Below are 56979 nucleotides of genomic sequence, written 5' to 3' on the forward strand. Positions count from 1 at the left end.
TTTGAAGGCGGCTTCTGGGACAAAGTCGGTCAGGTGGAAACGGAAAACAGCGGCCGCACTACCTTACACACTTTGCCGCGTGAACTCGCCGATACGACCTTCGTGAACCAGTATCTGCTGGACGAAGGTGACGATTTCGCGGGACGTGTGGTGGGGTTAACTGACACGGAAATGACCGTTAAGGACATCAGCCGTGAACGTTTGATGCACCGCGAAGCCTGGGGAGTACGCCCGAAAAATATCTATCAGGGAATGGCAATGGATGCATTGCTCGACCCGAATGTGGATCTGGTGATCCTGACTGGCCCTGCGGGTTGTGGTAAAACCATCCTCGCCATGGCAGCTGCTCTTGAGCAGGTGGTCGAAAAAGGCATGTATGACAAGATCATCGTGACCCGAAACACGCCGGAAATTGCTGAGTCTATCGGTTTCCTTCCTGGCACCGAAGAAGAGAAAATGCTGCCCTGGTTAGGTGCAGTGACCGATACGTTGGAAGCGCTGCACAAAAATGATGAGTGTGCAGATGGCTCGATGCGTTACATCATGGATAAAGCCAATATCCAGTTTAAATCTATCAACTTTATGCGTGGCCGCTCCATCCAGAATGCCTTTGTGATTTTGGATGAGTGTCAAAACCTCACCGCATCACAGTTGAAGACCATCATCACCCGTTGTGGTGAAGGAACGAAAATCGTTTGCTCCGGTAACCTGGCGCAAATAGACAGTCCATATCTGACCCCTGTGACATCAGGGCTGACGTACATTGTGGAAAGATTTAAGAACTTTGAAGGCAGTGCCTGTGTTTACCTCAATGGTGTGGTGCGCAGCCGTCTCGCAGAGTTTGCTGAAGAAAACCTCTAACCGGAACCGAATTGAAAAAGGCTGCCCTTTGGCAGCTTTTTTTTTGGGGCTATGCCCAGCGATGTTCCGTAAATAAATCGTCGTCATTGTTGCCCGCCGTGAAGCTGTTCTGTGACTGCTTATTGGCGCGCATACGGGTTGAGGCGATACGAACTAACTTTTCACCACTTTCACCATCATAGGGATAGCAGGCAATCCCGGAACTGAATTTTACGGGTACCACTTGCTGGTCGATGTAAAGCAGGCTGAGCTGAAGCGTTTTCTGCAATTGTTGCAGCTTGCGTTGTGCCTGACTGCTGTCACTTAAATCAAACAGGACCGCAAATTCTCCCCCGCCCAAACGAGCGCACAGTGTTTGGCTAGAAAGCTGAAGCCTAAGCTGAGTAGCCAGATGTTTAATCGCCATGTCACCGACATCTTGCCCATAGCTTTCATTGATTTGCTTGAGGTGATCAATATCTAACACGGCGACCACGTAAGGTGATGGAGAAAATCGCTTATCACTCAACGCCGTGAAAAATTGATGACGGGTCTTGGTGCCAGTCAGTGGATCATTTTGGGTTGCAGTTTCCAGTTTTTGCTTTGAATCTTTCAGCGCTTTTACCGCAGACTTAAGCTCTTCGGTGCGGTGCTTGAGTAGACGGTGGTACAGAAACAAACCGACAGTCAACAGCACCATAGAACCGAGAAAGATAAGGTATTGCGCGGTTTTGTTTAGCCAAGGTAGTGCCAGGTGAAGTTTGTTCTGAGGTAGCCACTTATCATAGATGGCCTGCAAGTCAGACGGGTCAATGTTGTTCAACCCTCGCTCGACCTTTGCGATGGTTGATTTGGAATCCTTACTGACAGCGAAATGCATCGGGAAAGAATAGAGTTTCTGGCGTGATGTGAATTGGCCGCTGTTGCCGGTATGGCGCATGTCGTATAGCGCAGTGCTGTAGTCATCAATAAATACATCGACTTCGCCACGGTAGGCGGCGTCATTCAACGAGCCAAATGTCGGGAAAAGGCGGATGTTTTTTTCTGGAATTCGGGAAATCAGAAAAGCGTGTTTAGTGCTGTCTTTGACGGTGCCGACGATGGCGGAGTCGAGCGAATCAAGCCCTTCAAATGAGCGATCTTTTTGCGCAAATAGGTGAACATTATAGTGATTTAGCGGAAGTTCGCGGGAAAAAGCCAGAGTTTTAGCGCGATCGCCAGTATAACCTAATCCACCATGTATCACGTTCGGTGTCGAACGGGCGTACTCCAGTGATTCACTCCAGGGCTTGAGTTCAAAGGTGACATCAACATTGTTGGCTTTGCCATAGAGGCGCCAAAAATCCACCATGATTCCGTCGGGTTGACCAAAGCGGTTGATGAATGAGAAGGGTTGCCAGGTCGAAGAGCCAGTAATGATCAGCTTTTTGGTTTCAGCAAATGAGAATGGCGAAAACGAAAAGAGTACTGACGTCAGCAAAAGTGCGGTGAGCTGGCGAATACTGGGCATAAGAGAACTCGGGTACATCAACCTGTCTAGATTATCTGACGGGATTATACGCAACCCTTTGCGTTGTGTGAAACGATTAATCAGATTTCTGTCAATCGTTAATATGATGTGAAAATTGAACTTGCATCCCAAAAAGAAAAGCCGCCTTATGTGGCGGCTTATTGAACAGTGTGATGGTTAAAACAGTTCGACATCATCCTCGGGCACAAGCTCTTGCAGCTCACCAGCGGCGATTAAATCTTCGTAGAAGGCGACTTGGTTTCGACCATTTTGCTTCGCTTTATAGAGTGCTTGGTCAGCGAAACCCAATACAGTAATAGCATTCAGCTCCTGATCACTGATGGCCGCAGCTCCCATAGAAATTGACACTTCCTTGGCTTGGCCATAATCGCGTTTGTTGACGGTCTCCAGAAAGTTTCTCACCGTGGCTTCCATCTGTTCACGAGGCTGTGGATGCATAATCACTACAAATTCATCACCACCATAGCGGAACAGAATATCTTCCTCGTCGAATGACTGCTTCATCATCGCAGTGATAAGCAGTAGCACTTCGTCGCCAAATACGTGACCAAGTGCATCGTTGATTTGCTTGAAGTGGTCAACATCGAAAATACACACCCAGTGATGATGGGTAGGGTCATCAGTAATGCTAGTGCCCTGAATCAAAAAGCGATCGAGCAAGAGATCGATTTTGGTCGTCAATACTTTGCGGTTGTAGAGACCTGTCAGGCCGTCACGTTCGCTGGCTGAAATGATCTTCTGGTAGTTCTCGTATATCTTCGCGAGTCCTTCAATGAGTTGTACTTCATCGCCTTTGAGCTCGTCGGCTTTGCAGAACACGACTGCGTGGATGTCATTGTTTTCACCGTAACGGATGGGGACGGCTAGCAAGGATTGATTATCATCCTTACTGTATTCCACCACGTTCTCGCCAATGATCACGCAGTTGCGAAGTACCCGCTCGATGGCGTCTTTCTCTTCTTCGAACAAGAAGATGTCTGAACACGCGACAACCATGAACTCCGGGCTTGCTTCCGCATTGTAGTCCAACACCAATACCTGGTTAGCCGGTGTTAGCTGCAAAACAGTCGTAATAAGGCTTTCGGAAATGGTATCGGACTCTGTCTGGGCTGTAATATCGACCACCGAGTCCAGTACATCGATACTGGTAACAGTCACAATCGCATCTCTCTTATGGGTTGAGTGTCTTAAAAATAAGTATAGATGCGGTTAGTTGATGCGCAATATTTCACCACGGCACATCAACTAAGATTATGAAAGATAAGATTTTATGACTTCTGGTGGCGCGCTAAGTTCTTCAATGTCAGCGTGATAAACCACTTTTCCGCCATCAATAAACAACACTTTATCGGCGATGGTGATGGCATCTTCTGGATGATGGGTCACCATCAAAATGGTGGTTCCTGTTGTTTTGGCAAGTTGCTGAACTTCCAAAAGCATATCCCGTCGAAGGGAAGGATCCAGCGCCGAAAATGGCTCATCAAGCAAAAGCAGAGGGCGGTTACGGACGAGACACCTTGCCAACGCCACCCGCTGTTTCTGGCCACCAGACAGTTCACCAGGCTGACGGTTTAGGTAACCTTCTAATCCTACCTTGGTGGCGGCTTCCTCAACACGAGCTTTGTCTTCAGCGCTCAGAGAGAGTTTGGGACTGATACCCAACGCAATATTGTCAAACGCACTCAGGTGACTGAACAAATTGTGTTCCTGGAAAAGAATAGAGAGGGGGCGATCATGCGATGGCTTTTGTGTGAAGTTGTCATCATTAAAGCTCACCGAGCCTCCTTGAGGCGGCAAAAGCCCGCACAGCAAAGAGAGCAGAGTACTTTTTCCTGCACCGCTGGGACCTAAAATGGCGGTGATGCTGCCAGGCGCTGCTTCAAAAGAGAAACTTAGCGTTTCAGACTGGTATTGATAATTGAGCTCACTGACGCGCAGCATAACGTTTTCCTGAAATAACTTTTTCGATGAGGGCGTAACTGCCGAGGCTGAGTGCAAACAGAATTAGCGATGCCGCAGCAGCCGCATCCATTTGATAGCTCCCCATTAGGTGGAACAGGTACAAAGGCAGGGTTTGGAAATCTTGACTGCCGACCAAAGCAATCGCACCAAGATCGCCAGTTGAAAGCACAAAACTGATACCGACAGCACGGGCAATCGGTGCCTTTAGAGCACGCCATTCAATGAGCTTGAGGCGGTTGATTCCTTTTACACCGAGGCTATTGCACAGGTTCTGATATTGCTGCGAAAGTTGGAAAGCGGGTGTGCTTAAAGTTTTCACCACATAAGGCAACGCCATCAATGTATTGACTGCGAGAACCAGCCAATAAGGTGAACTAAACACATCGATGTGCTCGCGCAGCATCAGAAATAGACCCGTGCTGAGGACCACGCTGGGTACCACCAGGATCAATGAAGCGGTCATCTCAATGCTATCTGCACGCCGGCTTGCGCCACATAAACGCCAAAAGCGGCTAGTGAGCACAATGGCACTGCCAAGTACAAAAGCGCTAAACGCAGCTCCTGCTGCCAATGATAGGGAGTTGGCAGTCGCCTGCCAAAGCGCTGCGCTTGTTAGTACATTCAGCGCGCTGGGGTTGATACCACTAAGGGCCACCATCAGAAGGGGAGGAATGACAAAAAGTACCGCGAGGACAATCCATGCGATGTCCCAGATTTTCTCAGCAGTGCTGTCGAGTCTTGGTGGAAGCACAATATGGCTGTCCTTTCCTTGTTGGGAAACAGGACGCGTCAGTCGCTGGATGGCGAGGTGGAAAAGGCCACAAAGCAGCAATTGCCAGAGTGCCAGCAGCGCACCTGTCTGCAAATCAAAATCAAAGCGGATAGCCTGATAGATAGCAAGCTCAATGGTTGTTGCGCCTGGACCTCCACCCAGAGCCATTACAGTCGCAAAGCTCGTAAAGCAGAGCATAAAGACCAAACCAATCACATGTGGCAATTGCTGCCGAAGGTAAGGCCATTCCAATAGGCGGAAGCGATGCCATCCGCGCATTCCGAGTTGTAGCGCAAGTCTTTGTTGATCAGTTGGAACCCGTTCTAACACCTGGAACAGAAGCTGAGTGGCAAATGGCATATTAAAGAAAACGTGTGCCAGCAAAATGCCAGAAAGGCCATAGATGTTGACGTCCCAGTTTATGCCAAGCAAAGGAAGCCAATCTGACAGTAATCCTCTTTTTCCGTAAATCGCCAGAATACCGAACACGCCAACCAGCACAGGCAGGACCAGCGTCATGGAAAATAATTTCAGTAATAAGCGCTTGCCAGGAAAATGTCGACGCGAGAGCGCATGGGCAACAGGAATGGCTAAACCGACAGACAGCAGTGTTGAGAGCAAAGCCTGTTTGATGCTGAATTCCGTCACATGCTGCAAATATGGGTCGTGCCAGAGGGAGGCAATATCCAGAGACGGTGCCTGACTGAGCAAAGAAAACAAAGCGGCGCTAATCAGCACCGTGATGATTGACGCCGACAGGATGCCGGGCCAGGTTCTGGAAGGGTTCAACACGTAATTATTTTACCAGGGCCGATTGCCATTCACGAATCCAGGTGCGGCGGTTGTCAGCCACTTTCTCAGGTGCGAACTGCAGGCTATTCTCTGGAACAGAGAGTGTTTCGAAGCCTTTTGGCAGTTCAACGCCAGTGACTGGGTACATCCATTGACCAGTTGGTACCGCATTTTGGAAGCCGTCACTCAGGATGAATTGCATAAACTGATCGGCCAGTTCCTGTCTTTCTGAACTTTTCACTTTGGCTGCCACTTCTACTTGCATGTAGTGGCCTTCTTCAAAGGCAGCGCTGCTGAAGTTAGGGTTTTCTTCCGCAATCAAGTGATAAGCAGGAGATGTGGTGTAAGACAGTACCATGTCTGATTCGCCATTCAGGAACATGCTGTAAGCTTCAGACCAGCCTTTGGTGACGGTAACGGTTTTCTCTGCCAGTTGCTGCCAGGCACCCGTAACATCATCGCCGTAGACGGATTTCATCCACAGCATCAGGCCTTGGCCAGGTGTTGAAGTGCGAGGATCCTGATAGATGACAGAGATGTCATCACGCTTCTCAACCAGCTCTTTCAAACTCTTCGGCGGGTTTTCCAGTTTGGTTTTATCGTAAACAAACGCGAAGTAGCCGTAGTCATAAGGAACGAAGGTTTCGTTGTTCCAACCATTTGGTAGAGTCACAGATTTGGTGTCCACACTGTGCTTTGCCAGCAGGCCGGTCTTTTCAGCTTCAGTCATTAGGTTGGTATCTAAGCCCAGAATGACGTCAGCTTTGCTGTTTTTTCCCTCTAGACGCAGGCGATTAAGGATGGTTACGCCATCTTCCAGAGCCACGAGGTTCAGGGTGCAGTGGCATTCTGCTTCGAAGGCTTTTTTAACCGCTGGGCCCGGACCCCAGTCAGCGGCAAAAGAGTCGTAAGTGTATACCGTCAGGGTATCAGTAGAGTGTGCCAGCGCAGGACCAGCCATGGTCATTGCCAACATCAGAGCAGAAATAGAATATTTCATCAGTGCCTCACGTCAATGTGCGGCGAGGGTGAGGTCATTGAGCGGGTCAGCTTTGGACATCTCATTCCTACGCCAGCATTATCTGGTTCAGGTACATGGGTTTAGCGTTCGCAATCTCAGCCGACGAAGTCAGCACCCCACGAGATGTCTTTCATTGTAATCATCACACTGATGATTACCAATCCTTCTTATGGTTGATTCAAAGACCAGTCGTAATCGTATTTGATTTTACCGCTCCAACCTTCGAGTTTGGTGCCGTCGCGATACCGGTCGATTGCTTTAAGGATCTCCTGCTCGTTGTCGCCAAAGTCATCACCATACCACTCGTAGATCGAGGACAGAGTCAAAGTATTACCGTCAATGCTGGCGCCTTTATTGCTGTTGGTGAACTGCTTGGCTGCTGCTTCCAATAGCGCTTCACTGTTATCTGCGGAAAACGCGGTCGTAGCGAGGTTAGGGCAACCCAAGCTGGCACAATTGACCGCATAGTGAATGCGTGAGTCATTCCAAATCGGGCGAAGAATACGGTGCTCAATGTCATTGAGCGTCAATGATTGCCCAGCGATTTTGGCAACATCATCATCCCAAGGACCAAAACTTAAAAAGCCACCCAGTTTAGTAATTGATTTTACAGGGTACTCGTCGAGAATAAGTTGAACAGTCAGCGCATTGTATAGATTTACCCAGTAAGCAAACTGTTCAGCCTTACTGTAATTACGAGGATCCAGAGCAGTCAGATTAGTCAGGTATTGACTGAGTAAGGTCTTATCAGCCGGACTGACTGCGCTGTAATTGAAAAGGTTGTGCTGGCCTTTTTCGAGAAGGTACTTGTCTAGGATTTTCTGCCAATGGCCATGATCAAACGAAGCAGAGTTAGACTCGTTACTCTTATCCCAAATAGGCCAGAGGTCGCTTTTGGGTGCAGCCAAAGCCTGGCTGCTCAAAAATAAAAAGGCGGCGCAAATGGTTAAAATAGTTCGCATGATCTTTTCCCTAAAGAGTCGTTCTAAAGCCTTTACCCAAACAACCTGAAGATGCAGGATTCAGCAAGATTGACTGACGTTGTGATCGCGGCGTTCCTTTGCAGGTGTAGTCACCTCCATCAAAAAGGAACAACAAAGAGCACGACTTCAGTCAACTTGCCCGAAGGGAGGCCCTCAATGCGCCCACTTCTTCGTTAAATTCCACGGAAATAGAACCACTATTCCTCGTAGAATTTGCCTCGAATTGAACGCATTGATGACCTCTGAATGCGAGTATCTTCAGGTCGTTTGGGTATAGACCTTTTAATCCATCATTTTCTTTCTGATACGACAAAAAAAGCCGACTCGATGAGCCGGCTTGTTGATACTTTGCCTGCGATCACGACAAAAATGCTGGGATCTTACTTTCGTATTCTGCGATCTTTTCTTCGTGTTGCAGCGTCAAACCGATGCTGTCTAGGCCATTCAGCAAGCAGTGACGGCGGAACTCGTCGATTTCGAACGAGTAAGATTTACCACCCGCTGAAACGGTTTGCGCTTCCAGATCCAACGCGATCTCCGCGCCTTCATTGGCTTCCACAAACTTAAACAGTTCGTCGACTTCTGCTTCAGTCAGCTTAACCGGTACCATCTGGTTATTGATGGAGTTACCGTAGAAGATGTCCGCAAAGCTTGGCGCGATCATCACTTTGAAGCCGAAATCAGCCAGTGCCCAAGGTGCGTGTTCGCGTGAAGACCCACAACCAAAGTTCTCGCGTGCCAGTAGCACACTAGCGCCTTTGTAACGCGCTTGGTTTAGTACGAACTCTGGGTTGTCCTGCTGACCTGCATCGTCCAGAAAACGCCAGTCGTGAAACAGGTGCTTACCAAAACCGGTGCGGGTCACTTTCTGCAAAAATTGCTTTGGAATGATGGCGTCAGTATCGACGTTTGCTGCGTCCAGCGGCGCCACCAAGCCTGTGTGTTGTTTAATTCCTGACATGGTGGGCTCCTTATAAGCTGTTTACGTCAACGAAGTGACCGGCAACGGCTGCAGCTGCTGCCATCGCTGGGCTCACCAAATGAGTGCGGCCTTCGCGACCCTGACGGCCTTCGAAGTTACGGTTACTGGTGGATGCACAGCGCTCTTTTGGCCCAAGGCGGTCATTGTTCATCGCCAGACACATAGAGCAACCTGGCAGACGCCATTCAAAGCCTGCTTCGACGAAAATCTTGTCCAGACCCTCTTGCTCTGCTTGCGCTTTGACCTGCTCAGAACCAGGCACCACCAGCGCCTGAACGCCTGCAGCCACTTTACGGCCTTTGGCGACAGCCGCTGCGGCGCGCATGTCTTCTATACGTGAGTTGGTGCAAGAGCCGATAAACACTTTATCGATGGTGATGTCAGTGATTTTCTGGCCAGCTTTGATGCCCATGTAGCGAAGCGCACGCTCTGCAGAGTGACGCTCGATAGGGTCACTAAAGCTTTCCGGTGCTGGAACCACATCGTTCACACCCACAACCTGACCTGGGTTGGTGCCCCAAGTGACCTGGTTAGAGATGTCTGCTGCTTCCAACGTGACGATGGTGTCGAACTCAGCGTCAGCGTCAGTTTTCAGGCTGTTCCAGTATTCAACAGCTGCATCCCAGTCTGCACCAGTTGGCGAGAACTTGCGGCCTTGCAGGTATTCAAAGGTAGTTTGATCCGGCGCAACCAGACCCGCTTTCGCGCCGAGCTCGATCGCCATGTTACAGACCGTCATGCGGCCTTCCATGGTCAAGTCTTCAATCGCTTGACCACAGAACTCAACCACGTGACCAGTACCACCTGCGTGGCCGACTTTGCCGATGATCGCGAGAACGATATCTTTCGCGGTCACGCCTTCAGCGACCTTGCCTTTGACCTCAATTTTCATGGTCTTGGCACGGCCTTGCTTCAGGGTTTGAGTCGCCAGTACGTGTTCAACTTCAGAGGTACCGATACCGAACGCCAGCGCGCCAAACGCGCCGTGGGTCGCGGTGTGGGAGTCGCCACAAACAATGGTGGTGCCCGGCAAAGTAATACCCAGCTCAGGACCCATGACGTGAACGATGCCCTGATAAGGGTGGTTCAAATCGTAAAGGGTAACGCCGAACTCTTCACAGTTCTTTGCCAGCGTTTCCATCTGAATTTTTGCCATCTCGCCCGAGGCGTTGATGTCTTTGGTCTCAGTAGAAACGTTGTGATCCATGGTCGCGAAGGTTTTAGAAACCTGACGCACCTTACGACCATGTTGACGCAGGCCATCAAATGCCTGAGGGGAGGTCACTTCGTGGACCAAGTGACGGTCGATATACAGCAACGGGGTTTCTCCCGGTGCTTCTACGACGATATGCGCGTCGTAGATTTTTTCGTAAAGGGTTTTCGCTGACATTGCCCTGTCTTCCTTAATAATTATGTGCTTCCAGTGCGCTTAGGCTTCGCTTACATACGCTGCAATCTTATCACCCATTTCGGATGTGGTCAGCGGGGTCGCATCGCCAGCCAGATCAGCCGTTAGCTCGCCGGCTTCCAGTGCTTGGCTGACCGCAGCTTCGATAGCGCGTGCAGCGTCTTCTTCGCCAAGGCTGTAGCGCAGCATCAGAGCGGCAGACAGGATTTGCGCCACTGGGTTGGCAATGTTCTTACCTGCGATATCCGGTGCAGAACCACCTGCTGGCTCGTACAGGCCAAACTTGCTGTCGTTGAGGCTAGCTGAAGGCAGCATGCCCATGGAGCCAGTGATCATTGCGCACTCATCAGAGATGATGTCACCGAAGATATTTGAACAAAGCATCACGTCAAACTGTGCAGGGTCTTTAATCAACTGCATGGTCGCGTTGTCGATGTAGATGTGTGACAGCTCAACATCTGGGTAGTCTTTCGCGATTTCTTCGACCACTTCGCGCCACAAGATAGAGCTTTGCAATACGTTCGCTTTATCTACTGACATCACCTTCTTGCGGCGAAGACGTGCAGACTCAAACGCGATGCGCGCAATACGCTCGATTTCATAGCGGTAGTAAACTTCCGTGTCGAACGCTTTCTCTTCTGCACCTGAACCTTCACGGCCTTTAGGCTGACCAAAGTAGATACCACCAGTCAGCTCACGTACCACTACGATGTCAAAACCGCGCTCAGAGATATCCGCGCGAAGTGGTGAGAAAGCTTCCAGGCCGGCATGAATTTGCGCCGGACGCAGGTTACAGAACAGTTGGAAATGCTTACGCAGTGGCAGCAGCGCACCACGCTCTGGCTGTTCATTCGGTGGCAAGTGTTCCCACTTTGGGCCACCTACTGAACCAAACAGCACCGCATCAGCGGCTTCACAGCCTTTGAGGGTTGCGTCTGGCAGCGGGGTGCCATGGTTGTCGATGGCGATACCACCGACATCGTATTCAGTTTTCTCAAAGCTAATGCCAAATTTAGCGCTTACGGCATCAAGAACTTTGTGGGCTTGTTGCATCACTTCCGGGCCAATACCGTCTCCCGGTAGAACGGCAATCTTATAGGTGCCTGCCATGGTTACACTGTCTCCATTTTTAATGTTGCTTGTTCTTTTATTTGCGCGATGCGGTCAGCGCGGTAAATGCTGTTAATCACGTGCAGCAATGCCTGACCAGAGGCTTCAATAATGTCTGTTGAGACGCCCGTACCGTGGTACTTGCGACCTTTGTAATTTGCGATAATGTCTGCCTGACCCAAGCCATCTTCACCTTCACCTTTGGCGGTCAGGTCAAACTTGTCCAGCACGATGTCATAGCCGGTAATGCGGTAAATGACCTGATACAGCGCATCAACCGGGCCGTTACCAATCGCAGCGTCGCTGACTTCCTCGTCGCCGCACTGCAGGCTGACAGTTGTGGTTGCCATCACGCTGCCACTTTGTACGCTCAGATACTTCAGCTTGTAGAAGTCATCTTCTTCCTGCAGGTTGTTGAAGAACATCAAAGCTTCCAGATCGTAATCGAAAACCTGACCTTTGCGGTCTGCCAGTTTCAAGAAAGATTCGTACAAGTTGTCCAGGTTGTAGTCGTCGTCACTGTAGCCCATGGTGTCCATGTGGCTCTTGACCGCAGCGCGGCCTGAACGGCTGGTCAGGTTCAATGCTTTCTGACCCAGACCAATCGACTCTGGCGTCATGATTTCGTAAGTGTTCTTGTTCTTCAGCATGCCATCTTGGTGAATACCTGAGCTATGGCTGAATGCGTTGGTGCCGACAATCGCTTTGTTGGACTGAATAGGCATATTACACAGCTGGCTAACCATCTTACTGGTGCGGCTGATTTCTTTGTGATTGATACCTGTTTCCACGCCTAACAACTCGCCGCGGGTTTTGATGATCATCGCAATCTCTTCCAGCGCACAGTTACCGGCACGTTCACCGATACCGTTGATGGTGCCTTCAATCTGGCGCGCACCTGCTTGAACTGCAGCAATCGAGTTGGCGACCGACATGCCCAAGTCATCGTGACAGTGAACCGAAATTACTGCTTTGTCGATGTTTGGTACGCGGTTGAACAGAGTTTCGATGATGCCACCGAACTCACCCGGTACGGTGTAACCCACAGTATCGGGAATGTTCACCGTGGTTGCACCGGCTTTGATGGCTTCTTCCACCATGCGGCACAGGTTATCAATCGGCGTACGGCCTGCATCTTCACAGGAGAATTCCACGTCATCTGTATAACGACGAGCGCGTTTGACGGCACTCACACCCATTTCAACAACCTGGTCGTAGCTACGGCGCAGTTTATCCTGAACGTGAATAGTAGAAGTGGAAAGGAAAGTGTGGATACGAAACGCTTCAGCAACTTTGAGGGATTCAGCAGCGACGTCGATGTCTTTATCGACGGCACGGGACAAAGCACAAATACGGCTATTCTTGACCGATTTAGCGATCGTCTGGACGGATTCAAAATCACCCGGGCTTGAAACAGGGAAGCCAGCTTCAATCACATCCACACCCAGACGCTCCAGCGCCAGTGCAATCTGCAACTTCTCTTTTACAGTCAAACTGGCGGACAGCGCTTGTTCGCCGTCGCGTAAAGTGGTGTCAAATATGATGACTTGGTCTTTCATGGTCGTTCCCTCATGTGCCGTTATTAGGTTGTACTCCGCACCTTTGGCAGGTCATACAAAAAACCCGCGCCTTGGCGCGGGTTTCGTGTGTCAGGTGAAAACTGTTTTCAATCCATGACCTACCCGCGCGAACAATTCACGAGAAGTAGAAGGTCTAGAAGGAAAATGCGTTTCATCATTTGTAACAGTTCTCTAAAGATGTCTGCACAAATGAATACCAAACAGCTTACTAAAGCGTCAATATCAAATTAGAAAATAACAAGAAAGCGTCACTCATAATGTTAACTGTGGTTTAAAAAACTGCTTTTTAAGTAAAAAACCAGAGTATTCATCTGTGGTTATTTTTTAAGCGGAAATTCATCACAATCCTATGATCTAGGGAATTAAATTGTGCGAAAAGAGACCAAACAGGGAGTAGTATAAATTCAACGCTGATGAATTACGGATGATGCCATGACCAAAAAGCCGGGTCGACCATTGGGAGGCTCTGATGCCAGAGCTGCGCTGATCAGTGAAGCCCAACGCTTTTTCCACAAACAACCCTACCACAAGGTGTCGACGCGCCGTATTGCAGAAAATGCCGGTGTCGACGTGGCGATGATCCGCTATTACTTTGGCAATAAAGCAGGCTTGTTTGAGGCCATGGTCAGAGAGACAGCGGCGCCGATGATCACCCGAATGCGTCAGGCGGTGGAAGAAGGGAAAATTGAAAGCCTCAATGATGTCGTCACAACGTTTTACCGCGAGATGTCGACAGGACCTAATCTACCCACGCTGATCTTCCGCAGCATGATGCTGGATGAAGACGATCAGCAGCGACAGGTGGTCGAAAAGCTGTTTCAGGACATTCTTTTGCCCCTTCACCAATTACTCTTTCAGCGTCTACAGGAAAAAGGCGCTTTGAGAAAAGACATCGATCCGGAATTGGCGCGAATGAGCTTCTCAAGCTTGATGGTGTTTCCATTTATCATTCCCACGGCGCTCGCTGACATTCAAGGGATCACCATGGACAGCGCTTTTCTGGAAAAACTCGCCAAACACAACGCCGCACTGCTGCAACACGGAATTTTCAAGGTTCAGGGAGACAACACACTATGACACTTCGCCGTAAACTGCTTTTCTTTCCCGCCTTGGCTGTCGGTATCGCGGTGCTTTTCATTGCGATAAGCAGCAGACCTGATGTGCCTGTTAAGCCCGCGCAGTCTAAAGCACGGGCAGTGGATGTCATCACCTTGCAGCAATCTGATATCGCCCCTGTGGTCACAGGTTTCGGCCGTGTCACGCCGAAGCTCACCTGGCAGGCTATTGCAGAAGTGAACGGCAAAGTGATTTACCGCAATCCTGCTTTGGAAAAAGGACGAGTGCTGCCTTCAGGTACTGAGCTTTTGCGCATCGACCCGACTGACTATCAACTGGCGGTTGCACAGGCTCAGGCAGACGTCAGTGTTAGGGAAGCGCGTTTGGCGAAACTGGAGTTGGATGAATCCAATCTGAAAACCACGCTGGCGATAGAGAAGCGAAGACTGGCGTTAAGCCGAGACGAACTGACCCGTCAAAAGAACCTGCGCCAGAAAGGGTTAACCTCTCAGTCAGACTTAGATAATGAACAGCAAGCTTTCCTTTCTCAGCAAACTCGTGTTCAGGACCTGGAGGCTCAGCTAAAAGTTCTGCCGGACGAAAAACGTATTACCGAGGCGGAACTTGAAGCAAGCAATTTGGCCCTTGAGCAGGCACAGCGAAATCTCGATAAAACCCAAATCGTTTTGCCCGTCGACAGCCGTATTGCGGAAGTAAACATCGAACGTGATCAGGTTGTTACGCCGCAGCAAGTAATGGTGATTGCCCATGGACTTGGTGCGGTAGAGGTGGATGCGCAGGTCTCCATTCATGACATGCAGACCGTTTTCGACACCTTAAACGGCGAGCAAAACGAGGGTTTTGCCGAGAAACTGCATCAGCTTAACGCGAGTGTGAACCTTTCCAGCGGGAGCTTTAAAGAGGAATGGCCTGCCAAGGTGGCGCGTCTCAGTGATACGGTCAGCCTGAATCAGGCGACGGTCGGCGTTATCCTCGAAATTGCACTGGGCGAAGAGCAAACCCAAGGGATTGCTGCCCAGCCAAGCCTGGTGAATGGCATGTTTGTTAAAGCGACGATTGAAGGAAAACCCGTTTCCCACTGGGTGATCCCAGAGCGTGCCCTTCGTGGCGACAAGATCTACCTGATGGAAGACGGTGTGTTGAAAGTGATGCCGGTTACCATTTTGTTCAGGCGCGGAGAGAGCGTTGCGATCGCTGGGGAGCTGAAAGCGGGTCAGCAGTTGGTGCTGAACGATCTTCTACCCGCCGTGCCAGGAATGGAACTTCGCGCGGTGACCCTAAACGGTGACGTGATAGAAAACAATGCGGTGAGCGGGGAGGCATCATGATCCGTTTTTTCGCCCGCCACCCGACTGCCGCTAACTTGCTGATGCTAACGTTGATCCTTCTTGGATTAACGTCACTGCCACAACTCAAGCGCGAAACCTTTCCTGAATTTGCGCCGCCTTTTATTCTCGCCACGGTAGTGTATCCCGGCGCCAGCCCGGAGCAGGTAGAGCAAAACATCTGTCTGTTGATGGAAGACGCGGTAGACGGTCTTTCCAACATCGTTGAAACCCGCTGTGAGGCAGTGGAAGGTTCGGCGGGGTTAGTGGTGAAGCTCGATGCCCAAGCTGATATCTCCCGCATGCTGGTGGACATCCAAACCCAAATCAATGCCATCAACAACTTCCCGAGCGATATTGAGCCGCCAGTGGTGCGTGAGCTTGATTGGAATGAACCGGTGGTAGATGTAGCGATTGCTGCTGATACCGATTGGGTGGGGCTCAAAGCCTACGCAGAGGATCTCAAACAGGCACTTAAACGTGATTACGATGTCCCCTTGGTCAGTGTGGCGGGCTTCTCGGGCAAGCAAATCCGCATCGAAGTGCGAGAGAGTGCACTTCGCCAGCTAGGGTTAAGTGTTTCTGATATTGCCGCTCAGGTCAGTGCGCAGAACATTAACCTCCCTAGCGGTAACGTTGAGCTTGATAACAAGAGCCTGCTGATACGCTTTGACGAAAGACGGATTGCCGCTGACACATTGGGGCAAATCGTGGTTGCCGCAGACAGCGACGGCGGCGTGATTCGTCTGCAGGATATCGCCACTCTGACCGAGCGCTTTGAGCTGGATGAACAGCAGGTGTGGTTTGATGGCAAACCTTCGGCGCTGCTTAAAATCAGCAAAAACAAAGCTGACGATGCCCTTCGCATTAAAGAAAAAGTCGCGCAGTTTGTTGATGACGAACGGACCCGTACCCCAAATGGCGTGACGCTCAACCTTACCAACGATTTCTCGTCGCTGCTTTGGGATCGCCTGACCATGATGACCCGCAATGCCTGGCAAGGGGTGATCCTGGTATTTGGCGTGATGTGGATGTTCTTTTCGCTGCGCTATTCATTCTGGGTAGCAGCAGGCTTGCCCGTTGCCTTCCTCGGCAGCTTCTTTTTGATGGCGCAACTTGGGCTTTCCATCAACATCATGTCGCTGGTCGCACTCTTAATGGCTATCGGTATCATGATGGATGACGCCATTGTGATATCCGAATCCATCGCCTCACATATCGATCGGGGGCAAAAACTTGAAGATGCCGTGGTCAACGGGGTCAAGAAGGTACTTCCCGGCGTGGTGTCTTCTTATCTCACGACGGTGTGTATATTCGGGAGTCTGATCTTCTTGCAAGGGGAAATGGGAGCGGTGCTCCGGGTGGTGCCTATGGTGTTGATCCTGGTGCTCACACTCAGTCTTGTCGAAGCCTTCCTTATTCTGCCGCATCACTTGCAGCATTCACTGGCGAAAGCCAAAGCGCCAAAGCCAGATTTGGCTTTTAAACGCATCTTTCTCGAGAAGTTTGAAGCTTTCCGCGCAGGCAAACTGGCGGAGTTGGTCACCAGTGCCGTGAAATGGCGTTATCCCTTTGTGGGAGGGGTGATAGCCATGCTTTTGATTTCAGTTTCACTGCTGGCATCCGGTCAACTGCGGTTTGTCGGCTTTCCCGAGCTCGATGGGGATATTGCGGAGGCCCGCGTCATTTTGCCCCCCGGCTCATCACTGGCGCAAACTGAGGCTGTCGTCTCAACACTGGTTGCCTCAGCCAAACGAGTGGGTGAGCGATTAAGTGAAGAAAATGAAAATGGTCAGCCTTTGGTGGAGCACATCACCGAGCAATTCAACTTCAACGCCGATGCCGATGAGAGTGGTCAGCATATTGCAACGGTGAGGCTTGATTTGTTGAGTGCGGAGATCCGCAACACCTTGATTGATGACTTCATCTCAGATTGGGAAAAAGAAACCGGCGTGCTGACCGATCCTATTTCGATGGTGTTCAAGCAGCCCGCGTTTGGACCGGGTGGACGCGACTTTGATATCCGCTTGCAACATGACGATTTGAACGAGTTGAAACAAGCCTCGGTCGCCATCCAGCAGTTTATCAGCCAGTTTCAGGGCGTATCAGGGGTGCTCGATGACATGCGCCCCGGTAAAGAAGAAGTGAAAGTGACGCTGCGTCCCGGTGCGGAAGCCTTTGGCATCAACGGCCAGTTAATTGCCCGTCAGCTTCGCGCCGCGTACTTTGGTCAAACGGCAGATGAAATTCAGGTTGGCCCTGAAAGCATTGAGATAGATGTACGCCTCGACAGTGATGATGCCGCCAGCCTTCAAAGCTTTGCCAACTTCCCGATTGTGTTGCCGGATGGCAGTCAGGTGCCGCTTTCTACCGCCGCAGAGCTCAATTATCAACGTAACTTCGTGCGTATCCAGCGCATTGATGGCATGCGAACGCTGAGTGTTTATGGCGATGTGGTGCAAAGCCAGGTCAGTATCGGTGATGTGTTGGCGCAATTAAAACGCGATGTGATCCCAGGGCTGGAAACGAAGTATCCGGGGCTACGCGTGTTGTTTGAAGGCCAGAGTCAGGACTCTGCGGAAACTGGCCGCTCCATGGGGATTGGCTTTGCTCTGGGATTGTTCGGTATCTTCGTGATCCTGAGTTATCAATTCCGCAGCTATCTCGAGCCCTTTGTGGTCTTGATTGCCATTCCACTTGCCTTAATTGGTGTGCTGTGGGGGCATTGGCTGCTGGGGCATCCGCTCAGTATGCCAAGCCTGATGGGGTTCGTTTCGCTGGCAGGAGTGGTGGTGAATGACTCCATCTTGCTGGTGCAATATATCCGTCACCACTTGGATGAAGAAGAAGATATTTATGATGCCGTGGTGCGTGCCAGTCAGGAACGTTTCCGCGCTGTCTTTCTGACGTCGTTGACCACGGCGGCAGGCTTGTTGCCGCTTTTGTTGGAAACCAGTTTGCAGGCTCAGGTAGTGAAACCCTTGGTGATTTCCATCGTGTTCGGGATTTTCACATCGACACTGCTGGTGCTGTTTATGATCCCGGCTGCGTACGCCATATTGGCGGACTTCGGCAAAGTGAAAAAGCACGAGTCTCTGCACGGAGATTTTGCTTAAAAGTTCATCAACTCGTCTGCAAAGCGTCACGGAATTGTCATTCCCGATTCCTAATCTGAAACGGTAACGTGAAGAATTGGAGCTGATGAATGCGGAGCCTCGTCGCTATTCAAAGGGTGGACAATGCCGTGTCCACCCTTTGTCTTAATCACCGTTTCAGTGCAGATATCGCACGGATTTTCCGTTGGGTCTCTAAAAGTGGAGACGGTCACCTTTATGCGGCGATAGGCGTATTGCTTGCGCTTTTTGGCGGTATGCAGGGTCTACACTTCCTGATCGTCGGTCTGATGGCGTTTGCCATAGAAGTCCCCCTTTTTATATGGCTGAAAAGACGTTTCCGCCGAGCAAGACCACAACACCTTCCAGCATTTATTACGCCGTCTGATCTCTACAGTATGCCTTCCGGACACACGGCGGCAGCGTTTGTGATGGCGGCATTGCTGAGTCACTTCTATCCCGAATTCAGCCATGTCTACTGGGGATGGGCTGCTGCGATTGGCGCTTCCCGTGTATTGCTTGGTGTTCACTTCATTACCGATGTTATCGTCGGTGCCTTGCTTGGATTGGCCTGCGCGTCATTAGCTTTGATGGCCTGACTAGCGGAAAATAACAACGAGAACCTACATGAAAATACTTTATGGCGTACAAGGTACGGGGAATGGGCACATTTCCCGTGCACGTGCGATGGCAGACGCTTTTTCCAATCTGCCACATGTTGAGGTGAAGTTCCTGTTCTCTGGCCGTCCGGCATCGGAGTATTTTGATATGGACGTGTTCGGGGAGTATGAAGTGCGTCGCGGGCTCACCTTTGTCAGTGAGGCGGGGAAAGTCAGCATGCTGAAAACCGCGTTGAACAACAGTTTGGTGTCGTTTGTCCGCGAAGTGCGCGAGTTGGATGTGTCGGGCTATGATCTGGTGGTTTCTGACTTTGAGCCGGTTTCGGCACATGCTGCCAGACGACAAGGCGTGCCGACGGTGTCCGTCAGTCACCAGTCCGCGTTTGCCTTCGACGTGCCGAAGCAGGGGCAATCCCTGCTGGATAAATTCATCATGCATTACTTTGCGCCGACAGAGACGAAAATCGGCTTGCACTGGTACCACTTCAATCAGCCAATCTTACCGCCGATCATTGATCTTAAAACGGTGGAACCCACTAGAAATGGCACCATTTTGACGTATCTTCCGTTTGAAAATCTGGAAGAGGTTGTTCGGGTGCTACAACATTTTCCGCAGCGGTTTATCTGTTTCCATCCTGCATGTCAGGAAGCGCGGATTGATGAGAACGTTGATATCCGGCCACTAAGTAAAACGGTTTTCCATCAGGCTTTGGCGAACTGCAATGGCGTGATAGCCAATGGTGGGTTTGAACTGCCTTCAGAAGCACTGTTGCTGGGTAAGAAGCTGTTGCTCAAACCGCTCAATGGTCAGTTTGAACAACAAAGTAATGTGTCCACTTTGGATACCCTAGGGCTGTCAAGCACGATGGAGTCTTTGGATGTCGGCACCATTCGCGAGTGGCTTGAGCAGTCCGAGAGCAGCCGGGTGAAATATCCGTCGGTGGCAACAGAGTTGGCAACTTGGCTGGGAAAAGGGGATCTCAGTACCTTTTCGTCGCTGCGTGAATCCTTGTGGTCGCAAGTGTCTTTTCCTGAGCATGTGACCGATCTTTTGTCAGATTTTTGGCCACAAAAGACCCGAAAGCGTGCCATGTTCAGCATGAGGCTGCCATCGCAAGCAAATAAAAGTCTTCGACAGCATTGATGAAATGAATGTGTAACTAACAAGACTATAAGTCTGCATTTTTAGATCTAAGAGGCTGATTATCAGCCTCTTTTTTGTTGGTGTTTTAGGTTTTTCATATTTTCCATGGACATGATTTTATAACAATTTACTGGGGCGCATTTATCTCACCATGTTACTAAGTTGGTGCCTTGGTTAGCGTGTGTTCAGTTGCGCTCATTAAGCTGGGGCATGAGCAGGCAACGTTGCCTTACTGATAGCTGTCGACCTTACTCAAACTCAAATTTCCTTTTCGGGTCGATCGGTAAATACGGCGACGGATGCTTTCCATTTACTCTTGCTTTAGGGTTTTGCTATGACGCAGAAAGAGTCGGTTAATAATTTTGAAAACCGTACGGATACGACGTTAAGAAGTGTGGATCTCAACCTCATCACAGTGTTTGATGCCGTGATGCAGGAACAGAACATTACGCGCGCCGCACAGAGTCTGGGCATGTCACAACCTGCAGTGAGTAATGCAGTGTCACGCCTGAAAGTCATGTTCAATGATGAACTGTTTGTGCGTAACGGTCGTGGTATCAAACCTACGCAACGTGCGCGCCAACTGTTTGGCCCTATCCGTCAGGCGATTCAGCTGATCAAGAACGAACTGCCAACGTCAGTGTTCATTCCTGAAACCAGCAACCGTACCTTCCGTCTGGCGATTTGCAGCCCATCGGACATGCGTTTTGTTCCGCAAATCCTGAACACCATTTCTTCCGTGGCGCCAAGTGTGAAGGTTCAGGTGGAAACAGAATTTGACCGCGATATTTCGCGCAAGCTGCGTTACCAGGAAGTGGACTTTGTGATTGATTACCTGCACTTCAATGAGTCAGGTTTCAGCAGCACAGAAATGTTCAACGATGAGCTGGTGGTTGTGGCGAGCAAAAACCACCCGCGTCTTAGCGACAGTATTACTGCCAAAGAGCTGACCAGCGAAGCGCATGCGGTATTGAAACATAACGGGGAAATGCAGGGTTATGCAGAAGCGTTATACCGAGATGGTCGTTATCGTGAAGCTTATCAGGGCGTAAGTCTGAGCAATATCTTGTATGTGGTCAGCCAATCGCAACTGGTGGCTGTGGCCCCACGCTGGATGGTGGAAGCGGGTCATCATCGTGATAACCTGAAAATGCTGCCACTGCCGCTGGAGAACAACCGTATCAGCGGTTACCTGAGCTGGCACGCTTCTGCAGAGAAAGACAAAGGGCACCTTTGGATGCGCGATCAACTGCTGTCTATCTGCGGTAATTCGCTGGTATAAACCGCGTAAAAAACACTCAGAATATTGACGAAAAACCGGCTTATGTCGGTTTTTTTGTGCCTGTTATTTCCCTTCGAATCACGCTTTCAGGGGCGACAGACCCTATTGATTACAGCCTGTTACAACTTTTCTGAAAGTTGAGAGAACAAGTGTACTCTGAAATGAACAGTGTTCGTCAAAATCATTGCCTAGATTTTAACCGCTTTGGCTGCGCTTTTTCTTGTAATTGATGGGGGAGTCATTACACTGCTGCCTGAGTTTTAGCTTACAAGTGTTAGCTAATTTTTGTCGTCGTCCCAACATGCATTCTAAAGGGACGCACCACGTGCTGAGAGAGAATTAAATGGCGCTGGAACTTCATATCGTTAACCGAATTCGCGAGCAGGTAAAAGCTCAAGGCGAAAAAGTCGCACTGCGTTTCCAGCAAGGAAATACCTGGGGCGAAATGAGCTGGCGTCAGTTCGGAGAGCGTATTGATGCAGCTTCAAAAGCGATGCTGGTTTCAGGCCTCGCTGTGCAGGACAAAATCGGCATTTTTGCCAACAACTGTGCGGAATGGAGTATTGCGGATATTGCCGCACTTCAGGTGCGCTGCGTGCCAGTGCCAATTTATCCAACCAACACTGCGGATCAGGCTGCGTACATTCTGCGCGATGCCGGTGTGCGTATTCTGTTTGTTGGCGACCAATCGCAGGCAGATGCCGCGATGTCAATTGCAGCAAGCTGCCCAGCGTTGGAAAAGATTGTCAGCTTTGCTGATAACGTCGATTTTGCCGGCAATGAAATGGGCCAAAGCTGGGAAGCATTCCTGCAAACAGCCAATGATAATGTCGAGCAGGAAATGCAGACGCGTATTACAGACGCTTCAATGAGCGATCTGATGACATTGATTTACACCTCAGGCACCACGGGCGAGCCAAAAGGCGTGATGCTGGATTACGCCAATGTCGCGGCACAGATTGAAAGCCACGATAAGGTGTTGGGGATCAGTGAGAACGAAGTATCACTGGCATTCCTGCCGCTGTCTCACGTGTTTGAGCGTTGCTGGAGCTTTTACGTTCTGCACCACGGTGCGACTAATTGCTATCTGTCTAACACCAATGCCATCCGCGAAGCGTTGCAGGAAGTTAAACCAACCGTGATGTGTGCGGTTCCGCGCTTCTACGAGAAAATCTACAGCGCCGTTCACGAGAAAGTGGCGACAGCGAGTCCGGTGAAAAAGGGTATGTTCCGCGCCGCGGTATATATCGGCAACCTGATGGCGGAAATTACCCGTAAAGGCAAGAAACCAGCGCCGTGGCTGAAAAGCGCTCACCGCATGGCAGACAAGCTGGTGCTCAGCAAGCTGCGCCAACTGCTGGGTGGCAATATCACCATGATGCCGTGTGGCGGTGCAAAACTGGAGCCGACTATTGGACGCTTCTTCCATGCCATTGGGGTGAACGTGAAGCTGGGTTACGGCATGACCGAAACCACCGCCACCATCTCTTGCTGGGACAGCGGTAGCTTTGACCCGGATTCTATCGGTATGCCAATGCCGAATGCAGAAGTGAAGATTGGCCAGAACAACGAAATTCTGGTGCGCGGCCCAATGGTGATGCGCGGCTACTACAATAAGGCCAAAGAAACGGCAGAAACCTTCACATCTGATGGTTTCCTGAAAACCGGTGATGCAGGCCATATTGATGCGCAGGGTAACCTGTTTATCACTGACCGCATCAAAGAGCTGATGAAAACCTCTGGGGGTAAATACATTGCCCCACAGGTCATCGAAGGCAAGCTGGGTAAAGACCACTTTATCGAGCAAATCGCTGTTGTGGCTGACGCGCGCCATTTTGTGTCTGCGCTGATTGTGCCTTGTTTTGAATCACTTGAAAGCTGGGCGAAAGAGCTGAACATCAAATATCATGATCGCATGGAGCTGATTAAGCACAGCGAAGTGGTGGAAATGTTCGAAAAACGCGTCGAAGAGCTGCAAAAAGAGCTGGCGAAGTTTGAGCAGGTGAAGAAGTTCACCTTACTGCCTTCTGAGTTCTCTATGGCACAAGGCGAATTGACACCTACGCTGAAGCTACGCCGTAAGGTGATCCTCGAGCGTTATAAGAAACAAATCGAAGCCATGTACAAGAAGCGCAGCTGATCCTGATTGGATTGAGAAGCCCGGCCACTGAGCCGGGTTTTTTATTGCTGCCTTCCCCAAATTCCCGCAAGGAAAGTGGCGTTAAAGTGTCCTTAACGTGCTACTTCCCAGAAAATCTGTCGGTAACAGCCAAAAACATACTTTTGTCATACGCTGAAACACCCATCTTCTGAACAGTAAATATTGTCAATGAGTGGGTTTTTAGCAGTGAATGCTGATTGAGATGGCTCGGGTAGAGTCTTTAGTGATGAAACTTTACCCAATCAGAGTATTAATGGGAATCTGAGTTAACCAATAGACATATTTGCTAACAAAGCGTTAAAGTTGACAGTGCTTTAACCGTAGTGAGCAACTGGCGTCAGCCAGTCCAAAAAAGCGGGAAAAGTGGAAGCTTTTTTGATTCTTGTTACGACCGGAATCAAAAGCATAGCTGGCATGGATTGGCGGCAAACAGGTAGTCACGCCGACATCCATCTCTAGGCTACAAATAAGTCCTAAACTATGCATACATGGAGGCATATAGTGGAAATGTTGTCAGGAGCCGACATGGTCGTTCGTTCGATGATCGACCAAGGCGTAAAACATATATTTGGGTATCCGGGCGGATCGGTTTTGGATATCTATGATGCACTGCATGAGAAAAGCGATATCGAGCACGTTCTCGTTCGCCATGAACAAGCAGCCGTTCACATGGCCGATGGCTATGCCCGTGCAACCGGCGAAGTCGGTGTTGTACTGGTGACTTCAGGTCCAGGCGCAACCAACGCCATTACCGGTATCGCGACCGCGTATTACGATTCAGTTCCAATGGTGGTTTTGTCCGGTCAGGTTATGAGTAACCTGATTGGTAACGATGCTTTCCAGGAATGTGACATGGTGGGTGTCTCTCGCCCTATCGTAAAACACAGCTTTTTGGTGAAAAACACCGAAGACATTCCAAAAATCATCAAGAAAGCTTTCTATTTGGCATCAACCGGCCGCCCAGGCCCTGTGGTTGTCGACCTGCCAAAAGACATGCTGAACCCAGCAAACAAGTTCCCTTACGAGTACCCGGAAAGCATGTCCATGCGTTCTTACAACCCAACAACAACGGGTCATAAAGGACAAATTAAGCGCGGCTTGAAAGCCCTGCTTGAAGCGAAAAAACCGGTACTGTACATCGGCGGCGGCTCCATCATTTCCGAGTGTGGCGAGCAAATTAAAACGCTGGCAGATACACTGAATATTCCTGTTATCAGTACACTGATGGGCCTTGGTGCTTATCCGGGTACAGGTGACAAATCGCTGGGCATGCTGGGCATGCACGGCACGTACGAAGCCAATATGGCGATGCACAATGCGGATCTGATCTTTGGTATTGGTGTCCGTTTCGATGACCGTACGACAAATAACCTCGAGAAATACTGTCCAAATGCTAAGGTCATGCACATCGACATTGACCCATCGAGCATTTCAAAAACCGTTTCGGCTGACATCCCCATCGTCGGCTCAGCAGACGTGGTACTGAACACCATGCTGAAGATCCTGACCGAGCAGGGCGGCACGAACGATGAAGCTGCGCTGGACGCATGGTGGAACAACATCAACGTATGGCGCGAACGTAAGTGTTTGGCGTACGAAACGAATAACGAACGCATCAAGCCGCAGCAAGCGATTGAAGCGGTCTACAAGCTCACCAATGGTGATGCATACGTGGCATCGGATGTTGGCCAGCACCAGATGTTTGCTGCGCTTTACTACCCGTTTGATAAGCCACGTCGCTGGATCAACTCCGGTGGTCTCGGCACCATGGGCTTCGGTTTGCCAGCTGCGATGGGTGTGAAATTCGCAATCCCTGATGCAGAAGTGCTGTGTGTGACCGGTGACGGCAGTATCCAGATGAATATCCAGGAGCTGTCGACGGCACTGCAATACGACATCCCCGTCAAAATTATCAACCTCAACAACCGCTTCCTCGGCATGGTGAAGCAGTGGCAGGACATGATTTATCAAGGTCGTCACTCTCACTCTTACATGGATTCGGTGCCTGATTTCGCTGCGATTGCAGAAGCTTACGGTCACGTAGGTATTCGCATCAGCGATCCGGCTCAGCTGGAAAGCGAGCTGGCACGTGGTTTGGCGATGAAAGACAAACTGGTCTTCTTCGACATCAGCGTGGATGAAACAGAGCACGTTTATCCAATGCAGGTGCGTGGTGGTGCAATGAATGAAATGTGGTTGAGCAAGACGGAGAGAACATAATGCGCAGTATTGTATCGATTTTGATGGAAAACGAACCGGGCGCATTGTCTCGCGTAGTTGGCCTGTTTTCACAGCGTGGCTACAACATTGAATCCCTGACGGTTTCCCCGACAGACGATCCAACGCTGTCTCGTTTGAACATCACGACCACCGTGGTTAAGGCGTCAGAGCGCGAGCAGATTGAGAAACAACTGCACAAGCTGATTGACGTACTGAAAGTAAGTAATGTGACCGAGTCAGAGCACATTGAGCGTGAACTGGCGATGGTGAAAGTGAAAGCGAGCGGCTTTGCCCGTGCAGAAGTCAAACGCACTGCTGACATCTTCCGTGGCCAGATTGTGGATGTGACTAACTCGCTTTACACCGTGCAGATTGCAGGCTCAAGCGACAAGATTGAAGCCTTCATCGCAGCGATGAAAGATGTCACTGACATCATTGAAGTCGCACGCAGCGGTGTGGTGGGTATTGCTCGTGGTGAGCGCGCACTGCGTCAGTAAAACTGACAGCGAGTCTCAGAAAAAGCCGATGGTGAAAGCCGTCGGTTTTTTTATGTCTGATGGGCTGGCAGGAGATGCTCTCAACTTGTGACTTTCTGCCCAAAATGTATACTTCCGGGGTGCAAGAAAAACAAAATAAACCCAAGAGAAAGTCGTTGTGTTGCAAACCATCAATAAGTATTTGGTGAGAGTGACAACCGTGTCTCTGGCTGTCCTGACGATTAAGGTTGGCTGGATTTATCTGGTGCCGATGGCGGTACTGATGAACACTCACCGCAATGAGCTGGTTCCATCCAGATTTAAGAAATGATACCAATCGTAGTAAATATCTGCTCATCCTAGCTTGTTAAAATGCTCAATAACTGCGTTAAAAAATTTGATTGTAGAATAACTACTTATCGAAATTTTTCGCCTTGTTCTCGAGCATTTTTCCTACGCTATTTCTGAGCAGCTACCTACTGTGATTGGTATAAAAGCCCAAAGAAACAAAAAAGGAGCCAATCGGCTCCTTTTTTTATGCTCGGTACGGTTCGATTACAGAACGTGTACAGATGCAGTGTTAGTAGTACCAGAAGCAACCAGTGCACCTGAAACCATAACAACGATGTCGCCTTTCGCAGCCAGACCTGACTCCAGAGCGATTTCTTTACCACGACGGTAGAACTCGTCAGTGTTCTCGAACTGGTCAACAACCACTGAAGTCACGCCTTTGCTCAGGCAAAGTTGTGCAGCAGTTTTCTCGTTGATGGTGACAGCGATGATGTTTGCAGTTGGGAAGTACTTGCGGATAGAACGCGCAGACTTACCAGCTTCAGTAGCAACAACGATCAGAGGAGCACCCAGCTTCTCAGCGGTGTCTACTGCGCCTTTACATACTGCTTCAGTGATACGCAGGCGAGAGCTGTCCAGACGTGAGCCCAGTTCTGCTTTCAGTACTGCATCAGTACGCTTCGCGATTTGCGCCATGATAGTCACAGCTTCAACTGGGTATTTACCCTTCGCCGTTTCACCAGACAGCATCACTGCGTCAGTGCCATCCATGATCGCGTTCGCAACGTCACCCGCTTCTGCGCGAGTTGGACGTGGGTTCTTGATCATTGAATCCAGCATTTGCGTTGCAGTGATAACCACTTTACGTGCGCGGTTACATTTCTCGATCATCATCTTCTGAGCGAAGATAACTTCTTCTGCTGGGATTTCTACACCCAGGTCGCCACGTGCAACCATGATGCCGTCAGACAGCTCCAGGATCTCGTCGAAGTTATCAACGCCTTCCTGGTTTTCGATTTTAGAGATGATTTGGATGTTCTCGCCGCCGTTTGCAGCCAGAAGATCACGGATTTCTTTAACGTCAGACGCTTTACGGATGAAAGAAGCTGCGATGAAGTCAACGCCTTGCTCACAACCGAATACCAGGTCACCCTTGTCTTTTTCAGACAGCGCAGGCAGGTTTACAGAAACGCCTGGCAGGTTAACGCCTTTGTTTTCACCCAGGTCACCGTTGTTCAGTACTTTACAGATAACGTCTGTTTCTGTGGTTTCCAGTACTTCCATCTCGATCAGACCGTCGTCAACCAGGATAGTGTTGCCAACAGTCAGGTCTTTTGCGAAACCTTGGTAAGTCACTGCAACGCGCTCTGCGTTACCTACTACTGAAGCGTCAGTAGTGAAAGTGAAAGTTTGACCTGCAACCAGAGAAACATCGTTGCCGCCTTCCAGTTTGATGGTGCGGATTTCAGGACCTTTGGTATCCAGCAGGATAGCCAGTTGCTTGCCAGTGTTTTCCATTACCTGACGTAGGTTAGAGATGCGCGTGCCGTGCTCAGCGAAGTCGCCGTGTGAGAAGTTCAGGCGCATTACGTTCATGCCTGCTTCTGCCAGCTTGGTCAGCATCTCTACTGATTCGGTTTTTGGTCCAATCGTACAAACGATTTTGGTCTTTTTCATGTAGGGTTCTCTCCGGTCGAACTTTTACTACCCAAGGGATAAATGTCGCTGTAGTCACGTTATCCAGATGCTTGAGTTTTGTAATAAAACAACAAGCTACTGTGTGATGAGCGGCAACATTGCCATGTGCTCTTACAGCGTTAATACAGGTTCATGCCACGTAATTGTGTTGTCCAAACGTGGGTTCGTTTGGACAACACAACTCATCCATGAAAGCGGACACAAGTATACATGCTTTATGTGGCGGAAATTTGATCGCAGGCAATGGAAAAAGGGTTATTCGCACCTTCCTGCCATCTTCCACTCAAATGATACAGTGTTACGCCTACTTTCAGGGCCGTAAATTTACCACATATTATTTGCTAGATCACTAATCGGTAACGAATAGATAAAGAGCAATGAACATTGATCTGCATTGGGTTGAAAGCGTTATTGTATGGCTAGTTGTGCGGACATATTGGCTGACTATTTTTGAAAAAAAATGACAATACACCACCCAGCGCTCTGAGGTTTTCAAGGTTTTTTCATCAACTCATGGATCTATGTCTCGCAATGACTATGCAGGTATTAAACAAAGTGTGGTCTGTTGGCGGAATTTTGCGACAATGTTTCCATCAATTCATACGAAGGAAAATTTGCCTCTGATGCATTTGCTTCGGTTATGCCGATTCGTCTGTAGCGTTGTGGTATTTGCACTGGGTATGGCCCAGTCGGTTGCGTTGGCTGAAACGGATAAAGACACCATCATCGTGACGAATTCTCATAGCTGGAAGCCTTTTGCCTTCTCGGAAAATGGTATTCCCAAGGGACTGTTAGTTGATTACTGGAAGCTTTTTTCAGAGATCAATAACACCCCGGTAGAATTTGCTCTCTCGGATTGGAACGACTCTCTGATCGCCATGCAAGAAGGCGGGCGCAAAGTTCATGGCGGCTTGCTCTACTCTGAATCTCGTGATGAATACCTCGATTACGTCCTGCCTCTGTTCGAAATCTCCACCACGCTTTATGTAGTCAATGACAGCGAAGAGCTGAAAACGCAAGGTGTTCTGCCAGGTATGGTCGTTGGTGTTGTGCGTGGTGGCTACGAGGAAGAGTTTCTGAAGACTCGCTATCCGTTAGTCTCTACCATGGGGTTTGATAACAATGCAGCGCTTATTCAGGCGGCACGTGAAGGCAAAATAAAGCGCATGTTGGTGGATACTCAAGTGGCGACTTATTACCTGCTGCAACAGGACAATCCTAACCGCTTTGTGCCGATTGACCGCATGTACCAAAAAATGCTGTATGCCGCCGTGCCAGCAGGAAATGAACTCCTGCTTCAAGAAGTCGAAAGCGGAATCAAAAATATCCCACCTCACGAAATTGATCGCATCAAACAAAAATGGCTCAACACCAGTAAAACCACTCAGATTCCTGATTGGTTCTGGCCACTGGTGGGCTCCGTATTGTTTCTTGGTACGGTCAGTTACATCATCTTGCTAAAGCAGGCCGTACACCGAAAAACCCGTGCTTTGAAAGCGTTGAACAGTAAGCTGGAAGAATATGCGTTTACCGACTCTCTGACCGGACTCATGAACCGCCGTGGCCTGGACAGAAACTTCGCCAGCAAACGGGTGAACAGCATGCTAAAACGTGGCCAATTGGGGGTGTTGATGCTTGATGTGGACCACTTCAAGCAAATCAACGATAAGTACGGTCACCTGAAAGGGGATGAAGTGCTGAATAACCTTGGCAGGGCGCTGAACAATTACCTGCGTGAGGCGGTGGCAATCTCTCGCTTGGGAGGTGAAGAGTTCTGTTTATTGGTGCCAGCTGAGGATCTGCACGATCTGGAAGTGAATGCGGATTACGTCTGCCGGTTTATCGTGCCGCAGGCTTCACAGGAAGGGATAGGGCTTTCTGTCACTGCATCGGTGGGCGCATTGCTGGTAGACAAAGGTTGCAAAGATCCTTCTCTGGAAGCGCTGCTTCACCATGCAGACCGCTTGATGTATCAAGCTAAGGAAAATGGTCGGAATCGGGTCACGTTGGGTTCTCTGTCGAACCAGCAGCACCATAGATACACCAATCAGATAAGCGCTTAACCGACGTCTGGTTTATCTTCTGAAGACGCATCGTAATTGATCACGCGATTGCGTCCGGTCTTCTTCGCGATGTAGAGCGCTTCGTCAGCGCGCAGACTGGCCGTTAGAAAATCTTCTGTTGCCTCCAGCACTGTCGCCCCGATAGAAATTGTGCAGCCAATAGAAAGTGGCTGCGAGTTCGGGTGGCTGACTCTCACCTCACAGTCCTGCACTGCTACGCGGAGCCGCTCTAATCTTGTGGTGGCTTCGGTATGATTGTCAGCCCAAATCAGTAAAGCAAATTCTTCGCCACCCAAACGAAATGCGTATTCATCCGGCGCAGTGAAATCTTCAATCTCCTGGGCAAAGCGGCGCAAAACCAAATCGCCCACGGGGTGGCCGAAGGTGTCATTGATACGTTTGAAGTGATCGATGTCGGCCATCGCAAGATACTGGCGGCGTTGCTGGGCAGCATGGCGTTCACTGAACAAATCCAGAAGATAACGGCGATTATAGAGATTGGTGAGATCGTCGCGGTTTGCCATATCACGCAAAGTACGCTCACGGCGGATTTGGTCGGTCACCACACTCACAAAGGTGCACATGGCTTTTTCGCCATACCAGTCAATCACCTTATCGGTGATCTCAGCGATCATTGGATTACCTTTTAAATCCATATGATTGATCACTTCAGGTGGTGTTGGGATCCCGGTTTCAATCGCGTGATTGTAGCGACGCTGAGCTTCAGGCCAGTGTTCTTCTTCAAAAAGGACACGAATAGAGGGCAGACTGAGCACATCCTCTGCGCAGGCCATTCCACTGAACTTTGCGAATGCGTTATTGGCATACTTAGGGACAAAGTTAATATGTATGACGCAGGGATTCGGGTGGATGTCGAGTATGTCTTTAAAATCTGGCATCGCGTGGAGAAAGTGCTGGTCAATAATTTAATGTGAAAGTTATCACTTATCAGCGTGAAAACTGCGATGTATTTCAAGAATTTGGAATTGTTGCTCGGAACTAATCAATTGTGAATCATCTGTCTTACATCTTTGTTAGTAGTGCAACGCAAAATTATCATCCTGCTCAATGATGGTCCTCCTTTCTCAAGACCTTGTTCGTGTGATGTTTTTACCCGAGACTGACTGAAAGGGGGCGTGCTTTGACAAAAAGCGTCCGGTTATTTCCCAAGACCTGCTTCTTTGAGCGATTGCAGTGTTATTTGCTTTCCGCCGGCCTCAAAACCAAACAAGCCGCTTTCCTCTTCAGAAGGTAAAGCAAAGGGCGGCGCATCATGGACTAGCTGGAATTCCAGTAAGGTGTAAGGACGTTGCCATAACCACTCACGGTTACCGACTGCATGCAAGTCCGATTCTGGCTGTGGCTCATCAATGAAAGAATAAAAATAGAGAGTGAAGCCATAATCGGTAACAGGTTGGATGGATTTCAGCGTCAAACCAAGGCTTTCAGCCCATTTCTGCATAGCTCGATCGTCATGACAGCGAAGCGTGATGTGCGCCAGTGCAGCACCATTAGCAACCGGATGTGAGAGCGTTAGGTTCTCTTGCCTGTTACCTTCAAAGGTGGTTTGTAGTAACTCAACAATCAGCCCATTGGGATCTGACAAATGAGCAAGATAGCCAATGTCCTGAAACTGGCGCGGCGCGGAAACATCGATCCCCTGTGAGCGAAGCCAGTGGCAGGCGGCGTCCAAGTCCACCACAGTGATGCCGATTTTCCAAAAGCCATCTGCAGGTGTGGGTTGGTAAAGGCTATCAGACGGAATAAAAGAGAGTGATGCGCTTTCACCTTCGAATCGCCAACCAGAGTCGGTCAATTGCATGCCGAGCACGTCCTGATAGAAAGCGTGAAGGCGCTCGTTAAGCTTTGCTTTGATGGTAATGTTGGTGAACACGTATTCCTTCCCCGTTCTCAGTGCGTTCTTATCCCCATATATGGGGATATCCCATTGTTGCTGCTTCGAAGGGGAAAAGTGTGATGAAAAAAGCGTGAATTTGGGTAGCAACCAATGATCAGTGGGTAAATTTGCCAACAACGTCCCGTCCGACTGCTGATAGGATTGCAAATACACATTGAAATGTATCAAGATCACGACAAATGAGTTTTGGAATAGAAATCACATTCATGCTTAAAGCCACAGCACTCCTTTTTACAATGCTTACCCTTATCGGGTGTTCGAAAGAGAAAGACGGCAACGTGTTTCTAGAGCGTTGTTTTGTGGATCGCGAATACAGTTTTGAGTGTGATGGTGTGAGCTTTACTGCGCTGTCGGGATTAATTGAAAAAGCCACCGAACAAGAGGTTGTCGTCAGGGTAGAAAAAGAGTCCATCACACTGTCCAACCCCTCAGGCTTTGAGGCGTTGGCGAACGTCGATGTGGCTTACCTGAAAAACCTTTCCATCAAATTCTCAGGCACGGTAAAGGAAGCAACCTGGATCCAGAAGAGCTTTGATATCGAAAATCCACGGATTGACTGGTTTGAAATGCCAGACAAAGCGCATATCGCCAACATACGTAAAGAACGAAAAGTTCGTGCAGCAATGTTGGATGCACGCGGTGGTGAAGATGAAGCCTATCAATACTGCGCGGCACAGGCGGAAAGCTTTTATGGTGCCGATTGTGGGTTCGACCAAAGCTTTGAGTCGGTATGGAACAAAGACACTCTGTTCACCACGGTGAGTTGCAGAGGAGAAAGCGGTAAGAAAACACGCTTTAAGTGCAGCACCTACGACGGCATGACCGTTCTCGAATCTTATTGGTAATCATCCAAAAATATCTGCTGGCTTACGGACTAATACCCAAGATCTGAATACCGGCGGATGATTTCTCCATACTTGCCCGACGCTTTTACCTGATCCAATGCCGCTTGCCAGCGTGTGATTTCTTCTTCTGGCGTGTCTTTTGAAAACGCAATATAAAGCTGGATATTAAACAGTTCTACGCCCGTGTTCTGGAGGCTCTCCGCATCGATACTGCTTTTTTGCATCAAGGGTTTGTAGGCAAACTCCCCAATCGGTGCCAAATCTCCCCGGCCCATCACTAACATGGAAAATGCCTGAATCGGGGAATTGGTAATATAGAGATTGTTAAAGTCTTGATTCTGAAGAAATTCTGTTTCCGGAAAGCCACGAGTGACTAGAATCGCGTTTGCTTCCCGCGCGTCTTCCAGTGACTGGATGTTGATGTCGCTGTCTTTATGGCGATAGAACGTGATTCTGTCTTCCACCAAGGGGCCAACCCATTTAAACAAGGGTTCCCGTTCTGGTGTGCGGCTCATTGAAAACAAAATGCGGTTGGATTTTCGTTTGGTTTCTTTGTAAGCGCGGGCCCAAGGAAGCATCTCAATATCGTCAGGATGCCCGACGATGGCAAAGACTTCACGTATGATATCCACAGATAATCCATTTAACTCGCCATTTTCCACATAACCAAACGGCGCAAAATCTTCCGTCATGACAGTGAACGTTTGGGATGTTGCTGGCTGGCTGACTATCAGCAGCAGTGCGAAAAGGCATCGAATGGCGTAGGTTAACAACGACTTACCCGGGATATTCATTCCTTCACCTGATTTTACAGCTCGTTACGTATCTTTGTGTTGGTACGTTTAAGTTTACTCAAGACGGTTGCTTGCCTGTGTTTATTTCCGCTGAATCTCAATAGTGAACTTGGTTGCACCAACATGTCGCATAATGGGTGTCTAAGAAATTGATATTAAAGGCTGACTTTGCTGCGTTGCTTGTTAAAAAAAGAAGGCAATGATTGTTTGCTGGTTTTGCTGATGGTTTGCATCAGTGCAAAGCTTGGGTTGGTGATGCCTTGCTGTTCCAGTTCATCCAGCATCAGAAGCCAGAGCCTTGCTGTCATTTCAGCATCCGCCAAAGCGCGGTGGAAAACGCCATCATTGGCGATATGCTTGAACCGCACCAGATCGCCGAGTTTGTGGGTCGGGGAGTCTTGAATCAGGCGGCGGGCAATCAGCATAGAGCAGGTAAACTGGCCGGAATAACCTGCGCGCAGGCGTTCCAGTTCCGCATCCAAAAAGCGCTTATCGAAAGAGGCGTTATGCGCCACAAGGTTAAACCCGGCGATAAACTCCGCAAACCGGCTCATCACCTCTTCGCAGCCAGACGCGGTGCGCAACATATTGTTGGTGATGCCTGTGTAACCTTCGATAAAACGACTGACGCGAAAGCCCGGATTCATCAATTCCTGAAAGGTGTCGACTACCTCACCGTCAATCAACTTTACCGCGCCGATTTCAATGGCGCGGTCGCCCATGTTGGGTGATAAGCCTGTGGTTTCGAAGTCGAGTACGACAACGGTATTAGCGGGTTTGGATGGCATGGAGAAGATCCCGAAGCGAGAGAAACAGAGGGAAGGAGTATACAGGGGAAACGACTACATGCGTGAAAAGTGAAAATAAAGCTCGCTATTTAACCAGCACACTGTATAGTTCGCGCCTGGCTCAGAAAGAGCTGTTAATGCCAAATTTAGTTTAAGTTTCTTCTCAGCTACTTCTCGATAGTCTTCGTTAATACCCTGCGTCAACTTGTGCTTCATCGACCATTCAATAGCTTTCCGTACAGCCTTGCTGTTTAACGTCGGCGTTTAGCTTGTCGTTAACATATTCAATTAAAAACAAATTAGAGGTTACTATGTCTGATAAATCGACTGGTCTGGTAAAATGGTTCGACGAAACTAAAGGTTTTGGCTTCATCACTCAAGACAACGGTGGCAAGGACGTATTCGTTCACTTCCGTGCAATCGTTTCTGACGGTTTCAAAACTCTGGCTGAAGGCCAAAAAGTACGTTTTAACGTTGAGCAAGGCCAAAAAGGTCCTCAAGCGACTAACGTAGAAGCGCTGTAATTCAGCGAGAAACGGCGCAATACTCGGTATATTGCGCCGTTTTATTTCCTGCCTTTTTCTTCCTTAGGGTATCGCCCTTAAAGTTGAACCCGCACCGTTTGCAACGCATTCGCTGGCAGGGTTATCAGCGCACTCTGCGCACCAATCACCAAATCAAATTGTATCGGCTTCTTGGTCGTGTTCAGCAGTTGTACACTCAGCAATCCTGATTCATTCACCGTTGCACTGGCATGCAAATCATCCTGTTCCAATCCACCTAACAAAGTATCGGTTTTGACGGCTTTATCACCGGGACGAATCGTGCGGCTAAACTGCGCTAGCACATCGTAAATCGGCGTGTAATAGACATACCCCGTTTCCGTATCAATCATGATCGGCGCGCCGCAGAAATTTCCGGCATGGTTAGGGCCGCCTTTGGCATCCAACACCGCATTCCAATCCACCCAACCGTTCATCCAGTGATTCAGGCTGACAATAATGTCACGCGCGTAGCGGTGCACCGGGGTGTAGATAGGGTGGTTTTCAGGATTTGGCGCCCAGGTGGCGGTGTATGCCCAATCGGTCGCGTTTTCATTCCACCAGAACTCGTCGTTATCAAACCAGCCTGACTCCTGAAACTTCACCGGATCCAAAATGCCTTTCGGCGCAGGCTTACCGAGATCGTCAATGGTGCCTTCAGTATGGATGATGGCGAAATCCGGGAATTTGTTGTGTACCTTCTCCAGCACCTCTTCGTACACATCGACCGTGCTGGAATACCAGTGAACGGCAGAGCCATAAACATACGGCGCGGTGTCGGGATCGCCCAGGATCACATCCGTCCAATGCTCCAGATGATCACGGTTTTGATCGTAGATCAGCAATCTCGTATCGCTGAAAGCGCTTTCTTTTAGAGCCGGACCAAGAAACTCTTTGATGAAGGTATTCTGGGTCTCAGCAGTAAAGTGCATGCTCTCCCAGTTGCCGCTGTTGCCGTGCGGTTCATTAACTGGCGTTAAGCCCCAGATATCAACACCGGCTTCCTTGTAGTGCTCAAGGTATTTCACCAGATAATCCGCGTAAGTGGATTCATATTCCGGTTTGAGCGAGCCGCCCGTGCCTTCCCAATCGTTCTCTTCTGAGCCTTTGATGAACCAGGTATTTATGTCCTTCATCCAAGGTGGCGCAGTCCACGCGGAAGCAATGATGTTCAGGGTGCCGTCATCTTGTTTTGCTTTGATCGATTGTGCTTCTTTGATCATCGGCAGCACGTCGAACGATTCATCCTGAATACCCGGATACTTAGCTTTCGAAAAGCCATCACTGTCCGGTGCGATAGTAAAATGCTCCAGCGCCGCATCACCTTCAACTTCGGCATAGCCGAGTTTTCCTTCCACAGAAAAGTCGGTCGAGCCAATCGGTGTACGGGTTAACGAGAAGTTCGCGCCTGATTCACCGTAGAGATTGTTCATGACCTCAAGGCGCTTTTCTGGCGGAAGGTGCGCCAATACAAACGCAGCAGATTCAGTGAAAGACGTCCCGATCCCTGTGATGGTTTGTTTGGTGATATCCGGTTGGATGACGACTTGTGTGCCGTTTGCACGTTCAGTGGTAAAGGGCTGGTTTGGCATCACTGACATTTTGTCGCCTGCTTCGCTGGTCAGCAGGATTTCACTTGTCGAGGTTAAGCCAAAATTCTTGTTATTACTCAATGCTTGCTCCCTGTCTTTGTCAGAAGTGCAGGAAAGCAGCATTGCCGAAGACAACGCAACAAGCGCTGCAGCGACTGCTCTCACTTCCATGTTGTTCGCTCCACAGTGGGATGGTTTTTTGTTTATTCAGCGACTTCGCAATAGTCCCTTTTACGTAGTGAGCTGATACCCGCGGATAGGTATAACGGTTTCAGATGGGCTTGTAACTAGTCTGAGTGGTTTAGGTTTTCGGTATTCTTGCGATTGGGACAAAGGGCGAGCCTAACCTCCACCAAAGGTTCTGAAAGATAGCGAATAGCGGAAAAGGAACAAGCGCCAGTGGCGCTATGTTGTCGGCTCCGGGGACCTCAGCCACTCAATCGCCAGTTTTTCCAGTGATTCCCACCCTGTGATCTCGTGGGTGCCGATGTGAAAACGGGAAGAAGTCAGTTGTCCATAGAGTTTGAAGTTAACCTTTTCTCTGGGGTACTGAATCTCGCAATGCACCGACTTAGCAAGGGTATCGATATCAAACGCGACCACCATAATTGGCAGCGACTTATCGCCGCCACGAATATTGAGACGAAGCACCACCGGCAGCCCGGTATCATTGGCGAACATATACATAGGCACAACACTGTGCTTGCTGCCGCTAGGGAGCAATTTGTGAAGACAATCCAGCCTATCGAGCATACCTTTCCCCTTAGATGGTAAGGATTAATCCAACTTGAGCCATTTCTTCAGTGTAGTGATGTTTACGGATTAGAAACTTGATTTGGTTAAAGTTTGTGCGATTTGGCGCGAGGGGAGTAGAGAACGGCGCGATGAAAATGAAAGACATGCCACCACAATTACGCCAGTGGCACTTCGCTTTCCTTTGGCGCATAGACCACGCGATTACGGCCTTCCCGCTTTGCTTGGTATAACGCATGGTCAGCACTTTGCAGCAATTGGTCGAGGTTTTGAGTGGGATGCCAGGTGGCCATGCCAACAGAAATGGTGACGCGAATAAACTGGTCTTCGAACTCGATATCCGAATCTTCTACGGCTGAAAGCAGGCGTTCTGTCATGCTCTGAGCAGCCTCTTCTGGTGTGTTTTCCATGATCACAGCAAACTCTTCTCCACCGAGACGCGAAAGGAGATCGGTTTTCCGCAGTGATTGGTTTAAAACTTTACCGACATGACGAAGAACGGCGTCTCCACAGGCGTGGCTGTGGGTATCGTTCACCTTTTTGAAATGGTCAATATCGATCATTAGCAGGTGCACACTTGGCGAGGTGTTGCGTTTCGCCCGCTCAATGAATTGCTGTGCGCCTTCAAAGAAAGAGCGTCTATTCGGTAGTCCTGTCAGCAAATCGGTGCGGGCTTCTTTTTCGGCAAGTGCTTTGGCTTCATACAGCTGCTTGGTTTGCTCTTTAACCCTTTCTTCCAGCACGTGCGCTGCATTTTCCAAATATTTCCAGTGCTTTTCTTCAATGCGTTGCTTTTCCCGCTGCATGTGCCTGAATCTAAGGATCATGACGGTAGTCAGCAAGATGACCTCAATCAGACCACCAAAATAAATCAGCCACTCAGCAAACGCGCTATCTGCGATGTATCCTCTGAGCCTTGCCGAGGCGAGTGCCATACCAATGGCAAAGAAGACCCAACTTCCTGAAAATAGAAGAGCATGTGGCACTTTTTTCTTGTGTGCATAGATGCCAAGTGGGATCAGGAAGAAAGCGCCAATCGCGGTGAAATCGATGATAATTCGCGAAAGATACGGCTTGCCAAAGAGGTTAAGCACCACGCCGACCGCCACCACCGCCACCACTGCCAGCATGACTTTATCGACGCGCGGTAAGTGCCCCGGCACGTTCAAAAAGTGACGGACAAAAAGAATGGCGACGAGTTGGCAAATATTTATCTGAAGCACCACCATCCATAACTCATAGTGTTGTGATGCAATTAGGTAACTCCACAATCCACTGAATGCGGCAAACAGAGAGGCGGCTGAAAACGCGAAAGCGGTGTAATAAAGATAAAGACGGTCTTTTGTGGCGAAATAGGCGAGCAGGGTAGACAGACCCATGGCAATTTCAACACACAACAAAATCACCAACAGCGACAGCTCTACATGTGTAGAGTGATAAAAATCAGACTCTTCCCAGATACGCATCGAGTCAAACTTATGCATGGGGAAGTCACTTCCCTGAAATAGCCGATAGTAAACCTCAACCTCAGAATTTGGCGGGACATCGACGGAAAACGCTGGCCTGTAAAAAGAGACTGGTCGTGTGTCTGTGGGCTGAGTGTAGACGAAGCGTTGATGTGAGAATGTGCCGTCACCGCCTTTCAAGCGGGAGTAAAAATCGATGGTTTCTGCGGAGGGCTCCACATACTCCACGATGATCTTTTTACTGACAGATTCAGGGTTAGATAAACGGAATGAAATCCAGGTCGGAATCGTCGAAAAGCCTCGGTTAACCACGCCTTTCTCGGGGCGTTGCCAGTCCGCCAGAGACACAACATCATCAATGGTTAATTGATATGAGGGATCATCGATAAAATGGAATTTATCAACCGTCGACCCCCCGTTTTCCCACTGTGACAAATCAATGGTCGTTTCCGCAGAAACCAAACCAGAGACACTGAAAGTGATAAACAGGACGGAAAAAACCAGCGATAAAAAGTGATTAATCCGACGTTGCCACATGCATATAGATTCCTGAGTTAATGGGTTTATCACCTTCATTCCCCGCCAAGCATTGCCGAATACCCAGCAGGGAAATACCAGTGATAAGGTCCTAAATACTGATACTGTTCGGTATCAAAGAGGGCAGTTGCATCACATACGGCATAGGTCGTGAGGCATTGCGCTCATGAATATCGATTTCGATTCGGTTTAAGTTCATGTGGAACTGAGTCAGTATCGGTGCCACACGTTTGTCGGTGAAGTATTGGGTTCTTGGGTCATCCGTATAGTGACCAAGGGTGTCATATTGCACGCCAGCTAACAGGTAGGCGAATGAGGTTTGATACAGCGCCACATCCAAAGGTGGCAGCCAATCAACCACGTCTTCCTGAGTCAGTATTTCACTGCGTCCTGGCATTGGCTTGTAAAGCGTTCCGCTCGCTCCTGGGATATAAGACATCAGCGGGTACTGCGCATAGTTCACGGAAGCATGTTGGGCACTCGCGGTATAAATGATTTGCGCCACGACACGGCAGAGATAATCAAAGCTGTCGATTTGTACCGGGCTCTTTTCATCATTCGTTGCCGTTAAGCCATCTAACCCCCTTACTGCAGCGCGTTTTGGATTAACTAGTTCATTCACCCAAGCCTGAAGCTCAAAATCTTCCAACACCATTTTGTTGCGCGCTTCCGCCGTTTCGCCCTCGTAGTAAAGCGACAGATAATCAGTCACGAATTGCTGAATCGCCGCCCAAAGGTCGAGAGTATCTTCCCTGAATGGGAAAGACGGTAACGAGTCGCTTGAGACACCACGTTGATGGAAGATCTTATCTGGATACTGATCATCAAACCGGCGCTTTTCATAAGCATCGACCAGCACTTCTGCGGTTTCTTGATGTGAAGTTGAAATCACGGAGGCTACAACGCCGCCTGGCACCATCAAACTGGTGTAAGCGCCATGGTTAATGTCCAAGGTAAATCGGAAATGAGGCTTCAACAGCACCATCAGCGGGTGCGTTTGTGGCAACTGTCGATGACTGGCGACAACAATAGGTTCAATCACCAAATGGCACGCGCCCAAATGCGCCACGGTTTCATGCTCAATCGTACAGGCGTTTTGCACCACCATTTTTGCCAGCAGCCACTTTGCGCCATCGACATCGTTGTTATTGGTGCAGTCATTTGGTGTAAAAATCGGCGTGGTGTCAGCATCAAAATGCTGCCCTAATTGAATGGCGATAGGTTGCATTGCACCGTCAGTCGGGTAGCCATGAGGTGGCGACGCATTCCAGTAAAACAGCGCTATCGGCGCTTCAGGGTAGCGGTGTAAACCATGCAAAGACGCGCCTTTCTTGCCTTCAAACATGGCGTAATCGCAAACGTACAATAAGCCTTTGTTGGCGGCCTCAGTGAGCGTTAACGCACTATCACCGCTGACTTGTTGCAGAATGTCGTCAGTAACAGGCATCTTCTCCAGAAGCTCAGCCAGCAAATACACATTCTCATGCGCTTCTTTCTGTGTTCTGACGCCTCTGAGGTTGGTGGTATTGAAACCCGCGATTTGCATGTAGCCAAAATACCAATCTTGCAGACAAATCGGTAAATCCTCTTCCGGCATCCACGCTTTGCGCTCTACATCCAAAGCTTGAGGCGTCGGCAAGGTGTTAAACAGCAATTCGTAATCTGCCAGTCCTTTCGGTTTGAGGTACTGATGCCCACGCTCCTCATTCAAGGTGTAGTAAAGCGTGTCTTTCAGAAATGCCGTAAAGCCCTCTGACTCAAATTGCTTGGTGACTTTCGCCAGCCCCTCAACGATGTGAATGAAATCTTTGGGTAGGTGAGAAAGGCCTTGAAGCGCCCCTTCAATAGCATTAGGCACCTCAGCCAGAGCTTCGAGCAACGCCTTGGTTGCTGCTACATCTTCAATCACAGCCAGCGGAGAGCTTGGCGATTTCAATGCATGGTAGGCGTCGTTAACCTTTTTGATCGACTCTGAGACATCACCGGTTAAATCGTCCTGCAGTTCTCGCTCAAGCAAAGACACTACAACTTTGGTGAAGTTTTCCAGCAAGGGTAGAAAGACCTTAGCGACTTTCGCTTCATACTCGAACGTGAACTCCTCTCCTTTAGGCAGCCCTGCAGAAAGGGACAGTGGCTCAATGTAGCTGAACATATAGTTGTATGACGCTTGAGATACCGATACCTGAAACGCTCTATCCTGAATAGCTTCCTGAGACAATGTCTGCGGAAGTGATGGAGTCATAGAGGAGTGTTTAGATTGCATGCGCTTTCCTTGCTGGCTTTTCCCAATCTCCTTGGGATACATCTTTTCAAACGAAACCATGATTCATTTATGGCTCGTTAGTTTTATATATGAAACAGCCAATAATAAAACAATCAGTAGAGGTTCATGCGTGCAAATTCAGGCGCACCACACAAACATCAACATTTGCGAGTGTGATTTTGTTTAATTGAAAGGGCGTGAATTCGTTACATTTGGGAGGAGTGGCACTCGCAGACTACTCAGAGCCGTTAATGATTCTTGTCATGAATACGGGCTTAGGCCTTATCGAACTGCTCAGCGTTGAATGTACAGATGTTTCCTTCGATGAGCGTTTCCTCAAAGTGAAAGCCAGCAATGCTAAATCAAAACTCTCTCACCATGTCGTTAAACAATGAAGCATTCGACGTGCTGAAAAAGTGGCGAGGTCAAAACCCAACAACCCGTTTTTTGTTTGAATGGAGAGAAGCCGGAAAGCCGATCACTGATGTGAAGAAGACCTGGGGAGCGGTGCTGGAAATCGCTTTATTTGAAGGCTTTAACTTTCATGATCTCCGCCATCACTTCTCTAGCAAGCTAGTAATGGCGGGAGTTGACCTCAACACAGTACGTGAACTGCTAGGCCATATACATCTCAAGATGGCGCTAAGGTATGCATACTTAGCGCCAGAGCTTAAGGTCACGGCTGTGGTGTTGATATGTTAATCAATCCCTCGCCACCGCATATCCAGCTGAGAAAGAAGAGAAGTATAGTGCCCTGAGGATTTTACCAAAATATCCTTACTAGGCCATTCACCAGATACTTGAAATGTTTCATTATCTACTTTGTACAAGAGTTTCTTAATAAAAATAGAATGACCATTTAATTTAATTATAGCATCATATAGCTCTTCTCTAGTGTCTATTTTTGTTTTGGATAGTTTTTTATATTCTTTAAAAGTAAGTATGCTATATTTTATTGAAGGAAGAGATTTAGCCAATAAAATCAACAACCCTATTATATTGGTTATAATAACTATCTTTGACATTATATCTTCATGATTGGCTATTAAGTATATAACTGCTGGCGCGATTATAGATATTAGTATTAATATTGTTAATACTAATATATATGGTATTTCTGATATTAACTTTCGTCTTAGAGCCAACTTTAGTTCAATAAGTGATATGAAAGAGAAAAGATAAGCGATTAAATAATAATATAGTACTACTCCTTCTAAATGAGATGTGATCAGATTTTTTCATTTTTAAGTTTATCACTCAAATCAATACTATATAGCATGGTTATAAAATCAAGAAAATAGAACATTAAAGGTGAGATTAGTATAGATATCTTCGCAACTTTAATAATGATACTTACAATATCTGAAAGATCATGGCCATCTTTTTCTATGGCAATAAAATCAGCGTTTCCACTTCTTTGGTTTGAAACTTCATATTCTTCAATCTTCTTTTTCTTTGCTATGTTTTTCGAAAGAAATGACACGATAAAAGCAATACAAGTGATGGCTAATAGATTAGTTAATATAAATAAGCCTTCCTTCGGTTCTTTTATAGTATAAAGGAAAAAGGTTATAACTAGTATTGATGAAGTTGCTGTTCTTATCCGGATATAATTTTTTATCCTTGAAAATGCTTCAGATATTCCAAATGAGAAATAATAGGACGATAAGTTAGAGAAAAATCTCCAATCTGACAAAGATCTTAAGTTTTGACCGACATTCCACTCAAGTTCTTTTGATAATTTTGGTAGGCTTCGGCAAGCCTCTAGTGCTGTTTGACTGATCCAAAAATCATTAATTCCTAGGGATCTTATTACACATTTGTCTTTGACATTCTCACTTGTTAAACATAAAAGTTCAATTATTAGTTTTGTCCAATATGGAGGGTTGTCTTTTTCTAATTCCTGATAAATGAAATATTCTATTTCATGTTGTATGTTAGCTATACAGTCTAATCTATTCTTAAAGGCATCTCTTAAGAAACGAATACAGTGTATTGCTTCCAAACTGCCTTCATAATTGTCATTTTTTATAACATTCCAGCACTTCTCTGCTATTGATTTTGCTTTTTCTACTGATGCTACTTCGCAGTATAAAACTAGGGCGTCTCGCCCCTGAGAATCTTTTGGGATATGAGAGAAAGGTAAATCCAGATCTTTTTCCAACAGATCAGCTACTACAAAATACTCACAGAATCGTCTATGAACAAAGCTGATTCTCCCATCATCAACATTACTAGCCCTTACTATTCTTGAATACTTCAAACATTCAATTGCAGCATCAATTTTGGGGTCTTTAATATCTTCTTTTAAATTTTTTATTGGAGCTTCTAGACCATAATCAGAGAACATTATTCTAGCAATTTGTTTTGATATGATCTTTATTTCATCTCTTGTTATAGATAACTCTATAAGTTTTCGTTTGGATGAATCTAAGGAGTCATCTATAAAAGATGAAAACATTTCAAGTTGACTGTTAGGGAGGGAGTTATGATTCTCAATGTATTTCGCCAACATTGAAGCCATGAAAGGGTTTTTTGCTGTTAGGTAAAGATCACTTCTAGTCGTAAATATCTGACTTATTATAGCCTTTGAATCATTACCCATTTTTTTCAATGTGGATGTCACCTGAGATTCATTAAAAGGCCTTATCTCTATTTCCCGTGACGCTTCAAATTTGTTTGTTGGTTTTCTAAAGTGTCTGGATGCTAATATTCCAGTTGGCTTACCTTTGTTGTCTTTTATGAATTTAAAAAGTACCTCAGATAATGCGTCTATTAGTATGCTATCGTTATGGGTATTCATTACTTGTGGTATTTCGTCAAAAGAGTCGAATATAAAGAAAAAATTTCTTCTATCGTATAGCCTGTCGAAATACTTGTCGACAAATATTCCTAGCTCTCTGTCTCTTCTTGCTATATTTTCCTTAACAAACTCATATAGTTCACTTTCAGTAGGTAATATTTCATTAGACCAGTTAGTATCATTCCACTCTTTTAGATTTATATAAATAGGTATTTTATTTGCACTGATGGCTTGCCTAAGGAGATCTTGAGCAAGTTTACGTAACGCAATACTTTTTCCTGCACCAGGATGGCCGAGGACGAGGAATGCACGCCCCGATTTAGCTTTCATAGCTTTTAATAAATCTGAAGCTTTCTTTTTCTTTCCTCGTCGAGTTCTTATGTAGACTTCAGCATCTAAGTTAGTAAATAAACTTCCTGTCCAATTGGTCTGTTTGTTTATCGACTTAATATCTTCTTCTAATGCTTCGATGGCGTATTTTAATCTTTCTTTAAAGTCTAACTCTGGAATAGTTGAATTAAAAGAATCTGAAGCCTCTCCCATTATTTTATTGTCTAACATAAAATAATTTACAATTAATATTGTTAACATTGTAAAAAATAGAACGGGAGTTGGTGTGTTACCATATGTGAAGTCTAAGATGTAATCTGGAAGATATGGTGATAAATATTCATGTATTGTATTGTTTGCTCTTATTGTTATTGATGGAGACTGAGATGCGATTATAGTAGTAAAGGCTATAAATAAACTATACATTCTTACCTTATTCTTTCCATGACCACTTGGTAGCCAAAGAGGTCGTCCTATCCACAAGGCTAATAATGAAAATGTCGAATATAATACAGTGTCTATAGTTTTTCCCGATATGCTGATAGATAGATATCCAATCATCATTATGAAAAAGACAAGGATAAATCCTTTATACTTTGATTCTAAGTTGCCTAACATTTCACACCAAACCAGTCTTCTTGTACTTAAAACCTTCATTTTACACATTTGGTGTATGAATAGTTAGTCTTTTTAGGGGGCAGTCTGTTAGAAATGAATGTATTCGAGTCAATATGCCTTAGTGGATGTGACTTTTCATTCACATTGGCTAATTGGATTTGATAAGCCTGTATTTCCGATAGTTTTGATATCTAAAATATTTTGTCTATTTCGGAAATGAACTGAGCTATATGTTACATAAATACTTCGCGTATTACTCCGTTATATACAGTTGTAAAAATACGATCCAGCTCTCTAAACACTTTCTTCATTGAGCGCACTTTGCCTCAGCTATGAAGTTACTCCACCAAACGAGAAAAATATACCCTTGAAGGGCATTTTGAAGTATTCGCTAGTTTCAACAACTTAGCCTGTTGGGTAACAGTTTGGCGTGAATTATCCCGTTTAAAGGCCATGATGGGTGAAAGTAAGTTGGTAACAGAAATCTATGAGGCAGCGGACAAAGGTTGTTGGAAGACGTTCACCGACTTAATGGGTGGTGTGTTCTATAAGCGCACTGAACAGGCTATCGCGCTGCATTATAAACTCGCAGTTGATACGGCTACAGGCGTTGTGAAAACCTCCATGTATAGCAAGGAGGAGCTTTTAAAGGTACTGAAAGGCATATCAACGGGTGGTAAAACCATTATCACCCGAACCAACCAGTGGCATCTGTCCTAGGGACAGATGCTCTTTTACTTGGAGTTCTGTGAATAACTGTATTTTGGGGTATATCGCATAGACGCGAAACAGTATGGAGCCTGAATGATTAATCTTGATACTTTCAGTAGTTACGGAAAAGTTGATGCAAACTAGCTTGCAATCAGTGATTGAGATTTTAGGGAAAGCGCTATGGATATCAGCAAACAGGTTCCAGAGGAAATCAAAGGATGGAACTGGGGAGCACTCTTACTCAATATCATTTGGGGTATAAGGTTTAAGTGCTACAGAACGTTTTGGATCTTTGTTCCTATCTTTGGTGTTTTCTACCTTTTTGTTGTCGGTGCCAAGGGCAATGAATGGGCTTGGAAAAATAACGAGTGGGAGAGTATTGAGGCGTTCAAAGCATCACAAAAAAGATGGTCGTGGGCAGCACTTGGATACATTGGTGCCCTGGTTTTATTTTCCATCGTCTTTACCCATTCTCTTACTCATGAATTTGAGACATCTCCGTCTACCAAGCTTGCGTTAACCTCGATGGAACAAAGTGAGACTTTCAAGGCTAACATAGGAATTCCTTATGATTACTCTTTAAGGTCAGGAACGATTGGTGGTCCTGAGTCTGAAGGCTTTGCTGAAATGGAATATGTTGTCGAAGGAAGTCATGGTGAGGGTATGCTTTTCTTCAAAGCGAGTCATACCAATCTGAACTGGCAGTTGGACTGCCTAGAGATTCAATATGCTAATACTCAGGAAGCTGAATCTATCATTCCATGTGAGTAAATTGGACGGTCAGGAATGGAAGAGTATGCAAACGGACTAAGGAAGATAAGGCAGCGTCATCACAACCTTCACTCGATGGTGTGGCCGCTGTTTTGTGTTTTCCTGCTTTGCTCTGTCGCATCAGTTGCTTTTCCACCTCTTGCCCTGCTGAGTATCTTGTCTTGCGTTGTGCTTTTCGTTTTGTACTGGCGTCTGGCTACGTCAAAATGCCCTCGTTGTGAAAAACGGTTTTATAGCCTGCCTCAAATCGCTATGGGTCGAATGAGGGTTCAAGGGGCAGTGGGGGCGGTGAAGTGTTGTCACTGCGAACTCAGCATGGACGAACTACCAGAAGCGGTTGAGACTCCGATGAAATCTCACTCTGATGAGTGGCGACAGTAGCCAATAAGAGTTGAGTGTTAAAACTCAAAGTCCTTTTCTGCGATGCTTAATTAACGAGACGAATGCCGGAATCAGAAATATCACACCAAACAAAGGTGCGATTTTAACCGAAGTTTGAGCAAGGCTCTCTCCCAATACTCCCATATCTACGAGCCATATTGGTGCAATGTAGGCCAAGACGACATAGACAATCAAAGCAAAGAACACACTCACCCACCAAGGCGAATCAGCAAGAAGAATCAGAATATGGTCGTTTCGCTTTGTCATGTTATCGCTCATCATTTTTCCAGTGCTGCTAATTAATCACAGTTAGCGGATGCTTGGCAGATGAACATTCGGTGTATTCGATGTGGTTTTTAGAAAGCAGTGAAATGGAGAGGGGGTTTCTTGAAAACTGCTATAACGGGCGTCTGTTATAGCAAAAAATCTGCTACATATATGCTACACAGAAGCTGAAAAGTAAAAGGCCTGAGTGGTTACTAACCTCTCAGGCCTTTAAATTTGGTGGCCCCTCGCAGATTTGAACTGCGGACCAATCGATTATGAGTCGACTGCTCTAACCACTGAGCTAAGGGGCCGTGTTGGGGGTTGATTATAAGGGGTGGGAGCAGGGGTGTCTAGACGCAACCACACCCTATTCAGTATGCTTTTTAGCCACTTAGTTCAAATCGCAGAAATGAAAAAGGCGAGCAGTGCTCGCCTTTCCAATATTGCTTTAAATGCGTCTTGGATTATTCGTCCAGGAAGCTGCGCAGAACTTCTGAGCGGCTTGGGTGACGCAGTTTACGCAGTGCTTTCGCTTCAATCTGACGGATACGCTCACGCGTTACGTCAAACTGTTTGCCCACTTCTTCCAGCGTGTGGTCGGTATTCATGTCGATACCGAAACGCATACGCAGAACTTTTGCCTCACGTGGCGTCAGGCCAGCCAGTACTTCGCTGGTTGCCATTCTGAGGTTGTTCATGGTCGCGGAATCCATTGGCAGCTCGAGGGTGGTATCCTCGATAAAGTCGCCCAGATGTGAATCTTCATCGTCACCGATTGGGGTTTCCATGGAGATTGGCTCTTTGGCGATCTTCAGCACTTTGCGGATCTTGTCTTCTGGCATTTGCATGCGCTCTGCCAGTTCTTCTGGCAGTGGCTCACGACCCATCTCCTGAAGCATCTGACGTGAGATACGGTTCAGTTTGTTGATGGTTTCAATCATGTGAACAGGGATACGGATAGTACGCGCCTGATCTGCGATTGAACGGGTGATTGCCTGACGGATCCACCATGTTGCGTAAGTCGAGAACTTGTAACCACGACGGTATTCGAACTTGTCTACCGCTTTCATCAGGCCGATGTTACCTTCCTGAATCAGATCCAGGAATTGCAGGCCACGGTTGGTGTATTTCTTGGCGATAGAAATAACCAGACGCAAGTTCGCTTCAACCATCTCTTTCTTCGCACGGCGTGCTTTCGCTTCACCGATTGACATGCGACGGCTGATGTCTTTTACGCGCTCTACAGAAAGGCCGGTTTCGTCTTCAACGATTTTCAGCTTCTGTACGCAACGACGAAGATCTTCTTCGTACTGCTTCAGGCGATCGACGTATGGCTTGTCTGAAGCCAGTGCTTCATCCAGCCAGCTGTCTGATGATTCGTTGCCGCTGAACAGTTGTACAAAGGTTTTCTTCGGCATTTTCGCTTGGTCTACACACAGGCGCATCACGATGCGTTCTTGTGTGCGTACGCGATCCATTGTCTCGCGCATATCATTAACCAGGCGGTCGAATTGTTTTGGTATCAGACGGAATTGCTTGAACACTTCTGACAGCTCAGCGATTGCGCTTGCTGTGTCTTCGTGGAAGCGGCCGTTTTTCTGGATGGACAGCTGCATGCCTTCGTAAGCCAGACGCAAGTCGTTAAACTTTTCGCGCGCTAGCTCTGGGTCGATGCCAGTGTCTTCTTCTTCCTCGTCATCATCATCGTCGTCGCCATCATCTTCATCTTCCAGTTGCTCTTCGGTGAGCTCTGAACCGATGTGGGTGGCGGTAGGTGCGATGTCATCCTGGTTCGGGTCTACGAAGCCAGAAATGATGTCTGTCAGGCGAAGCTCTTCTGCTTCTACTTTGTCAAACTGATCGAGCAGTGATGAGATGGAGCCAGGGTATTCGGCAACCGATACCTGTACTTGGTTAATACCATCTTCGATGCGTTTGGCGATGTCGATTTCGCCTTCGCGGGTAAGCAGTTCTACTGTACCCATTTCACGCATGTACATGCGTACTGGGTCAGTTGTACGACCTATTTCAGATTCAACGCTAGAAAGTGCTGCTGCTGCTGCTTCGACGGCATCTTCGTCCGCGACAGTTTCAGACATCATCAGCTCATCGGCATCTGGCGCTGTTTCCACCACCTGAATACCCATGTCGTTGATCATCTGAATGATGTCTTCTATCTGATCAGAATCGACAATGTCTTCCGGTAGGTGGTCATTTACTTCTGCATAGGTTAGATAGCCTTGTTCCTTACCTTTTGCGACAAGCAACTTTAGCTGTGACTGCGGATTTTGATCCATAGACGATATCCAACTTCGGGTCTGAGTGAAGAATTTAGTATGCGGAAACGCAAACTGCCAATTTTAGCAAAATACAAGTATGCTGGCTAGTTTCTAGTCGGGCCGGTTGAGGATTAACAACTGCAACTCCCGCTTCTCTTCGACTGATAAGCCGACGGTATTCGATTTAGCTTGCAACTTGGCTATTTGTTGTTTGACGCACTGGTCCAGAATTTTGTCCAGTGAGTCTAAAAATACATCTAATACATTGTTTTCGTTGATAGGTAGTTCCCAACTTGCCAATTTGGCTAACAATGCTTCTTGTTCTGTGCCGCGCCAATGTTCCAGCAGCTGTCCTGTCGTAATATTGGGACGGGACCGGCAAAGTTCAAGCATGGTGGTGAATAAATTTAAGCCGGGGATCCCGAGCTCTTCCACACCATCAAGTGGCGGTACGTTTTCTACAAACCCTGGATTCTGCAATAACAGGGTTATCACTTCTCTCATTGGGGTACGTTTCATTTCCGGCAAAGGTTGACGTTTTTGCGTCTGACCTTGTCGGCTGATGAGCTTTTCGAGTTGTTGCTCATCAGGTAGACCTAGTTTCTGGCCCAAAATGTTACGTAGGTAGAGACGAAGTGTGCCGCCCGGCACTTTGTCAATCAGTGGCACGGCCAAAGTGGTGAGCTTGGCTTTGCCTTCCTGACTGCTGGTGTCGACCTGTTCCATCAAGGTGTTAAACAGGAATTCTGACAGTGACATGGCACCTGCGAGGCGCTGTTCAAAGCCTTCTTTGCCTTCCTGTCGAACCATGGAATCCGGGTCTTCACCGTCTGGCAGGAACATGAATTTGAGCTGGCGACCATCTACCAAATGGGGGAGTGCCTGCTCCATTGCACGCCATGCGGCGTCACGTCCTGCGCGGTCACCGTCGTAGCAGCAAATCACGTTGGAGGTCTGGCGGAACATGGTTTGCATATGTTCTGCGGTGGTCGCGGTGCCGAGTGATGCAACGGCATAATCAATGCCAAATTGCCCCAGAGCGACCACGTCCATATAACCTTCAACAACGAGTAATTGCTTGGGCTCGCGGTGTGCCTGTAGCACTTCGTACAGGCCATACAACTCACGCCCTTTGTGGAATATCGGGGTTTCCGGTGAGTTGAGGTATTTCGGTGTGCCATCGCCAATGACGCGGCCACCAAAACCGATAACACGTCCACGACGGTCACGAATAGGGAACATTACACGGCCACGGAAGCGGTCGTAACGGCGTCCGTTGTCGTTTTCTATCAGCATGCCGGTTGATACCAATGCCTGCTGGCTGGTGTTGTCACGGCCAAAGCGTGAGCGCACCTGATCCCATTCGTCAGCGACGTAGCCAATCCCAAACTTCTGTACGATTTCACCGGAAAGGCCACGGCCTTTGAGGTAATCGATCGCTATTTTACCCGCTTCATTGCGCAGTCCACCCTGATAGAACTGGGCGATTTGCCCCATCATCTGGTAAAGGTCGCGTTTCTGATCGCTGCGTGCATAAGGCCCTTTCGGGGTACCACCGCCGGATTGCTCTCTTGGTACATCTAGACCTAGCGAAGACGCTAATTCTTCGATGGCTTCGACAAATTCAAGGCGATCGAACTCCATGACGAAGTCGATGGCGTTGCCGTGCGCACCACAACCAAAACAATGATAGAACTGTTTCTCTTGGCTGACGGAGAAAGACGGGGTTTTTTCGTTATGGAAAGGACAGCAGGCACCGTAGTTTTTGCCTTGCTTTTTAAGTTTCACCCGCGCGTCTATTAGCTCGACAATATCGAGTCGTGCTAGCAGATCATCAATGAATGAGCGTGGGATCTTTCCTGCCATAAACCTTTATGCATTCGGTGAATAAGAGAAGAGGGTACTCTCAGTATTTGCTACTGAGCGAATACGAACAAGCCGCGCACTCCAAAAATGGATAGCACGGCTTGTTTGCAGGTCGGATAAAAGTTAAGCCAGATTAGCTTTAACCAATTGGCTGATTTTACCCATGTCAGCTCGGCCCTGAACCAGAGGTTTCAGAACGGCCATGACTTTACCCATGTCTTGCATGGAGCCTGCTCCAGAAGTTGCGATGGCTTCTTTCACCAGAGCATCAACTTCTTCGTCGCTGAGTGGCTTTGGCATGAACTCTTCCAGAACGGAAATTTCTGCCAGTTCCACATCAGCCAGGTCATCACGGCCTGCTGACTGATATTGCGAAACAGAATCACGACGCTGCTTAACCATTTTGGTCATCACTGCCAGCACTTCGTCTTCGTTCAGAGTTTTCTGACCGTCAACTTCTTGCTGTTTAATTGCAGCCATGATCAAACGGATAGTGCCAAGACGAGGTTTGTCTTTGGCTTTCATCGCCGTTTTTTGTTCGTCTTTCAGACGTTCAATTAATTCCATCTCGCAATCCTGTATTAATCGTAATTAGTACAGGCGAACGCGACGTGCGTTTTCGCGAGCCAGCTTTTTCAGGTGGCGTTTAACTGCAGCTGCTTTAGCGCGTTTGCGAACGGTAGTCGGCTTTTCGAAGTGCTCACGACGGCGAACTTCAGAAAGGATACCTGCTTTTTCACAAGAGCGCTTGAAGCGACGCAGTGCTACGTCGAATGGTTCGTTTTCACGTACTTTAACTACTGGCATGTGCCTTTCACCTCAGGGGTTAGTCAGTTATCGCTGGAGACAGATTGACCAGCTTTGATTAAAAATGGTGCGGAATTCTAATCCGATACTAGGGTGCTTGTAAAGCATAACTGGTGAATTTGATGCCGCCCATGTAAGATTGCCGCCTGATTTAGAAACCAGCAGATCGAAAGCGGATCGATCTGTGATCCAAGTGAGCTGAGGTGTTATGCGAATTCTGGGCATCGAGACGTCGTGCGATGAGACCGGCGTGGCTATTTATGATGATGAAAAAGGTCTGTTAGCGCACCAGTTATACAGTCAGGTAAAACTGCATGCTGATTACGGCGGTGTGGTGCCTGAACTGGCTTCTCGCGATCATGTTAAGAAGACGATTCCGCTGGTTAAAGCTGCGCTGAAAGAAGCGGGCCTGACACCGAAAGACTTGGATGGCGTGGCTTACACGGCAGGCCCGGGTCTGGTAGGTGCGCTTTTGGTTGGCGCGACGATTGGCCGAAGCCTGGCTTATGCATGGGATATTCCAGCGGTGGCGGTTCATCATATGGAAGGTCACTTGCTGGCGCCGATGCTTGAAGATAATCCGCCTCCGTTCCCGTTTATCGCGTTGTTGGTTTCTGGCGGTCACTCGATGATCGTTGAAGTAAAAGGTATCGGTGAATACCAGATCCTTGGCGAGTCAATTGATGATGCTGCCGGCGAAGCGTTCGATAAAACCGCGAAGCTGATGAACCTGGATTACCCAGGCGGCCCTCTGCTTTCTAAACTGGCAGAAAAGGGCGACAGCAGCCGCTTTACTTTCCCGCGTCCAATGACCAATGTGCCGGGTCTGGATATGAGCTTCTCTGGCCTGAAAACCTTCACCGCCAATACCATTGCTGCCAATGACAATGACGACCAAACCCGCGCTGATATCGCCCGTGCGTTTGAAGATGCCGTCGTTGATACCTTAGTGATCAAGTGTAAGCGCGCGCTGAAACAGTGCGGCATGAAGCGTGTGGTGATTGCTGGCGGCGTGAGTGCTAACCGTCACCTGCGTGCCAAGCTGGAAGAGCTGGCGAACAATATTGGTGGCGAAGTTTACTACCCACGCACTGAGTTCTGTACCGACAACGGTGCCATGATTGCTTACGCTGGCATGCAGCGCCTGAAAAACGGCGAGCACAATGATTTGGGCGTGAAAGCTTTCCCACGCTGGCCGATTGATACGCTTAAGCCGATTGAGGCTAAGAGCAGGGCCTAGGAAAAGAAAGGTCCTAGGGCCTAGGAAGAGCAGGTTTGAGAAAGAGCAGGTACTAGGAAGAGCGGGTCCTGGGACCTGGGAAAAGCGAAGAGCAGAGCCTGAGAAGGGCGAAAGTAGAGCTCTAGAACAGAAAAAGCGGCAACTGATTTTCAGTGCCGCTTTTTGTTTTTCTCTAAGGAGGGAAGACTACTTTCAGTATTCAGTATTCAGTATTCAGTATTCGGTGCTCTAGTACCTAGGACCCAGGACCTAGGACCTAGGACCTGCTCTTCCTCTTCCTTCCTGGTCTTCGTTTTCTGTCAGCTTCTTCTTTTTGTTCCAGATCTTTTGCTCTTCCTTGCGAATCAGGCGTTTTATGTTTTCCTGATGACGGAAAATGATAAGACAGGAGAGCATGGCGACAGGCATGGTGAACTGGGGTTTGACCATCCACGTAAAGAGTGGAGCAAACAATGAGGCGAGCAGAGCACCGACAGAAGAATAGCCCGTGACTAAAACGGCAGCTATCCATGTCCCTAACATCATGCCGGTGAGATCTAAGCCTATAGGTGCAATGGCACCGAGTGCAGTTGCGACCCCTTTACCGCCACGAAAATGAAAGAAGATGGGGTAGATATGGCCCAAGCAGGCCGCGATACCAATCAAGCCGAGCATGAAAGGATTGACGCCCAACAGGTAGCTTACCCAGACAGGAATAGTGCCTTTGAGCATGTCGCACAGCAGCACGAGTGCCGCTGCGAGCCGACCACCTAAGCGGAATACATTGGTCGCACCTGGATTACCTGAGCCTTGTTCTCGTGGGTCTGGCAGGCCATAGAGACGACAGATCAATACTGCGCTGGATATGGAACCCAGTAAATATGCAAGTACGATCATCAATAGGCCAAAAGCAGTCATTCAGTCATCCAGTTTGAACATTCGCTAGGGCGGCGAGAACTTGGTATAGTTCGCGCACCAGACACAAAGTATCCAATTTTTTAAGGATATTGTGTAGATATAATGAGCGCTCAGGCTATTTTTGCCGTGGCGCTGGTTGAGCCGATGTTACGTGCTTTTGCGCATAATGGGTATCCGACCTCTGATATTTTTGAGTGAACATGGATTTAGTATTTATTGAGCAGCTTGAAGTCGTGACCACTATCGGCGTCTACGACTGGGAACAACAAATCAAACAGAAGCTGGTGTTTGATATTGAAATGGCGCATGACAACAAGCCTGCGGCAGATAGCGATGATGTGGCTTACGCACTGGACTATGCATCAGTGAGTGGCGCGATTATCGATTTGGTCGAAAACGGCCGTTTTCTCCTAGTGGAACGCGTTGCGGAAGAAATTGCGGCGCTGATCCAATCCCAATTCTCTGTGCCTTGGGTTCGCGTGAAAGTGAGCAAACCAGGTGCTGTCCCTAAGGCTCGCACCGTAGGTGTGGTGATTGAGCGAGGCGCCAAGTGACTCAGGTTCTCGTGAGCGTCGGCTCTAATATTGAGCGCGAGCATCATATCTCTGAAGGTATTGCAGCGCTCAGGGAACTCGACCCTCAATGTCGTTGCTCCCGCATTTTTGAAGCTGTTCCCGTCGGCTTCGAAGGTCCTAATTTTTATAACCTTGTCGTTGAACTTCATACTGAACTGAGCCTCGAAGGCATTATGACTGCGCTGCGTGAGATTGAATCGCGCTGGGGGCGTGAGCGTGATGCTATCAAGTTTCGTGATCGCACGCTGGACATCGATTTGCTGACTTACGGTGAGCTGTCACAGCCGGAAGGCCCGACATTGCCGCGCAACGATGTGTACAAATTTGCCTTTACCCTGTGGCCGTTGGCAGAGCTATGCCCTGACCAAATCATTCCGGGTGATGACAAAACTTATCAAGAAGCGTGGGAGGCATTCTCAGAAGAACAACCCCTTTGGCCGGTGACCGATTTTTCCCTTTAATAACTATAAGTGACTTAAAACTATGAGCATGTTTGAAGCCTTTGCGCTGGCTTTAATTCAGGGTCTGACGGAGTTTCTTCCCGTCTCGAGCTCTGCGCATCTTATTCTTCCGTCAGAAATTCTAGGTTGGCAGGATCAGGGCTTGGCCTTTGATGTTGCCGTTCACGTGGGTACCTTGCTGGCTGTTGTGGGCTATTTCCGAAAGGAAGTGACGCAATTACTGGGCGCATTCTTCCGCTCAATCTTCAAAGGCGAGCGTTCTTCTGATGCGACGCTGGCATGGATGATTGCACTGGCGACGATTCCTGCCTGTCTGTTTGGCCTTTTCATGAAAGACATCATTGAAGTTTACTTGCGTTCGGCGTGGGTGATTGCGGTGACCTGTATTGTCTTCGGTCTGCTGCTTTGGTGGGTCGATGTGAAAGCCAAGTGCGAGTTTGACGAATACAAAACCACGCCAAAAATGGCGCTGTGGATTGGTATTGCACAGGCGCTGGCAATGATCCCGGGTACGTCCCGCTCTGGCGCGACTATGACTATGGCGCTTTACCTGGGTTACACCCGTGAAGCAGCGGCGCGTTTTTCTTTCCTGATGTCGATTCCAATCATCGTACTGGCAGGTTCCTACCTTGGCCTTGGTCTGGTGAAAAGTGACGTACCTGTCATGTGGGCGCCTATCATGACTGGTGTACTGGTTTCATTCATCAGTGCGTATGCGTGTATCCACTGGTTCCTGAAACTCGTGACCAAGATGGGCATGAAGCCATTCGTGATTTACCGTGTGGCGCTGGGTCTTGGCTTGGCTGCGTTCTTGGCGACGCAATAAGAGCTTGAGGGCTAGGAAAACAGATCCTAGGAAAAACAGGTCCTAGGCCCTAGGAAGAGCAGATCCTAGGAATAGAAAAAGCGGCAACTGATATAGTGCCGCTTTTTTAATGTCTCGATGATCTTGAATAATTCCTACAGGACCCAGGACCCAGGACCCAGGACCCAGGACCCAGACCCAGACCCAGACCCAGACCAG

The 56979-nt window shown here is 48.3% G+C and carries 48 protein-coding genes, 1 tRNA gene, 1 pseudogene and 1 riboswitch (1 of these 51 running past the window's edge); of the genes and pseudogenes, 22 read left to right on the forward strand and 28 right to left on the reverse strand.

Annotated elements, in window-relative coordinates; genetic code table 11:
* A protein-coding gene (locus G5S52_RS15935; protein ID WP_165015754.1) for a PhoH family protein crosses the window boundary here: on the forward strand, positions 1–861 show its 3' portion. Its footprint begins 513 nt before the window's first position; 861 of the gene's 1374 nt are visible here — the last part of the coding sequence; its start codon lies beyond the left edge, outside the window; its stop codon occupies positions 859–861.
* Positions 862–910: 49 nt separating this feature from the next.
* Here the strand turns inward: G5S52_RS15935 and G5S52_RS15940 are convergent, their stop codons facing one another.
* From G5S52_RS15940 to leuA, 10 genes are all read right to left on the reverse strand, one after another.
* A complete protein-coding gene (locus G5S52_RS15940; RefSeq protein ID WP_165015757.1) occupies positions 911–2350 on the reverse strand; it encodes a transporter substrate-binding domain-containing diguanylate cyclase in 1440 nt (479 codons plus the stop codon).
* A 177-nt stretch (positions 2351–2527) separates the two neighbouring features.
* Entirely contained in the window at positions 2528–3529 is a 1002-nt protein-coding gene (locus tag G5S52_RS15945) for a GGDEF domain-containing protein (RefSeq protein ID WP_165015760.1), read from the reverse strand.
* 93 nt (positions 3530–3622) lie between these two features.
* The gene (gene thiQ, locus G5S52_RS15950; protein ID WP_165015763.1) at positions 3623–4312 is read right to left on the reverse strand and encodes a thiamine ABC transporter ATP-binding protein; all 690 of its coding nucleotides are present in this window, start codon (positions 4310–4312) and stop codon (positions 3623–3625) included.
* Entirely contained in the window at positions 4296–5897 is a 1602-nt protein-coding gene (thiP, locus tag G5S52_RS15955) for a thiamine/thiamine pyrophosphate ABC transporter permease (protein WP_165015766.1), read from the reverse strand. Before thiP ends, thiQ begins: the two co-directional genes overlap by 17 nt.
* A 4-nt stretch (positions 5898–5901) precedes the next feature.
* The gene (gene thiB, locus G5S52_RS15960; RefSeq protein ID WP_438590725.1) at positions 5902–6873 is read right to left on the reverse strand and encodes a thiamine ABC transporter substrate binding subunit; all 972 of its coding nucleotides are present in this window, start codon (positions 6871–6873) and stop codon (positions 5902–5904) included.
* Between the two features lie 71 nt (positions 6874–6944).
* A riboswitch (TPP riboswitch) is annotated at positions 6945–7047 on the reverse strand.
* A 38-nt stretch (positions 7048–7085) separates the two neighbouring features.
* Entirely contained in the window at positions 7086–7880 is a 795-nt protein-coding gene (locus G5S52_RS15965) for a DUF547 domain-containing protein (RefSeq protein WP_165015772.1), read from the reverse strand.
* Positions 7881–8259: 379 nt separating this feature from the next.
* Complete coding sequence (gene leuD, locus G5S52_RS15970; protein ID WP_165015775.1) at positions 8260–8862, reverse strand: 3-isopropylmalate dehydratase small subunit; 603 nt, start codon at positions 8860–8862, stop codon at positions 8260–8262.
* Positions 8863–8872: 10 nt separating this feature from the next.
* Entirely contained in the window at positions 8873–10273 is a 1401-nt protein-coding gene (gene leuC, locus G5S52_RS15975; protein WP_165015778.1) for a 3-isopropylmalate dehydratase large subunit, read from the reverse strand.
* A 39-nt stretch (positions 10274–10312) separates the two neighbouring features.
* Entirely contained in the window at positions 10313–11401 is a 1089-nt protein-coding gene (gene leuB / locus G5S52_RS15980; RefSeq protein ID WP_165015781.1) for a 3-isopropylmalate dehydrogenase, read from the reverse strand.
* 2 nt (positions 11402–11403) lie between these two features.
* A complete protein-coding gene (gene leuA, locus G5S52_RS15985; protein WP_165015784.1) occupies positions 11404–12960 on the reverse strand; it encodes a 2-isopropylmalate synthase in 1557 nt (518 codons plus the stop codon).
* Positions 12961–13413: 453 nt separating this feature from the next.
* On the opposite strand from leuA, the gene G5S52_RS15990 reads away from it, so the two are divergent.
* The 10 genes from G5S52_RS15990 (at position 13414) to G5S52_RS16035 (ending at position 26730) form a co-directional block, all read left to right on the forward strand.
* Positions 13414–14058 (forward strand): TetR/AcrR family transcriptional regulator, encoded by a 645-nt coding sequence (locus tag G5S52_RS15990; RefSeq protein ID WP_165015787.1) that lies wholly within the window; start codon positions 13414–13416, stop codon positions 14056–14058.
* Positions 14055–15386: an efflux RND transporter periplasmic adaptor subunit gene (locus tag G5S52_RS15995; protein ID WP_165015790.1), complete on the forward strand. Its 1332-nt coding sequence runs from the start codon at positions 14055–14057 to the stop codon at positions 15384–15386. The genes G5S52_RS15990 and G5S52_RS15995 overlap by 4 nt, the downstream gene beginning before the upstream one ends.
* On the forward strand, positions 15383–18499 hold the full coding sequence (locus G5S52_RS16000) for an efflux RND transporter permease subunit (RefSeq protein WP_165015793.1): 3117 nt from the start codon (positions 15383–15385) through the stop codon (positions 18497–18499). Before G5S52_RS15995 ends, G5S52_RS16000 begins: the two co-directional genes overlap by 4 nt.
* Before the next feature lie 89 nt (positions 18500–18588).
* On the forward strand, positions 18589–19095 hold the full coding sequence (locus G5S52_RS16005) for a phosphatase PAP2 family protein (RefSeq protein ID WP_165015796.1): 507 nt from the start codon (positions 18589–18591) through the stop codon (positions 19093–19095).
* Positions 19096–19123: 28 nt separating this feature from the next.
* Positions 19124–20260, forward strand: a complete 1137-nt coding sequence (locus G5S52_RS16010) for an MJ1255/VC2487 family glycosyltransferase (RefSeq protein WP_165015799.1) — start codon at positions 19124–19126, stop codon at positions 20258–20260.
* Between the two features lie 334 nt (positions 20261–20594).
* A complete protein-coding gene (gene leuO / locus G5S52_RS16015; RefSeq protein WP_165015802.1) occupies positions 20595–21542 on the forward strand; it encodes a transcriptional regulator LeuO in 948 nt (315 codons plus the stop codon).
* 343 nt (positions 21543–21885) lie between these two features.
* Entirely contained in the window at positions 21886–23682 is a 1797-nt protein-coding gene (locus G5S52_RS16020) for an AMP-dependent synthetase/ligase (protein WP_165015805.1), read from the forward strand.
* A gap of 522 nt (positions 23683–24204) precedes the next feature.
* Positions 24205–25923 carry an acetolactate synthase 3 large subunit gene (locus G5S52_RS16025; protein ID WP_062666478.1) on the forward strand — a complete coding sequence of 573 codons (1719 nt, stop codon included), beginning with the start codon at positions 24205–24207 and terminating at the stop codon, positions 25921–25923.
* Positions 25923–26420: an acetolactate synthase small subunit gene (gene ilvN, locus G5S52_RS16030; protein WP_002537707.1), complete on the forward strand. Its 498-nt coding sequence runs from the start codon at positions 25923–25925 to the stop codon at positions 26418–26420. Before G5S52_RS16025 ends, ilvN begins: the two co-directional genes overlap by 1 nt.
* 157 nt (positions 26421–26577) lie before the next feature.
* Complete coding sequence (locus G5S52_RS16035) at positions 26578–26730, forward strand: hypothetical protein (protein ID WP_165015808.1); 153 nt, start codon at positions 26578–26580, stop codon at positions 26728–26730.
* A gap of 224 nt (positions 26731–26954) precedes the next feature.
* Here the strand turns inward: G5S52_RS16035 and pykF are convergent, their stop codons facing one another.
* Positions 26955–28367, reverse strand: coding sequence for a pyruvate kinase PykF (gene pykF, locus G5S52_RS16040; protein WP_046304118.1), 1413 nt, complete (start codon positions 28365–28367; stop codon positions 26955–26957).
* Positions 28368–29011: 644 nt separating this feature from the next.
* Here pykF and G5S52_RS16045 point away from each other — a divergent pair.
* Complete coding sequence (locus G5S52_RS16045) at positions 29012–30451, forward strand: transporter substrate-binding domain-containing diguanylate cyclase (protein WP_165015811.1); 1440 nt, start codon at positions 29012–29014, stop codon at positions 30449–30451.
* Here the strand turns inward: G5S52_RS16045 and G5S52_RS16050 are convergent.
* Together G5S52_RS16050 and G5S52_RS16055 are read right to left on the reverse strand one after the other, a co-directional pair.
* Positions 30448–31350, reverse strand: a complete 903-nt coding sequence (locus tag G5S52_RS16050; RefSeq protein ID WP_165015816.1) for a GGDEF domain-containing protein — start codon at positions 31348–31350, stop codon at positions 30448–30450. The genes G5S52_RS16045 and G5S52_RS16050 overlap by 4 nt on opposite strands.
* Positions 31351–31610: 260 nt before the next feature.
* Complete coding sequence (locus G5S52_RS16055; protein ID WP_165015819.1) at positions 31611–32345, reverse strand: VOC family protein; 735 nt, start codon at positions 32343–32345, stop codon at positions 31611–31613.
* A 260-nt stretch (positions 32346–32605) separates the two neighbouring features.
* On the opposite strand from G5S52_RS16055, the gene G5S52_RS16060 reads away from it, so the two are divergent.
* Positions 32606–33214, forward strand: a complete 609-nt coding sequence (locus tag G5S52_RS16060; RefSeq protein ID WP_165015823.1) for a hypothetical protein — start codon at positions 32606–32608, stop codon at positions 33212–33214.
* Positions 33215–33243: 29 nt separating this feature from the next.
* Here G5S52_RS16060 and G5S52_RS16065 read toward each other — a convergent pair whose 3' ends face one another.
* Positions 33244–34008: a substrate-binding periplasmic protein gene (locus G5S52_RS16065; RefSeq protein ID WP_165015825.1), complete on the reverse strand. Its 765-nt coding sequence runs from the start codon at positions 34006–34008 to the stop codon at positions 33244–33246.
* A gap of 155 nt (positions 34009–34163) precedes the next feature.
* Entirely contained in the window at positions 34164–34796 is a 633-nt protein-coding gene (locus G5S52_RS16070) for a 3'-5' exonuclease (protein ID WP_165015828.1), read from the reverse strand.
* A 311-nt stretch (positions 34797–35107) separates the two neighbouring features.
* Here G5S52_RS16070 and cspE point away from each other — a divergent pair, with 311 nt between their 5' ends.
* Positions 35108–35320, forward strand: a complete 213-nt coding sequence (gene cspE, locus G5S52_RS16075) for a transcription antiterminator/RNA stability regulator CspE (protein ID WP_002537692.1) — start codon at positions 35108–35110, stop codon at positions 35318–35320.
* Between the two features lie 77 nt (positions 35321–35397).
* Here the strand turns inward: cspE and G5S52_RS16080 are convergent, their stop codons facing one another.
* The 4 genes from G5S52_RS16080 to G5S52_RS16095 form a co-directional block, all read right to left on the reverse strand.
* The gene (locus tag G5S52_RS16080; RefSeq protein WP_165015831.1) at positions 35398–37101 is read right to left on the reverse strand and encodes a glycoside hydrolase family 30 protein; all 1704 of its coding nucleotides are present in this window, start codon (positions 37099–37101) and stop codon (positions 35398–35400) included.
* A 234-nt stretch (positions 37102–37335) separates the two neighbouring features.
* Positions 37336–37683, reverse strand: coding sequence for a hypothetical protein (locus G5S52_RS16085; RefSeq protein WP_165015833.1), 348 nt, complete (start codon positions 37681–37683; stop codon positions 37336–37338).
* Between the two features lie 158 nt (positions 37684–37841).
* Complete coding sequence (locus G5S52_RS16090) at positions 37842–39686, reverse strand: sensor domain-containing diguanylate cyclase (protein ID WP_165015836.1); 1845 nt, start codon at positions 39684–39686, stop codon at positions 37842–37844.
* A gap of 91 nt (positions 39687–39777) precedes the next feature.
* Positions 39778–41949 carry a lipoxygenase family protein gene (locus G5S52_RS16095; RefSeq protein WP_165015839.1) on the reverse strand — a complete coding sequence of 724 codons (2172 nt, stop codon included), beginning with the start codon at positions 41947–41949 and terminating at the stop codon, positions 39778–39780.
* Positions 41950–42146: 197 nt separating this feature from the next.
* On the opposite strand from G5S52_RS16095, the gene G5S52_RS24025 reads away from it, so the two are divergent.
* Both G5S52_RS24025 and G5S52_RS16100 read left to right on the forward strand, forming a co-directional pair.
* Positions 42147–42344, forward strand: coding sequence for a hypothetical protein (locus tag G5S52_RS24025; RefSeq protein ID WP_235956319.1), 198 nt, complete (start codon positions 42147–42149; stop codon positions 42342–42344).
* The gene (locus G5S52_RS16100; RefSeq protein WP_235956321.1) at positions 42304–42651 is read left to right on the forward strand and encodes a tyrosine-type recombinase/integrase; all 348 of its coding nucleotides are present in this window, start codon (positions 42304–42306) and stop codon (positions 42649–42651) included. Before G5S52_RS24025 ends, G5S52_RS16100 begins: the two co-directional genes overlap by 41 nt.
* Here G5S52_RS16100 and G5S52_RS16105 read toward each other — a convergent pair.
* Together G5S52_RS16105 and G5S52_RS16110 are read right to left on the reverse strand one after the other, a co-directional pair.
* Positions 42648–42974, reverse strand: coding sequence for a hypothetical protein (locus G5S52_RS16105; RefSeq protein ID WP_165015842.1), 327 nt, complete (start codon positions 42972–42974; stop codon positions 42648–42650). The two genes, G5S52_RS16100 and G5S52_RS16105, sit on opposite strands and share 4 nt — an antisense overlap.
* 203 nt (positions 42975–43177) lie before the next feature.
* Complete coding sequence (locus tag G5S52_RS16110) at positions 43178–45700, reverse strand: NACHT domain-containing protein (RefSeq protein WP_165015845.1); 2523 nt, start codon at positions 45698–45700, stop codon at positions 43178–43180.
* Positions 45701–46171: 471 nt separating this feature from the next.
* Here G5S52_RS16110 and G5S52_RS16115 point away from each other — a divergent pair, with 471 nt between their 5' ends.
* Both G5S52_RS16115 and G5S52_RS16120 read left to right on the forward strand, forming a co-directional pair.
* Positions 46172–46420, forward strand: coding sequence for a hypothetical protein (locus tag G5S52_RS16115; RefSeq protein WP_235956323.1), 249 nt, complete (start codon positions 46172–46174; stop codon positions 46418–46420).
* Between the two features lie 171 nt (positions 46421–46591).
* Entirely contained in the window at positions 46592–47182 is a 591-nt protein-coding gene (locus G5S52_RS16120; protein WP_165015848.1) for a cytochrome c oxidase assembly factor Coa1 family protein, read from the forward strand.
* Positions 47183–47587: 405 nt separating this feature from the next.
* Here the strand turns inward: G5S52_RS16120 and G5S52_RS16125 are convergent, their stop codons facing one another.
* The 6 genes and pseudogenes from G5S52_RS16125 to rpsU form a co-directional block, all read right to left on the reverse strand.
* The gene (locus G5S52_RS16125) at positions 47588–47830 is read right to left on the reverse strand and encodes a hypothetical protein (RefSeq protein WP_165015851.1); all 243 of its coding nucleotides are present in this window, start codon (positions 47828–47830) and stop codon (positions 47588–47590) included.
* Between the two features lie 235 nt (positions 47831–48065).
* Positions 48066–48141, reverse strand: a tRNA-Ile gene (locus G5S52_RS16130).
* 153 nt (positions 48142–48294) lie between these two features.
* A pseudogene (rpoD, locus tag G5S52_RS16135) lies at positions 48295–50139 on the reverse strand (RNA polymerase sigma factor RpoD); the annotation flags it as partial.
* 81 nt (positions 50140–50220) lie between these two features.
* Positions 50221–51975: a DNA primase gene (gene dnaG, locus G5S52_RS16140; RefSeq protein WP_165015857.1), complete on the reverse strand. Its 1755-nt coding sequence runs from the start codon at positions 51973–51975 to the stop codon at positions 50221–50223.
* Positions 51976–52098: 123 nt separating this feature from the next.
* Positions 52099–52542 (reverse strand): GatB/YqeY domain-containing protein, encoded by a 444-nt coding sequence (locus G5S52_RS16145; protein WP_002537657.1) that lies wholly within the window; start codon positions 52540–52542, stop codon positions 52099–52101.
* A gap of 24 nt (positions 52543–52566) precedes the next feature.
* Positions 52567–52782, reverse strand: coding sequence for a 30S ribosomal protein S21 (rpsU, locus tag G5S52_RS16150; protein ID WP_002537656.1), 216 nt, complete (start codon positions 52780–52782; stop codon positions 52567–52569).
* 208 nt (positions 52783–52990) lie between these two features.
* On the opposite strand from rpsU, the gene tsaD reads away from it, so the two are divergent.
* Complete coding sequence (gene tsaD, locus G5S52_RS16155; RefSeq protein WP_165015860.1) at positions 52991–54022, forward strand: tRNA (adenosine(37)-N6)-threonylcarbamoyltransferase complex transferase subunit TsaD; 1032 nt, start codon at positions 52991–52993, stop codon at positions 54020–54022.
* 249 nt (positions 54023–54271) lie between these two features.
* On the opposite strand, the gene plsY is transcribed toward tsaD, so the two are convergent.
* Positions 54272–54919: a glycerol-3-phosphate 1-O-acyltransferase PlsY gene (gene plsY / locus G5S52_RS16160; protein WP_165015863.1), complete on the reverse strand. Its 648-nt coding sequence runs from the start codon at positions 54917–54919 to the stop codon at positions 54272–54274.
* A gap of 194 nt (positions 54920–55113) precedes the next feature.
* Here plsY and folB point away from each other — a divergent pair, with 194 nt between their 5' ends.
* From folB to G5S52_RS16175, 3 genes are read left to right on the forward strand one after another with little or no spacing between them, the layout of a single operon-like run.
* A complete protein-coding gene (gene folB / locus G5S52_RS16165) occupies positions 55114–55473 on the forward strand; it encodes a bifunctional dihydroneopterin aldolase/7,8-dihydroneopterin epimerase (RefSeq protein ID WP_368737478.1) in 360 nt (119 codons plus the stop codon).
* Entirely contained in the window at positions 55470–55955 is a 486-nt protein-coding gene (gene folK / locus G5S52_RS16170) for a 2-amino-4-hydroxy-6-hydroxymethyldihydropteridine diphosphokinase (RefSeq protein WP_165015869.1), read from the forward strand. The genes folB and folK overlap by 4 nt, the downstream gene beginning before the upstream one ends.
* Positions 55956–55977: 22 nt before the next feature.
* On the forward strand, positions 55978–56781 hold the full coding sequence (locus G5S52_RS16175; RefSeq protein WP_165015872.1) for an undecaprenyl-diphosphate phosphatase: 804 nt from the start codon (positions 55978–55980) through the stop codon (positions 56779–56781).
* Positions 56782–56979: the final 198 nt, after the last annotated feature.

The sequence above is a fragment of the Grimontia sedimenti genome, assembly GCF_011045095.1.
In the GTDB taxonomy this organism is placed as follows: Bacteria; Pseudomonadota; Gammaproteobacteria; order Enterobacterales; family Vibrionaceae; genus Enterovibrio; species Enterovibrio sedimenti.

Coding starts and splice junctions, on each gene's coding strand:
- G5S52_RS16005 (WP_165015796.1), top strand. CDS start 18,589: ATGCGGAGCCTCGTCGCTATTCAAAGGGTGGACAATGCCGTGTCCACC.
- G5S52_RS16080 (WP_165015831.1), bottom strand. CDS start 37,101: ATGGAAGTGAGAGCAGTCGCTGCAGCGCTTGTTGCGTTGTCTTCGGCA.
- plsY (WP_165015863.1), bottom strand. CDS start 54,919: ATGACTGCTTTTGGCCTATTGATGATCGTACTTGCATATTTACTGGGT.
- pykF (WP_046304118.1), bottom strand. CDS start 28,367: ATGAAAAAGACCAAAATCGTTTGTACGATTGGACCAAAAACCGAATCA.
- G5S52_RS16100 (WP_235956321.1), top strand. CDS start 42,304: ATGCTAAATCAAAACTCTCTCACCATGTCGTTAAACAATGAAGCATTC.
- thiB (WP_438590725.1), bottom strand. CDS start 6,873: ATGTTGGCAATGACCATGGCTGGTCCTGCGCTGGCACACTCTACTGAT.
- G5S52_RS16070 (WP_165015828.1), bottom strand. CDS start 34,796: ATGCCATCCAAACCCGCTAATACCGTTGTCGTACTCGACTTCGAAACC.
- G5S52_RS16020 (WP_165015805.1), top strand. CDS start 21,886: ATGGCGCTGGAACTTCATATCGTTAACCGAATTCGCGAGCAGGTAAAA.
- G5S52_RS16105 (WP_165015842.1), bottom strand. CDS start 42,974: ATGTCAAAGATAGTTATTATAACCAATATAATAGGGTTGTTGATTTTA.
- leuD (WP_165015775.1), bottom strand. CDS start 8,862: ATGTCAGGAATTAAACAACACACAGGCTTGGTGGCGCCGCTGGACGCA.
- G5S52_RS16095 (WP_165015839.1), bottom strand. CDS start 41,949: ATGCAATCTAAACACTCCTCTATGACTCCATCACTTCCGCAGACATTG.
- G5S52_RS16060 (WP_165015823.1), top strand. CDS start 32,606: ATGCTTACCCTTATCGGGTGTTCGAAAGAGAAAGACGGCAACGTGTTT.
- G5S52_RS16125 (WP_165015851.1), bottom strand. CDS start 47,830: ATGACAAAGCGAAACGACCATATTCTGATTCTTCTTGCTGATTCGCCT.
- G5S52_RS16010 (WP_165015799.1), top strand. CDS start 19,124: ATGAAAATACTTTATGGCGTACAAGGTACGGGGAATGGGCACATTTCC.
- leuB (WP_165015781.1), bottom strand. CDS start 11,401: ATGGCAGGCACCTATAAGATTGCCGTTCTACCGGGAGACGGTATTGGC.
- G5S52_RS15940 (WP_165015757.1), bottom strand. CDS start 2,350: ATGCCCAGTATTCGCCAGCTCACCGCACTTTTGCTGACGTCAGTACTC.
- cspE (WP_002537692.1), top strand. CDS start 35,108: ATGTCTGATAAATCGACTGGTCTGGTAAAATGGTTCGACGAAACTAAA.
- G5S52_RS16110 (WP_165015845.1), bottom strand. CDS start 45,700: ATGTTAGGCAACTTAGAATCAAAGTATAAAGGATTTATCCTTGTCTTT.
- dnaG (WP_165015857.1), bottom strand. CDS start 51,975: ATGGCAGGAAAGATCCCACGCTCATTCATTGATGATCTGCTAGCACGA.
- G5S52_RS16065 (WP_165015825.1), bottom strand. CDS start 34,008: ATGAATATCCCGGGTAAGTCGTTGTTAACCTACGCCATTCGATGCCTT.
- rpsU (WP_002537656.1), bottom strand. CDS start 52,782: ATGCCAGTAGTTAAAGTACGTGAAAACGAACCATTCGACGTAGCACTG.
- leuC (WP_165015778.1), bottom strand. CDS start 10,273: ATGTCAGCGAAAACCCTTTACGAAAAAATCTACGACGCGCATATCGTC.
- thiQ (WP_165015763.1), bottom strand. CDS start 4,312: ATGCTGCGCGTCAGTGAGCTCAATTATCAATACCAGTCTGAAACGCTA.
- G5S52_RS16090 (WP_165015836.1), bottom strand. CDS start 39,686: ATGTGGCAACGTCGGATTAATCACTTTTTATCGCTGGTTTTTTCCGTC.
- G5S52_RS16120 (WP_165015848.1), top strand. CDS start 46,592: ATGGATATCAGCAAACAGGTTCCAGAGGAAATCAAAGGATGGAACTGG.
- tsaD (WP_165015860.1), top strand. CDS start 52,991: ATGCGAATTCTGGGCATCGAGACGTCGTGCGATGAGACCGGCGTGGCT.
- G5S52_RS15965 (WP_165015772.1), bottom strand. CDS start 7,880: ATGCGAACTATTTTAACCATTTGCGCCGCCTTTTTATTTTTGAGCAGC.
- G5S52_RS16045 (WP_165015811.1), top strand. CDS start 29,012: ATGCATTTGCTTCGGTTATGCCGATTCGTCTGTAGCGTTGTGGTATTT.
- G5S52_RS16175 (WP_165015872.1), top strand. CDS start 55,978: ATGAGCATGTTTGAAGCCTTTGCGCTGGCTTTAATTCAGGGTCTGACG.
- G5S52_RS16000 (WP_165015793.1), top strand. CDS start 15,383: ATGATCCGTTTTTTCGCCCGCCACCCGACTGCCGCTAACTTGCTGATG.
- ilvN (WP_002537707.1), top strand. CDS start 25,923: ATGCGCAGTATTGTATCGATTTTGATGGAAAACGAACCGGGCGCATTG.
- G5S52_RS15990 (WP_165015787.1), top strand. CDS start 13,414: ATGACCAAAAAGCCGGGTCGACCATTGGGAGGCTCTGATGCCAGAGCT.
- G5S52_RS16050 (WP_165015816.1), bottom strand. CDS start 31,350: ATGCCAGATTTTAAAGACATACTCGACATCCACCCGAATCCCTGCGTC.
- leuO (WP_165015802.1), top strand. CDS start 20,595: ATGACGCAGAAAGAGTCGGTTAATAATTTTGAAAACCGTACGGATACG.
- leuA (WP_165015784.1), bottom strand. CDS start 12,960: ATGAAAGACCAAGTCATCATATTTGACACCACTTTACGCGACGGCGAA.
- G5S52_RS16145 (WP_002537657.1), bottom strand. CDS start 52,542: ATGGAATTAATTGAACGTCTGAAAGACGAACAAAAAACGGCGATGAAA.
- G5S52_RS15995 (WP_165015790.1), top strand. CDS start 14,055: ATGACACTTCGCCGTAAACTGCTTTTCTTTCCCGCCTTGGCTGTCGGT.
- G5S52_RS16085 (WP_165015833.1), bottom strand. CDS start 37,683: ATGCTCGATAGGCTGGATTGTCTTCACAAATTGCTCCCTAGCGGCAGC.